Origin of the sequence: Streptomyces sp. NPDC007907 (genome assembly GCF_042959365.1) — a bacterium.
Lineage (GTDB): Bacteria > Actinomycetota > Actinomycetes > Streptomycetales > Streptomycetaceae > Streptomyces > Streptomyces indiaensis.
Genome location: NZ_JBIBKR010000005.1, coordinates 55512 through 112534 on the forward strand (window position 1 = coordinate 55512; position 57023 = coordinate 112534).

51 protein-coding genes, 1 tRNA gene and 1 pseudogene (2 of these 53 cut by a window edge) are annotated in these 57023 nt (G+C 71.9%); 20 read left to right on the top strand and 33 right to left on the bottom strand.

Annotated elements, in window-relative coordinates; all coding sequences use genetic code 11:
• The 6 genes from ACFZDI_RS20885 to ACFZDI_RS20910 form a co-directional block, all read left to right on the top strand.
• On the top strand, window positions 1-48 hold the end of the coding sequence (locus tag ACFZDI_RS20885) for a phosphatidylglycerol lysyltransferase domain-containing protein (protein WP_391252349.1). The gene continues 1794 nt to the left of window position 1, outside the view; 48 of the gene's 1842 nt are visible here — the last part of the coding sequence; its start codon lies beyond the left edge, outside the window; the stop codon is at window positions 46-48.
• 72 nt (window positions 49-120) lie between these two features.
• Window positions 121-1011, top strand: a complete 891-nt coding sequence (gene folP, locus ACFZDI_RS20890; RefSeq protein ID WP_234749923.1) for a dihydropteroate synthase — start codon at window positions 121-123, stop codon at window positions 1009-1011.
• Window positions 1008-1514 carry a nuclear transport factor 2 family protein gene (locus ACFZDI_RS20895; RefSeq protein ID WP_234749925.1) on the top strand — a complete coding sequence of 169 codons (507 nt, stop codon included), beginning with the start codon at window positions 1008-1010 and terminating at the stop codon, window positions 1512-1514. Before folP ends, ACFZDI_RS20895 begins: the two co-directional genes overlap by 4 nt.
• A 236-nt stretch (window positions 1515-1750) precedes the next feature.
• Window positions 1751-2110, top strand: coding sequence for a dihydroneopterin aldolase (folB, locus tag ACFZDI_RS20900; RefSeq protein WP_234749927.1), 360 nt, complete (start codon window positions 1751-1753; stop codon window positions 2108-2110).
• Window positions 2107-2718, top strand: coding sequence for a 2-amino-4-hydroxy-6-hydroxymethyldihydropteridine diphosphokinase (folK, locus tag ACFZDI_RS20905; protein ID WP_234749929.1), 612 nt, complete (start codon window positions 2107-2109; stop codon window positions 2716-2718). Before folB ends, folK begins: the two co-directional genes overlap by 4 nt.
• Window positions 2719-2778: 60 nt before the next feature.
• Window positions 2779-3267: a DUF3180 domain-containing protein gene (locus ACFZDI_RS20910; protein WP_234749930.1), complete on the top strand. Its 489-nt coding sequence runs from the start codon at window positions 2779-2781 to the stop codon at window positions 3265-3267.
• Between the two features lie 324 nt (window positions 3268-3591).
• On the opposite strand, the gene folE is transcribed toward ACFZDI_RS20910, so the two are convergent.
• From folE to dacB, 6 genes are all read right to left on the bottom strand, one after another.
• Complete coding sequence (folE, locus tag ACFZDI_RS20915) at window positions 3592-4197, bottom strand: GTP cyclohydrolase I FolE (RefSeq protein ID WP_234749931.1); 606 nt, start codon at window positions 4195-4197, stop codon at window positions 3592-3594.
• A 128-nt stretch (window positions 4198-4325) separates the two neighbouring features.
• Window positions 4326-6365: an ATP-dependent zinc metalloprotease FtsH gene (ftsH, locus tag ACFZDI_RS20920; RefSeq protein WP_053669746.1), complete on the bottom strand. Its 2040-nt coding sequence runs from the start codon at window positions 6363-6365 to the stop codon at window positions 4326-4328.
• A gap of 187 nt (window positions 6366-6552) precedes the next feature.
• Entirely contained in the window at window positions 6553-7113 is a 561-nt protein-coding gene (hpt, locus tag ACFZDI_RS20925) for a hypoxanthine phosphoribosyltransferase (RefSeq protein ID WP_234750087.1), read from the bottom strand.
• 61 nt (window positions 7114-7174) lie between these two features.
• Window positions 7175-8206: a tRNA lysidine(34) synthetase TilS gene (gene tilS / locus ACFZDI_RS20930; protein ID WP_234749932.1), complete on the bottom strand. Its 1032-nt coding sequence runs from the start codon at window positions 8204-8206 to the stop codon at window positions 7175-7177.
• A gap of 195 nt (window positions 8207-8401) precedes the next feature.
• Window positions 8402-9541, bottom strand: a complete 1140-nt coding sequence (locus ACFZDI_RS20935; RefSeq protein WP_234749933.1) for a zinc-dependent metalloprotease — start codon at window positions 9539-9541, stop codon at window positions 8402-8404.
• A 223-nt stretch (window positions 9542-9764) separates the two neighbouring features.
• Window positions 9765-11351 (bottom strand): D-alanyl-D-alanine carboxypeptidase/D-alanyl-D-alanine-endopeptidase, encoded by a 1587-nt coding sequence (dacB, locus tag ACFZDI_RS20940; protein ID WP_391252353.1) that lies wholly within the window; start codon window positions 11349-11351, stop codon window positions 9765-9767.
• Between the two features lie 79 nt (window positions 11352-11430).
• On the opposite strand from dacB, the gene ACFZDI_RS20945 reads away from it, so the two are divergent.
• Both ACFZDI_RS20945 and ACFZDI_RS20950 read left to right on the top strand, forming a co-directional pair.
• A complete protein-coding gene (locus ACFZDI_RS20945) occupies window positions 11431-11922 on the top strand; it encodes an inorganic diphosphatase (protein ID WP_007452023.1) in 492 nt (163 codons plus the stop codon).
• Between the two features lie 121 nt (window positions 11923-12043).
• Window positions 12044-13741, top strand: coding sequence for a threonine/serine exporter family protein (locus ACFZDI_RS20950; protein WP_391253209.1), 1698 nt, complete (start codon window positions 12044-12046; stop codon window positions 13739-13741).
• Window positions 13742-13829: 88 nt separating this feature from the next.
• On the opposite strand, the gene ACFZDI_RS20955 is transcribed toward ACFZDI_RS20950, so the two are convergent.
• On the bottom strand, window positions 13830-14759 hold the full coding sequence (locus ACFZDI_RS20955) for a VTT domain-containing protein (protein ID WP_391252355.1): 930 nt from the start codon (window positions 14757-14759) through the stop codon (window positions 13830-13832).
• 135 nt (window positions 14760-14894) lie between these two features.
• On the opposite strand from ACFZDI_RS20955, the gene ACFZDI_RS20960 reads away from it, so the two are divergent.
• Window positions 14895-15260, top strand: coding sequence for a YbjQ family protein (locus tag ACFZDI_RS20960; RefSeq protein WP_234749941.1), 366 nt, complete (start codon window positions 14895-14897; stop codon window positions 15258-15260).
• 18 nt (window positions 15261-15278) lie between these two features.
• Here the strand turns inward: ACFZDI_RS20960 and ACFZDI_RS20965 are convergent, their stop codons facing one another.
• Complete coding sequence (locus ACFZDI_RS20965) at window positions 15279-16040, bottom strand: TipAS antibiotic-recognition domain-containing protein (RefSeq protein WP_391252357.1); 762 nt, start codon at window positions 16038-16040, stop codon at window positions 15279-15281.
• A 112-nt stretch (window positions 16041-16152) separates the two neighbouring features.
• Here ACFZDI_RS20965 and ACFZDI_RS20970 point away from each other — a divergent pair, with 112 nt between their 5' ends.
• Together ACFZDI_RS20970 and ACFZDI_RS20975 are read left to right on the top strand one after the other, a co-directional pair.
• The gene (locus ACFZDI_RS20970; protein ID WP_391252359.1) at window positions 16153-17439 is read left to right on the top strand and encodes an ion channel protein; all 1287 of its coding nucleotides are present in this window, start codon (window positions 16153-16155) and stop codon (window positions 17437-17439) included.
• Window positions 17440-17478: 39 nt separating this feature from the next.
• Window positions 17479-18885, top strand: coding sequence for a glutamate decarboxylase (locus tag ACFZDI_RS20975; protein ID WP_391252361.1), 1407 nt, complete (start codon window positions 17479-17481; stop codon window positions 18883-18885).
• A gap of 13 nt (window positions 18886-18898) precedes the next feature.
• Here the strand turns inward: ACFZDI_RS20975 and ACFZDI_RS20980 are convergent, their stop codons facing one another.
• The 6 genes from ACFZDI_RS20980 to ACFZDI_RS21005 form a co-directional block, all read right to left on the bottom strand.
• The gene (locus ACFZDI_RS20980; RefSeq protein WP_234749948.1) at window positions 18899-19660 is read right to left on the bottom strand and encodes an ABC transporter permease; all 762 of its coding nucleotides are present in this window, start codon (window positions 19658-19660) and stop codon (window positions 18899-18901) included.
• Window positions 19657-20607, bottom strand: a complete 951-nt coding sequence (locus ACFZDI_RS20985; protein ID WP_391252363.1) for an ATP-binding cassette domain-containing protein — start codon at window positions 20605-20607, stop codon at window positions 19657-19659. Before ACFZDI_RS20985 ends, ACFZDI_RS20980 begins: the two co-directional genes overlap by 4 nt.
• A gap of 72 nt (window positions 20608-20679) precedes the next feature.
• Entirely contained in the window at window positions 20680-21321 is a 642-nt protein-coding gene (locus tag ACFZDI_RS20990) for a PadR family transcriptional regulator (protein WP_234749951.1), read from the bottom strand.
• Window positions 21322-21331: 10 nt separating this feature from the next.
• Window positions 21332-21883 carry a DinB family protein gene (locus ACFZDI_RS20995; protein ID WP_234749952.1) on the bottom strand — a complete coding sequence of 184 codons (552 nt, stop codon included), beginning with the start codon at window positions 21881-21883 and terminating at the stop codon, window positions 21332-21334.
• 109 nt (window positions 21884-21992) lie between these two features.
• Window positions 21993-23456, bottom strand: coding sequence for an aldehyde dehydrogenase family protein (locus ACFZDI_RS21000; RefSeq protein ID WP_391252366.1), 1464 nt, complete (start codon window positions 23454-23456; stop codon window positions 21993-21995).
• A 97-nt stretch (window positions 23457-23553) separates the two neighbouring features.
• The gene (locus tag ACFZDI_RS21005; protein ID WP_051715698.1) at window positions 23554-24378 is read right to left on the bottom strand and encodes a helix-turn-helix transcriptional regulator; all 825 of its coding nucleotides are present in this window, start codon (window positions 24376-24378) and stop codon (window positions 23554-23556) included.
• A 343-nt stretch (window positions 24379-24721) separates the two neighbouring features.
• On the opposite strand from ACFZDI_RS21005, the gene ACFZDI_RS21010 reads away from it, so the two are divergent.
• Complete coding sequence (locus tag ACFZDI_RS21010; protein WP_391252367.1) at window positions 24722-25234, top strand: ATP-binding protein; 513 nt, start codon at window positions 24722-24724, stop codon at window positions 25232-25234.
• A gap of 92 nt (window positions 25235-25326) precedes the next feature.
• Here ACFZDI_RS21010 and ACFZDI_RS21015 read toward each other — a convergent pair whose 3' ends face one another.
• The 5 genes from ACFZDI_RS21015 to rpmG form a co-directional block, all read right to left on the bottom strand.
• Complete coding sequence (locus ACFZDI_RS21015) at window positions 25327-25578, bottom strand: DUF397 domain-containing protein (RefSeq protein WP_372486511.1); 252 nt, start codon at window positions 25576-25578, stop codon at window positions 25327-25329.
• A gap of 695 nt (window positions 25579-26273) precedes the next feature.
• Window positions 26274-26507 carry a 30S ribosomal protein S18 gene (gene rpsR, locus ACFZDI_RS21020; protein WP_234749958.1) on the bottom strand — a complete coding sequence of 78 codons (234 nt, stop codon included), beginning with the start codon at window positions 26505-26507 and terminating at the stop codon, window positions 26274-26276.
• Between the two features lie 5 nt (window positions 26508-26512).
• Window positions 26513-27727, bottom strand: a complete 1215-nt coding sequence (locus ACFZDI_RS21025) for a GTP-binding protein (RefSeq protein ID WP_391252370.1) — start codon at window positions 27725-27727, stop codon at window positions 26513-26515.
• A gap of 4 nt (window positions 27728-27731) precedes the next feature.
• Window positions 27732-27989 (bottom strand): type B 50S ribosomal protein L31, encoded by a 258-nt coding sequence (locus ACFZDI_RS21030; RefSeq protein WP_391252372.1) that lies wholly within the window; start codon window positions 27987-27989, stop codon window positions 27732-27734.
• Window positions 27990-27992: 3 nt separating this feature from the next.
• Entirely contained in the window at window positions 27993-28157 is a 165-nt protein-coding gene (rpmG, locus tag ACFZDI_RS21035; protein WP_053669727.1) for a 50S ribosomal protein L33, read from the bottom strand.
• Between the two features lie 64 nt (window positions 28158-28221).
• On the opposite strand from rpmG, the pseudogene rpmB reads away from it, so the two are divergent.
• The 4 genes and pseudogenes from rpmB to ACFZDI_RS21055 all read left to right on the top strand — a co-directional run bounded on the left by rpmB (window position 28222) and on the right by ACFZDI_RS21055 (window position 30260).
• Window positions 28222-28457: pseudogene (gene rpmB, locus ACFZDI_RS21040) on the top strand (50S ribosomal protein L28).
• Window positions 28457-28762 carry a 30S ribosomal protein S14 gene (gene rpsN / locus ACFZDI_RS21045; protein WP_391252375.1) on the top strand — a complete coding sequence of 102 codons (306 nt, stop codon included), beginning with the start codon at window positions 28457-28459 and terminating at the stop codon, window positions 28760-28762. The pseudogene rpmB and the gene rpsN overlap by 1 nt, the downstream one beginning before the upstream one ends.
• Before the next feature lie 123 nt (window positions 28763-28885).
• Window positions 28886-29395: a hypothetical protein gene (locus ACFZDI_RS21050; protein ID WP_391252378.1), complete on the top strand. Its 510-nt coding sequence runs from the start codon at window positions 28886-28888 to the stop codon at window positions 29393-29395.
• Window positions 29396-29732: 337 nt separating this feature from the next.
• Entirely contained in the window at window positions 29733-30260 is a 528-nt protein-coding gene (locus ACFZDI_RS21055) for a DUF4232 domain-containing protein (RefSeq protein WP_391252380.1), read from the top strand.
• A gap of 127 nt (window positions 30261-30387) precedes the next feature.
• On the opposite strand, the gene ACFZDI_RS21060 is transcribed toward ACFZDI_RS21055, so the two are convergent.
• Entirely contained in the window at window positions 30388-31500 is a 1113-nt protein-coding gene (locus tag ACFZDI_RS21060) for a DUF2786 domain-containing protein (RefSeq protein ID WP_391252382.1), read from the bottom strand.
• A 97-nt stretch (window positions 31501-31597) separates the two neighbouring features.
• On the opposite strand from ACFZDI_RS21060, the gene ACFZDI_RS21065 reads away from it, so the two are divergent.
• Window positions 31598-32338 (top strand): Clp protease N-terminal domain-containing protein, encoded by a 741-nt coding sequence (locus ACFZDI_RS21065; protein WP_391252384.1) that lies wholly within the window; start codon window positions 31598-31600, stop codon window positions 32336-32338.
• 256 nt (window positions 32339-32594) lie between these two features.
• Window positions 32595-34286, top strand: a complete 1692-nt coding sequence (locus tag ACFZDI_RS21070; protein ID WP_361113276.1) for a bifunctional 3'-5' exonuclease/DNA polymerase — start codon at window positions 32595-32597, stop codon at window positions 34284-34286.
• Between the two features lie 127 nt (window positions 34287-34413).
• On the opposite strand, the gene ACFZDI_RS21075 is transcribed toward ACFZDI_RS21070, so the two are convergent.
• From ACFZDI_RS21075 to ACFZDI_RS21085, 3 genes are all read right to left on the bottom strand, one after another.
• Window positions 34414-34797, bottom strand: coding sequence for a hypothetical protein (locus ACFZDI_RS21075; protein ID WP_391252387.1), 384 nt, complete (start codon window positions 34795-34797; stop codon window positions 34414-34416).
• Entirely contained in the window at window positions 34794-37778 is a 2985-nt protein-coding gene (locus ACFZDI_RS21080) for a BTAD domain-containing putative transcriptional regulator (RefSeq protein ID WP_391252388.1), read from the bottom strand. Before ACFZDI_RS21080 ends, ACFZDI_RS21075 begins: the two co-directional genes overlap by 4 nt.
• 473 nt (window positions 37779-38251) lie before the next feature.
• On the bottom strand, window positions 38252-39145 hold the full coding sequence (locus ACFZDI_RS21085; protein WP_391252390.1) for a glycosyltransferase: 894 nt from the start codon (window positions 39143-39145) through the stop codon (window positions 38252-38254).
• Window positions 39146-39377: 232 nt separating this feature from the next.
• Here ACFZDI_RS21085 and ACFZDI_RS21090 point away from each other — a divergent pair, with 232 nt between their 5' ends.
• Window positions 39378-40274 carry a helix-turn-helix domain-containing protein gene (locus ACFZDI_RS21090; protein WP_391252392.1) on the top strand — a complete coding sequence of 299 codons (897 nt, stop codon included), beginning with the start codon at window positions 39378-39380 and terminating at the stop codon, window positions 40272-40274.
• A gap of 42 nt (window positions 40275-40316) precedes the next feature.
• On the opposite strand, the gene ACFZDI_RS21095 is transcribed toward ACFZDI_RS21090, so the two are convergent.
• The gene (locus tag ACFZDI_RS21095; RefSeq protein ID WP_391252394.1) at window positions 40317-40748 is read right to left on the bottom strand and encodes a hypothetical protein; all 432 of its coding nucleotides are present in this window, start codon (window positions 40746-40748) and stop codon (window positions 40317-40319) included.
• A 496-nt stretch (window positions 40749-41244) separates the two neighbouring features.
• Between ACFZDI_RS21095 and ACFZDI_RS21100 the strand changes: the two genes are divergently transcribed.
• Window positions 41245-42846 (top strand): serine protease, encoded by a 1602-nt coding sequence (locus ACFZDI_RS21100; RefSeq protein ID WP_234749987.1) that lies wholly within the window; start codon window positions 41245-41247, stop codon window positions 42844-42846.
• A 77-nt stretch (window positions 42847-42923) separates the two neighbouring features.
• Here ACFZDI_RS21100 and ACFZDI_RS21105 read toward each other — a convergent pair whose 3' ends face one another.
• The 9 genes from ACFZDI_RS21105 to ACFZDI_RS21145 all read right to left on the bottom strand — a co-directional run.
• Entirely contained in the window at window positions 42924-44309 is a 1386-nt protein-coding gene (locus ACFZDI_RS21105; protein WP_391252396.1) for a M1 family aminopeptidase, read from the bottom strand.
• Between the two features lie 356 nt (window positions 44310-44665).
• Window positions 44666-44739, bottom strand: a tRNA-Thr gene (locus tag ACFZDI_RS21110).
• 106 nt (window positions 44740-44845) lie between these two features.
• Window positions 44846-46480: an alpha/beta fold hydrolase gene (locus ACFZDI_RS21115; RefSeq protein ID WP_391252398.1), complete on the bottom strand. Its 1635-nt coding sequence runs from the start codon at window positions 46478-46480 to the stop codon at window positions 44846-44848.
• 250 nt (window positions 46481-46730) lie between these two features.
• A complete protein-coding gene (locus ACFZDI_RS21120; RefSeq protein ID WP_391252400.1) occupies window positions 46731-47936 on the bottom strand; it encodes a DNA polymerase III subunit delta' in 1206 nt (401 codons plus the stop codon).
• A gap of 304 nt (window positions 47937-48240) precedes the next feature.
• On the bottom strand, window positions 48241-51528 hold the full coding sequence (tmk, locus tag ACFZDI_RS21125; protein WP_391252402.1) for a dTMP kinase: 3288 nt from the start codon (window positions 51526-51528) through the stop codon (window positions 48241-48243).
• Between the two features lie 201 nt (window positions 51529-51729).
• Complete coding sequence (topA, locus tag ACFZDI_RS21130) at window positions 51730-54576, bottom strand: type I DNA topoisomerase (RefSeq protein ID WP_234749998.1); 2847 nt, start codon at window positions 54574-54576, stop codon at window positions 51730-51732.
• Window positions 54577-54822: 246 nt separating this feature from the next.
• Complete coding sequence (locus ACFZDI_RS21135) at window positions 54823-55020, bottom strand: hypothetical protein (RefSeq protein WP_234750000.1); 198 nt, start codon at window positions 55018-55020, stop codon at window positions 54823-54825.
• A gap of 228 nt (window positions 55021-55248) precedes the next feature.
• Window positions 55249-56787, bottom strand: a complete 1539-nt coding sequence (locus tag ACFZDI_RS21140; RefSeq protein WP_391252405.1) for a methyltransferase — start codon at window positions 56785-56787, stop codon at window positions 55249-55251.
• Between the two features lie 73 nt (window positions 56788-56860).
• Window positions 56861-57023 carry the end of a small secreted protein gene (locus ACFZDI_RS21145; protein ID WP_234750004.1) on the bottom strand. 428 nt of this gene lie beyond the right edge of the window, so 163 of the gene's 591 nt are visible here — the last part of the coding sequence; the start codon falls outside the window, past its right edge; the stop codon is at window positions 56861-56863.

The window sequence follows — 57023 nt, forward strand, 5'->3', positions numbered from 1 at the left end:
CCCTGCGCCCACAGCGCCACGGCCGAACGCGACGTCCGGGCGGCGTGACGCCGCCCCCGCCCGGGCCCGCCGCCCGGGCCGCGGCGCCTGACGGCCCCCGCCGGGGCCTACGCTGAACATATGAGCAACCAGAGCGGACGCGGGCGCGTGGCCGGCCTACCGGAACGGGACCGCTGCGCGGTCATGGGAGTCGTGAACGTCACCCCCGACTCCTTCTCCGACGGCGGCCGCTTCTTCGACACCACGGCCGCCGTCAAACGCGGCCTCGGCCTGGTCACCGAGGGCGCGGACCTGATCGACGTCGGCGGCGAGTCCACCCGCCCCGGAGCCACCCGGGTCGACGAGGACGAGGAACTGAGGCGCGTCATCCCCGTTGTCCGCGGCCTGGCCTCCGAGGGCGTCACGGTCTCCGTCGACACCATGCGCGCCTCAGTCGCCGAACGGGCCCTCGCGGCCGGCGCCGCCCTCGTCAACGACGTCAGCGGCGGCCTCGCCGACCCCCGCATGATCCCGGCCGTCGCCGACGCCGGTGCCCCCTTCGTGGTCATGCACTGGCGCGGCTTCCTCCAGGGCGGCAACGTCAGGGGCGAGTACGCCGACGTCGTCACCGAGGTCGTCGACGAACTGCACGCGCGCGTGGAGGCCGTGCTGGCCGGCGGCATCGCCCCCGACCGCGTCATCGTCGACCCCGGCCTCGGCTTCTCCAAGGACGCCGAGCACGACCTCGCCCTCCTCGCGAGCCTCGACCGCGTCCTCGACCTCGGCCACCCGCTGCTCGTCGCCGCCTCCCGCAAACGCTTCCTGGGCCGGGTCCTCGCCGGCCCCGACGGCCCGCCACCGCCCGCGCGCGAACGGGACGCGGCCACCGCCGCCGTCTCCGCGCTCGCGGCGCACGCCGGCGCGTGGGCGGTGCGCGTCCACGAGGTGCGCGCCACGGCCGACGCCGTCCGCGTCGTCCGCGCCATCACGGGCGCCCGCCCGGCCGGAACCAGCGCAGAAGGAGCCCGGTGAGCGCCCCGCACACCGACGTCGAACAGGTCGAGGCCGCCAACACCGCTTTCTACGAGGCACTCGAGCAGGGCGACTTCGAGGAACTGGCGTCGCTCTGGCTGACCCCCTCCGACCTGGGCGTCGACGAGACCTATCACGACCCGGCCGACGCCGGCGTCGTCTCCTGCGTCCACCCCGGCTGGCCCGTGCTCACCGGCCGCGGTGAGGTCCTCAGGTCGTACGCGCTGATCATGGCGAACACCGATTACATCCAGTTCTTCCTGACCGACGTGCACGTCTCGGTCACCGGCGACACCGCTCTGGTGAACTGCACGGAGAACATCCTCAGCGGCGGCCCCGCCCCCGAGGGCGCCGGCGAGGAGCTCGGCCCGCTCGTCGGGCAGCTCGTGGTCGCCACCAACGTGTTCCGGCGCACGCCCCAGGGGTGGAAACTCTGGTCGCACCACGCTTCCCCCGTGCTGGCCGAAACCGACGAGGACGAGCAGGACGACACCCCCGCCTGAGTGGGTACGCGCCAGGAAGTGGTTGGAATCACCTACGCCCGGGTAGGGGCGGCTACCAGCCTGTGCACCGACGGGTTCCCCAGGGGAAACGCTGGATGAATCCTGCCGGGCCCGGCCACGGCCGCGGCCCCGTGGCCCGGGTCCGTCCGCGCCCGCAGGTAGATTCGACCGAGGCCGGTGTGCCGCCCGCACACGGCACCGACCGGCCCTGACCGACGATTGCAGGAGTGATTCGCGTGGATCGTGTCGCGCTGCGCGGCCTCAAGGCCCGCGGGCACCACGGTGTGTTCCCCGAGGAACGCGCAGAGGGCCAGACCTTCATCGTGGACCTCGTCCTCGGCCTGGACACCCGACCGGCCGCGGCCGACGACGACCTGGCGAAGACGGTGCACTACGGCGTCGTGGCGGAGGAGGTCGTGGCCGTCGTCCAGGGCGAGCCCGTCGACCTCATCGAGACGCTCGCCGAGCGCATCGCCCAGGCCTGTCTGCGGCACGAGGGAGTACAGGAGGTCGAGGTCTGCGTCCACAAGCCGAACGCCCCGATCACCGTCCCCTTCGACGACGTGACCGTCACCATCACCCGGAGCCGAGTATGACCGCGCCCTTCATCCAGGGTCCGACCGACCCGACCGTCCAGCCGGTGCCCGCCTCCGTGGTCGAGAAGGTCGACGCCGCCGACACGACCCTGTCCAACCCCAAACGGGCCGTGGTCGCCCTCGGCTCCAACCTCGGCAACCGGCTGGAGACCCTCCAGGGAGCCATCGACGCCCTCGAGGACACGCCCGGCGTCCGCGTCAAGGGCGTCTCCCCCGTCTACGAGACCGAGCCCTGGGGCGTGGACCCCGGCAGCCAGCCCGCCTACTTCAACGCCGTCGTGGTCCTCAAGACCACCCTGCCGCCGTCCTCGCTCCTGGAGCGCGCGCACGCGGTCGAGGAGGCCTTCCACCGCGTCCGGGACGAGCACTGGGGCCCCCGCACCCTCGACGTCGACATCGTCTCCTACGCCGATGTCGTCTCCGACGACCCGCAGCTCACACTCCCCCACCCCCGCGCCCACGAGCGCGCCTTCGTCCTGGCCCCCTGGCACGACCTGGACCCCGAGGCCCAGCTGCCCGGCCGCGGCCCCGTCGCCGGTCTCCTCGACGTCGTCACCCGTGACGGGGTGGCGGCCCGCGCCGACCTGGAACTCCGGCTGCCCGAGTAGCCGTTAAGGTCAAGACGGCCGCGAACCGGGCCTAAGAGCCGGGGGAACCGAAGGGACACCGTGAGAGAGCTGCGTATCCGGGTGCTGGCCGGCGTGTTCGTCGTGGCCGGCGTCCTGTCCTGGGCGGGCGCCCGCCTGTGGAACTCGGTCGGCACCCTCCCGAGCGTCCCGCTGGCCGCCCCCATCGTCCTGGCCGTGATCGCCGTGGTCCTGCTGGCGACGGCGCTCTCGATCCGTGCCCGGCTCAAGGCCCAGCGCGAGCGCCGCCCCGAGGCGAAGGGCGTCGACCCCCTCATGGCGGCCCGCGCGGTCGTCTTCGGTCACGCCAGCGCCCTGGTCGCCGCCCTCGTCGCCGGCATGTACGGCGGCACCGGCGTCTTCCTCCTGGAGTCCCTCGACATCCCCGCCCGCCGCGACCAGGCCATCTACGCCGGCCTCTCCGTCGTCGCGGGCATCGGCGTCATAGCGGCCGCCATCTTCCTGGAGCGCGTCTGCAAACTCCCCGAAGACGACGAGAGCGACGGCACCGGGGTGGCCCCGACGGTCTGACGCCGCCAGAGGCCACCAGGGCCGGCGGGCGAGATGCCCTGGCCGAGGAAGCCGGGGTGGGGAGCGAGGCGGTGGCCGTAGAGCGTGAACGGCTTGTTGCCGGCGCTCAGGCTTGCAGGTACCCGGCGAGAACCAGCTGTCGGCGATCCCCGGGTGCGGCTCCGAGAGGAACGGCAGGTTCGCACTGACCGGCAGACGGCCGGCCCAGGTTTTGGGCCGGTGTCCGTCGCCGTCCGCGTATCCGTCCAGGAAACCCTCCAGGGTCTCTGTCCCGGAGAACGACGGGAGAACGACGCGAGGAGTCGTCAACCGCTCTCGGCGCAGCTATCGCGCCATGATCAGGCTCATGGCCTCATTGCGGGTCGCCGAGTCACGAAGCTGGCCCCGGACCGCCGAGGTGATCGTCTTCGCACCCGGCTTGCGGACCCCGCGCATCGACATGCACATGTGCTCGCACTCGACGACGACGATCACGCCCCGCGGCTCAAGGATCTGCATCAAGGAGTCGGCGATCTGGGTGGTGAGTCGCTCCTGCACCTGCGGGCGCCGGGCATAGACGTCCACGAGCCGGGCCAGCTTCGACAAGCCTGTGATCTTGCCTTCGACGGACGGGATGTAACCGACGTGCGCAACCCCGACGAACGGAACGAGGTGATGTTCGCAGGAGCTCAGCACCTCGATGTCCTTGACGAGCACCATCTCGTCGTGGCCCAGGTCGAACGTCGTGGTCAGTACGTCCTCGGGCTGCTGCCACAGCCCCGCGAATATCTCCTTGTACGCCCGCGCCACGCGCGCCGGTGTCTCCCGGAGGCCTTCGCGGTCCGGGTCCTCGCCGACCGCGATCAGAAGTTCGCGTACGGCGTTCTCGGCGCGCTTCTCGTCGAACTCGCCGATCTGGCCATCGCCGTCCAGCGCCACGGGGTCGGTCATCTGCTGCCTCGTTCCTGTGTCCATCACGGGGCGGCCTGCGGAAATGGCGAAAAGCCGCGCTCCCCAGGCTAAAACCTGGGGAGCGCGGCATCCATTCCGGGGCCGTGGGCCGGCCGGCAGAGCCCGGGTCAGCTCTCCGGGCGGTCCTCCGGGGTCCGCTCGGGCGCCGGGGCGGGCTCCGCCGCGGTGCTCTTCGCGGTGGAGATGGCCGGCGTCGCGCCGTTCGCACCGTTCGTCAGGGCCAGCTCCTTGGGGGAGAGGACCGGCGGACGGGTCGACGGTGTGCGGCGGGAGGAGCCGGTCCAGGCGGGCCGGGGCGGACGCTTGACGATCGGGGCGAAGATCTCGGCGATCTCCTCCTTGCCCAGCGTCTCTTTCTCCAGCAGCTGCAGCACGAGGTTGTCGAGGACGTCGCGGTTCTCGACGAGGATCTCCCACGCCTCGTTGTGCGCCGTCTCGATGAGCTTCTTGACCTCTTCGTCCACGAGCGCGGCGACCTCTTCCGAGTAGTCGCGCTGGTGAGACATCTCACGGCCGAGGAACGGCTCGGTGTTGTCGCCACCGAACTTGATCGCGCCGAGACGCTCGGTCATGCCGTACTGCGTGACCATCGCGCGGGCCAGGCCCGTGGCCTTCTCGATGTCGTTGGCGGCACCCGTGGTCGGGTCGTGGAAGACGAGCTCCTCGGCCGCGCGGCCGCCCAGCATGTAGGCCAGCTGGTCCAGCATCTCGTTGCGCGTGGTCGAGTACTTGTCCTCGTCCGGCAGCACCATCGTGTAGCCGAGGGCGCGGCCTCTCGACAGGATCGTGATCTTGTGGACGGGATCGGAGTTCGGCGAGGCCGCCGCGACCAGGGCGTGTCCGCCCTCGTGGTACGCGGTGATCTTCTTCTCCTTGTCCGACATGATCCGGGTCCGCTTCTGCGGGCCCGCGACCACACGGTCGATCGCCTCGTCCAGCATGTGATTGTCGATCAGCTTCTGGTCACTGCGGGCCGTCAGCAGGGCGGCCTCGTTCAGCACGTTGGCCAGATCGGCACCCGTCATGCCGGGCGTGCGGCGGGCGACGGCCGACAGGTCGACGTCGGGCGCGACCGGCTTGCCCTTCTGGTGGACCTTGAGGATCTCCAGACGGCCCTGCATGTCCGGACGGTCGACGGCGATCTGCCGGTCGAAGCGGCCGGGGCGCAGCAGCGCCGGGTCGAGGATGTCGGGCCGGTTCGTCGCGGCGATGAGGATCACGCCGCCCTTGACGTCGAAGCCGTCCATCTCGACGAGGAGCTGGTTCAGGGTCTGCTCGCGCTCGTCGTGACCGCCGCCGAGGCCGGCGCCGCGGTGACGGCCGACCGCGTCGATCTCGTCGACGAAGACGATCGCCGGGGCGTTCGCCTTGGCCTGCTCGAACAGGTCACGGACACGGGAGGCACCGACACCGACGAACATCTCGACGAAGTCGGAACCGGAGATCGAGTAGAACGGGACGCCGGCCTCGCCCGCGACGGCACGCGCGAGCAGGGTCTTGCCGGTGCCGGGAGGCCCGTAGAGCAGGACGCCCTTGGGAATCTTGGCGCCGACGGCCTGGAACTTGGCCGGCTCCTGGAGGAACTCCTTGATCTCGTGGAGCTCCTCGACGGCCTCGTCGGACCCGGCGACGTCGGAGAAGGTGGTCTTGGGGGTGTCCTTGGTGATGAGCTTGGCCTTGGACTTCCCGAAGTTCATGACCCGGGAGCCGCCGCCCTGCATCTGGTTCATCAGGAACAGGAACACGACCACGATCAGCACGAAGGGCAGCAGGGAGAGCAGGATGCCGACGAACGGGTTCTGCTTGGACGGCGAGACCGTGTAGCCGTCCGGGATCTGCTTGTCCTGGTACTTGTTCTGCAGCGTGTTGGCGATGTCCACGCCCTGGTCGCCGATGTAGCTCGCCTGGATCTTCGAGCTGCCCTCGACCTTCACGCCGTCCTTGAGGGTGGCCTTGATGGTCTGCTCGTCACCGGTGGTGAGCTTGGCCGACTCCACCTTGTTCTGGTTGATCGCCTGGACGACCTGGCCGGTGTCCACCGTCTTGTAGCCGCCGGACGAGCCGACGACCTGCATCAAAACGACCACGGCGAGGACGGCCAGCACGATCCACATGACCGGCCCACGGAAGTATCGCTTCACGTCCATCCATACGGAGCGGTGCCGCCCCGTCCCTCCTGCCATAGTGAGTTTGATAAAGACTGTTCTTCGGACGGTACCCCAGCATTGTCACCTGAAGCCGCGTGGGACGGCTGGCGATCCGCCTACGCCTGCTCCAACGGCGGGACGCCCGCTGGGGTTCCCGATCACCGGTACGGCACGTCCGGCCGGGTTGTCAGCCGCCGTACACGTGAGGCGCGAGCGTACCGACGAACGGGAGGTTCCGGTACTTCTCGGCGTAGTCGAGTCCGTATCCCACGACGAATTCGTTGGGGATGTCGAAGCCGACCCATTCCACGTCGATGGCGACCTTCGCGGCCTCGGGCTTGCGCAGCAGCGTGCACACCTTGAGGGAGGCGGGCTCGCGCGAGCCGAGGTTGGAGAGCAGCCAGGACAGGGTCAGGCCGGAGTCGATGATGTCCTCGACGATCAGGACGTGCCTGCCCTTGATGTCGGTGTCGAGGTCCTTGAGGATCCGCACCACACCGGAGGACTGGGTGCCCGCCCCGTACGAGGATACGGCCATCCAGTCCATGGTGACGGGGGTGGACAGCGCCCGCGCGAGGTCGGCCATGACCATGACCGCGCCCTTGAGGACTCCGACGATCAGCAGGTCCTTGCCCGTGTACTCCGCGTCGATCTTCGCGGCCAGCTCAGCCAGCTTGGCGTCGATCTCTTCCTTGGTGATGAGCACCTTCTCGAGGTCGGCACCCATGTCTTTCGCGTCCACCCGCATCACTTTCGGTCGTCCCACCGGCCGAGCGGCCCCTCCGCCGGCTGCGGGGAGGGCTCGTGCTTCAGCCTTGCCGAATCACCAGTCTGCCACCCTGCCGCCGGGCCACGACCTTGCCGGGGAGGTTGATGGCTCCCTGACCGCGCCAGCCGGTGATCAGCCGGTCGACTTCCTCGATGTGGCGGGCGAACAGCGAGCCGGCGGGCGCACCGGCCGCGATGGCGGCCCGGCGCAGGACACGGCGGCGTACGGCGGGCGGCAGGGCGTAGAGCTTGGCGCACTCCAGCTGTCCGGTGGCGTCGCGGACGGTGGCCTCGGCCTGGCCGGCCCAGGAGTCGAGGGCGTCGGCGTCGTCGCGGGAGAGCCGGGCCGTCCGGGCGAGGGCCTCGACGACGCCTTTGCCGAGCGCCTTCTCCAGGGCAGGCAGGCCCTCGTGGCGCAGCCGGGAGCGGGTGTAGGCGGGGTCGGCGTTGTGGGGGTCGTCCCAGACGGGCAGGGACTGGACCATGCAGGCCTTGCGGGCGGTCTGCCGGTCGAGTCCGAGGAAGGGGCGCCGGTAGCGGCCGCCGGCCCCCGAGACCGCGGCCATTCCGGACAGGGAGCGGATGCCGGAGCCCCGGGCGAGGCCGAGGAGGACGGTTTCGGCCTGGTCGTCGCGGGTGTGGCCGAGCAGGACGGCGGCGGCGCCGTGGCGTTCGGCGGCGGTGTCGAGCGCGGCGTAGCGGGCGTCGCGGGCGGCGGCTTCGGGTCCGCCGGTGCGGCCGACGGTGACGGCGACGGAGTCGACGGGGTCGAGGCCGAGTTCGCGCAGGCGCTGGACGACTTCCGCGGCGCGGGTGTCGGAGCCGGTCTGGAGGCCGTGGTCGACGGTGACGCCGCCGGCTCTGACGCCGAGCTTGGGGGCCTCGAAGGCGAGGGCGGAGGCGAGGGCCATCGAGTCGGCACCACCGGAGCACGCCACGAGCACGAGCGGCGGGGGCTCGTGCGGGAGGGCGTGCGGGACCGCGGCGGGGGCGCGGTGGTGTTCGGTGAGGAGGTCGTGGAGGACGCGGCGTACTGCCAGGCGTATCGCCGCGACCGCAGGATGGGGACCCATGTCCGGTTCCCTTCATGAAGTTTTCGGGGGTGAGCCCGCGTGTCGGTCACGCAGAGTGTATAGATGGTGACAGAACCGGGCCGTTCCCCGAGCATTGCACGCCTACCCCTGCCTCACGGTCCCTCGGACGGGTGATTGGAGGGGCGTTCGCCTGCCGTCGGCCGGTTTCCCTTCACGACCTTCCCGGGATGTTCACTACTCGGCCCTGCGGTGCACCCGCGCGACCCAGTCCGCCGGTTTGGCGATCTCCGACTTGGTGGGGAGGGTGTTGGGCGAGGTCCACACGCGGTTGAAACCGTCCATGCCGACCTCGTCGACGACGGCCCGCACGAAGCGTTCGCCGTCCCGGTACTGGCGGAGCTTGGCGTCCAGGCCGAGCAGCTTGCGCAGGGCGAGGTCGAGGCGGGAGGCGCCCTTGGCGCGGCGCTGCTGGAACTTCTCGCGGATCTCCCCGACGGTCGGCACGACGGACGGGCCGACGCCGTCCATCACGTAGTCGGCATGGCCCTCCAGCAGGGACATCACGGCGGTGAGGCGGCTGAGGATCTCGCGCTGGGCGGGGGTCTGGACGATCTCGACGAGGGAGCGGCCGCCGTCGTCCTCCTCGGCCTCGGGGCGGCCCCCGGCGAGGGTCTGGGCGGCTTCCCGGACGCGTTCCAGGACGGTCATGGGGTCGACGTCGGTCTCCTGGAGGAACGACTGGATTTCACCCTCAAGGTGGTCCCGCAGCCAGGGCACGGCGGTGAACTGGGTGCGGTGCGTCTCCTCGTGCAGGCAGACCCAGAGCCTGAAGTCGTGGGGGTCGACGTCGAGTTCGCGCTCGACGTGGACGATGTTCGGGGCGACGAGCAGGAGCCTGCCGCCGCCCGGGGCGTCGGAGGAGCCGCCGGAGGGCAGGTCGCCGGTCGCGGGGGCGAAGGTCTCGTACTGGCCGAGGACGCGGGAGGCCAGGAAGGACAGCAGCATGCCGAGTTCGACGCCGGTGACCTTGCCGCCGACGGCGCCCATGACGGCACCGCCCGGGCTGGTGCCGCGCCGTTCCTGCATCTTGTCGAGCAGGGGCCGCAGGATCTCCCGGAACCCGGCGACGTTCGCCCGGATCCAGCCCGGGCGGTCGACGACGAGGACGGGGGTGTCATGCCCCTCCTCGGTGCCCAGCCGGGTGAATCCGCGGACGTGTTCCTCCGAGGCCTTGGCGTGCCGGCGCAGCTCCGCCACGACGGCCCGGGCCTCGTCGCGACTGACCTCGGGGCCCGGCCTCACGAGCCGGGTCGCGGTCGCCACCGCGAGGTTCCAGTCGACCATGCCGGTTGAAGCACCACCGATGCTCGTCATGCGTCAACCGTACGTGAGGGCCGCCCGCTGGGGCAGGGCGGCGACGGCCGGGCACCGGTGAGCCCCGGCCGCGGCCGGCCCCCCGTCCGTCACCAGCAGCGGCACGCCCCCAGACCGCTGGCAACCCCGGCCATACGCCGCGGGCGGTCCCGCCCGTCACCTGCAGCCACACGCCCCCGGGCCGGTGGCAACCCCTGCCAGACGCCGCGGGCGGTCCCTTCCCTCACCTGCAGCCGCAGGCCGCCAGGGCGGTGGCGACCCGGTCCAGGGCCTGCTGGGACTCCGCCGGCTTGCCGGGGTCCGTGCCGGAGGCCATGAACGCGAAGGCCAGCAGGCGGCCGTCCTCGTCGACCAGGGTGCCCGCGAGGGCGTGGACGCCCGACAGGGTGCCGGTCTTGGCGCGGACGACGCCGGACGCCCCGTCCGTGTAGCGGGTGGTCAGGGTGCCGGTGAAGCCGGCGACGGGCAGGCCGGTGAGGGCGGGCCGGAACTCGGGGTGTCCGGGGTCGGCCGCCTTGGCGAGCAGCGCGGTGAGGAGGTCGGGGGTCAGCCGGTCCGCGCGGTTCAGGCCGCTGCCGTCCTTGAAGGCGGCGCCCTTGAGCGGGAGGCCGAGCTTGCGGAGCTGGGAGCCGATGGCCTTGCCGGCCCCGGCGAAGTCGGCCCGTTCGCCCGCGGCGATCGCCGTCTGGCGGGCGAGGGCCTCGGCGATGTCGTTGTCGCTGTTGGTCAGCATGCGCTCGACGAGGGCGGACAGCGGCGGCGAGGAGACGGCCGCGAGAGTCTCGGAGCGGGTCGTGGCCTTGGACGGGCCGGGTGCCTTGGTCTTGATGCCGTGCGAGGTCAGGAGGTCCCCGAACCGGCGGGCCGCGTCGGCCGCCGGGTCCTTCACGCGCTCGGCCGGGCCGCTCGCCGAGTCGTTCGTGCGGCCCTCGTCGGCCATCAGGGGGCTGACGAGGGCGAGGTTGGGGTTGTCCCCGATCGGGTGTTTTTCGTCGCCGGCGTAGAGGGTCGTGTCGTAGGAGAGGGTCACCTCGCGCACGCCCCGGTCGGCGAGCGCGGCGGCCGTCCGGGCGGCCAGGGTGCGCAGGCTCGCCGATCCCCCGGTCTTCTCCCGGGCCGTGAGCGTGGGGTCGCCGCCTCCGACCAGGACGACTTCCTTGGTGTCGGGTTCCAGCGCTGCGCGGGTGGTGAGACGGTGGTCGGGGCCCATCGCGGACAGCGCGGCGACGGCCGTGGCGATCTTCGTCGTGGAGGCCGGGGTTTGCGCCGTGCCCGCGCCGGAGCCGAACAGGCGCCGTCCGGTGGTCACGTCCAGGACCGCCCCGGCGGGCCGCGGGCCGAGGGCCGGGTCCTTGAGCAGGGGGCGGAGGGCGTCCGTGAGCACCTTGCCGTCGGGGGCGGACTTGACGGTGCTGACACCGCCGAGGCCGGTCAGCACGGGTCCGGCGCTGGGGGCGGGCCGGTGCCGGCCGGGCGCGCCGGGGGCGCTGCCGTGATCTGTGCCACCCGCGCGGCCCAGGGCCACTGCCCGGTCCCGCTCGGCCGTACGCTGACCCGTGGAGTCCCAGGGACCGGCGGCGGTCACCACACCGGCCGCCAGTGCGAGTCCGGCGGTGGCGGCGCCCGCGGTGTACTGCCAGGTCTTCGGCGGCATCACATGCGTGAGCTGCGGTTTCCCGGCTCGGGCGAGCCGCGCGAGCCGTGGTTTCGCAGTCGCTGCGGCCCGGGCCAGGCGCGGTCGTACGGCTTCCGCGAGCCGCACCACGTGCGGTTTCGCGGCCCGCCAAGGCCTCAGCTCTGGCACGACCACCAGCCCCTTTCGCGATCACACACCTGCGTGAGGGACACTTAACCACCAGAACTATGTGTTGATCATGGAGGAGCCACCGGTGGAGTTCGACGTCACGATCGAGATTCCGAAGGGTTCGCGCAACAAGTACGAGGTGGACCACGAGACCGGTCGTATCCGCCTGGACCGGCGACTCTTCACCTCGACCGCCTACCCGACCGACTACGGCTTCGTCGAGAACACCCTCGGCGAGGACGGCGACCCGCTGGACGCGCTGGTCATCCTCGACGAGCCGACGTTCCCGGGCTGCCTGATCCGCTGCCGCGCGATCGGCATGTTCCGCATGACGGACGAGGCCGGCGGCGACGACAAGCTGCTGTGCGTGCCGTCGACGGACCCGCGCGTGGAGCACCTGCGGGACATCCACCACGTGTCGGAGTTCGACCGCCTGGAGATCCAGCACTTCTTCGAGGTCTACAAGGACCTCGAGCCCGGCAAGTCCGTCGAGGGTGCCGACTGGGTGGGCCGCACCGACGCCGAGGCCGAGATCGAGCGGTCCTACAAGCGTTTCAAGGACCAGGGCGGTCACTGACCTCCTGTTTCCCGATGCTGACGGGCCGCACGCCTGCGCGTGCGGCCCGTTCGTCCGTCTGTGCGCATACTGAGGCTGTGGGGGGTACGAGGCTGACGTGTCGTACAGGGAGCGCCAGGCAGTGACGGACGCGGAGGACCGCAAACCGAAGTCGGACGAGGCAAGGAGCGCGTTCCTGCCTCCGGCCGGGTCCGGCGTCGACGGGGACATGTCGACGACGTCGGAGTTCGCGATCCCCGAGGGACTGGCCCTCCACAAAGCGGCCGGTGCCGAGTCCGAGACGACGTCCGAGTTCGCCGTGCCGCAGGGGCTGGACGTCCACGCGGCGCCCTCGGCGGAGCAGGAGGGGTCGGCGTTCACCCCGCCGAACACCTACAGCTCCAGGCACGCCCCGACGGCCTTCACGCCGCCGAGCGGGATCCCCGTGGTCAGCCTGACCAAGGACGTGCCCTGGCAGGACCGGATGCGCACGATGCTGCGCATGCCGGTGGCGGATCGGCCCGCGCCGGAGACCAGCCACCGCGGCACCGACGAGAGCGGGCCCGCGGTTCCCCGCGTGCTCGACCTGACGCTGCGTATCGGCGAGTTGCTGCTGGCGGGCGGCGAGGGCGCCGAGGACGTGGAGGCGGCGATGTTCGCCGTCTGCCGGTCGTACGGCCTGGACCGCTGCGAGCCGAACGTCACCTTCACGCTGCTGGCGATCTCCTACCAGCCGTCCCTGGTCGACGACCCGATCACGGCGTCGCGAACCGTGCGGCGCCGGGGCACGGACTACACGCGGCTGGCGGCCGTGTACCAGCTGGTGGACGACCTCAGCGACGACGAGACGGCGGTCTCCCTGGAGGAGGCCTACCGGCGGCTGGCGGAGATCCGCCGTAACCGGCACCCCTACCCCGGCTGGGCGCTGACCGCGGCGAGCGGGTTGCTGGCCGGTGCGGCCTCGGTGCTGGTGGGCGGCGACCTGATCGTGTTCGTGGCAGCCGCGCTGGGCGCGATGCTGGGCGACCGGCTGGCCTGGCTGTGCGCGGGGCGGGGACTGCCGGAGTTCTACCAGTTCACGGTGGCCGCGATGCCGCCGGCCGCGATCGGCGTGGCGCTGACGCTCGGCCACGTGGACGTGAAGGCCTCGGCGGTCATCACCGGTGGGCTGTTCGCGCTGCTGCCCGGGCGGGCGCTGGTGGCGGGGGTGCAGGACGGTCTGACGGGCTTCTACATCACCGCGTCCGCGCGGCTGCTGGAGGTCATGTACTTCTTCGTCGGCATCGTCGCGGGTGTGCTGCTGGTGCTGTACTTCGGCGTGCAGCTGGGCGCGCGGCTCAACCCCGACCAGGCGCTCGGCGCCTCCGACGACCCGGTGATGATGATCGGTGCGTCGATGCTGCTGTCCCTGGCCTTCGCGGTGCTGCTCCAGCAGGATCGATCCACCGTGATGTGGGTGACGCTGAACGGCGGGGTCGCGTGGGTCGTCTACGGCGCGATGCACTACGTGGGGGACATCTCACCGGTGGCGTCCACGGCGGCGGCCGCGGGCCTGGTGGGGCTGTTCGGGCAGTTGCTGTCCCGGTACCGGTTCGCCTCCGCCCTGCCCTACACGACCGCGGCGATCGGGCCCCTGCTGCCCGGTTCCGCGACGTACTTCGGACTGCTGGCGATCGCGCAGAGCGAGGTGGACGAGGGGCTGGTGTCGCTGTCGAAGGCGGTGGCGCTCGCCATGGCCATCGCCATCGGGGTGAACCTCGGGTCCGAGATCTCCCGGATGTTCCTGCGGATCGGGTCGGCGGAGAAGCGGCGGGCCGCCAAGCGCACCAGGGGTTTCTAGCGCCGAGGAGGTCGGGGCCGGGGGTGCGTCGGCGGCCGCGGGCCGGTGGGGGTTTCGCGCAGTTCCCCGCGCTCCCAGGACAGTCGGTTCAGTAGCCGTTGTGGTGAGGCCCCTGCTGCGTGCCGTACGGCTGCTGGGGCGTGCCGTAGGGCTGCTGCTGGGTGCCGTAGGGCTGCTGCGGCTGCTGCGGCTGCTGCGGCTGCCGGCCGTAGCCCGGGTTCTGCGGGTACTGGGCGTAGTACTGCTGGTCGTTGTAGCCGTTCTGGTTGCCGTACGGGGGCTGCTGCGGCTGCTGGTGGGACGGCTGTTCGTCGGGGGTGATGCGGCGCAGCCGGGTCGTCGCGTCGTCCATCGCGGGGGGCTGCTGCCCGTGCTGCTCGGGGGACTCGGCCGCGGCGCGCTTCTTCTGCGAGCGGTCGCGCAGGTACTCGATGAGGATCGGCACGACGGAGAGCAGGACGATCAGGACGAGGATCGGCTCGACGTTCTTCTTGATGAAGCCGATCTGGCCGAGCCAGTACCCCGCGAGGGTGACGCCGGTGCCCCAGGCGACGCCGCCGATGACGTTGTACGTGAGGAACGTGCGGTACTTCATGCGGCCGGCGCCGGCCACGATGGGTGCGAAGGTGCGCACGATGGGGACGAAGCGGGCCAGGACGATCGCCTTGGGGCCGTACTTCTCCATGAACTCGTGGGCCTTGTCCAGGTTCTCCTGCTTGAAGAGCTTGGAGTTGGGACGGTTGAAGAGCTTCGGGCCCAGGAACTTGCCGATCATGTAGCCCACTTGGTCCCCGAGGACGGCGGCGAGCACGATCAGCATGCACACCAGCCACAGCGGCTGGGTGATGTAGGTGCCCTCGGCCACGAAGAGCCCGGCCGTGAACAGCAGGGAGTCGCCGGGCAGGAAGGCGAAGAGACCGGACTCCGCGAAGACGATGAGCAGGATGCCGGGCAGGCTGAACGTCGAGATCAGGTAGTCCGGGCTGAGCCACTCGGGGCCGAGCGCAAGCGTGGTCACGGGGATGTGGCTCCTGCTGCTGTGGGGTACGGGCGGAGGCTGGCTGCCTCAAAGTATCAACGCAGCCGTCATGACCCAGGTTCCATGGGCGTACTCAGGATGCACTGTGCGCGGTCCCGGTCAAAGCTGTGAACCATGGGCATCGACGAATACGGCGGCGGACAGGGCCCGGAGCCCGAGGTTCTCGTCGTCACCACGAACGACGTACCCGGCTACCACGTGCGGGAGGTGATCGGCGAGGTCTTCGGCCTGACCGTGCGTTCCCGGCACGTGGGGAGCCAGATCGGCGCCGGGCTGAAGTCGATGGTGGGCGGCGAGCTGCGCGGGCTCACCAAGACGCTGGTGCAGACCCGCAACCAGGCCATGGAGCGGCTCGTCGAGCAGGCGCGCTCGCGGGGCGCCAACGGCATCCTGGCGTTCCGCTTCGACGTGACGGAGGCGGCGGACGTCGGCACCGAGGTGTGCGCGTACGGCACGGCGGTGGTCCTGACCCGGGAGTAGCGCCCGGGCCAGGACCTCTCACGCGTTGTGGCGGGCGGCGTTCGCGACGATCGCGTCCCTCAGGTGCTCGGCGAGCCCCGGGCGCACGGAGTCGTAGAACGCCTTGAAGCGCTCGTCGGCGACGTACATCTCGCCGAGGCCCTGGTGGAGCTCGTACGAGCACTCGTAGAACCATCCGCAGATGTGCTGCCGGTGCTCCTCGGCCATGCCCATGGCCGCATCGCCGGCCGGTGATTCGCCGGCGGTCATCAGGGCGGCGTAGCGCTCACCCCAGTCGGCCACCTCGGCCTGCATGCGCTTCCAGTCCTCCTTGGTGTAGCTCGCGGCGCGGCGCTGTGACTCGGCGTACGCCTCGGTGCCGCCCCAGCGCCGCTCCGCCTCCTCGGCGTACTGCTCCGGGTCCTTGTCGCCGAACACCTCGAACTTCTCCTCGGGCGTCAGGTTGATCCCCATCGTGCGTGCCTCCATGGCGTGCTCCACGGCCGCCGCCATCTTCCGCAGCTTCTCGATCCGGGCGGTCAGCAGTTCGTGCTGGCGGCGCAGGTGCGCGCGCGGGTCCGCGTCCGGGTCGTCGAGCAGGGCGGCGACCTCCTCGAGCGGGAAGCCGAGCTCCCGGTAGAACAGGATCTGCTGCAACCGGTCGAGGTCGGCGTCGCTGTAGCGCCGGTGTCCTGCGTGGCTGCGCTCGCTCGGGACGAGCAGTCCGATGGCGTCGTAGTGGTGCAGCGTGCGCACGGTGACGCCGGCGAAGCCCGCGACCTGTCCCACGGAGTAGCTCACGTCCGCTCCCTCCTTCTTCCGCACTCCACGGTCGGTCCTCACGCCACGTGAGGTGCAAGCGTGTTGCCCTCCTATCCCGTTTTGTACCGTTTGATCCGTTTATCGTGTGCCCGTGGTCCAGGACTCCGAAGACCAGGCACCCTCCGTCCATCCGTCGACGCCCGCTCGCGCCCTGCTGCCGTCGATCGTGCCCGCCATCGCCGTGGGCGTGCTCTGCAGCCTGATCCTGGTGGGGGTGGAAGTCGCCGCCGAGCAGCTCCAGGACGTGCTGTGGGAGACCGTGCCGGACGCGCTCGGCATCGGCCGGTACTCCGTGGCGTGGATGTTCGTGGTGCTGATCGCGACCGGCATCGCGGTGGGGCTGGTGGTGTGGAAGGTGCCGGGGCACGCGGGCCCGGATCCCGCCACCGTCGGTCTGGACGCTCCCGTCCTGCCGCCCGTGGCGCTGCCGGGGCTGGTGCTGGTGACCGCGCTGATGCTGGCCGGCGGGCCCAGCCTCGGTCCCGAGAACCCCCTCATCACCGTGAACGTGGGTCTCGCGGTCTGGCTGGGCAGCCGGCTCATCCCCCGGGCACCCGGCCGGCTCTGGCCGGCGCTGGCCGAGGCGGCGACCATCGGCGCGCTGTTCGGCACCCCGGTGGCGGCCGCCCTGGCGATCTCCGAGCTGCTGGCCCGCCAGGAGACCCGCGGCATGCTGTGGGACAACCTCTTCGCGCCGCTGACAGCCGCGGCCGCGGGTTCCCTGACCGTCTCCCTCGTGGACCACCCGAGCTTCGATCTGGGCCTGCCGTCCTTCGGCCGGACGGGCTGGTCCGATCTGCTCGCGTCGATCGTGGTCGCCGCGGTCGGCGCGGTGCTCGGCCTGGGCGCCGTACGGGCCTTCCCGTACGTCCACGCGGCCTTCCGGCGGCTGCGGCACCCCATGCTGATGCTCCCGGCGGGCGGGGCCGTGCTCGGCGCCCTGGCCGCTGTGGGCGGCCACCTGACGTTGTTCAAGGGGCTCGACGAGATCGCCACGCTGGCGCACGACCCGGACGGCTGGTCGGCCGGGGAGTTCGCCGTCATGACGGTGGTGAAGCTGGCCGCGCTGGTCGTCGCCGCGTCCTGTGGTTTCCGTGGCGGGCGGATCTTCCCCGCCGTGTTCGTCGGCACCGCGCTCGGCCTGTGCGCGCACGCCCTGGTGTCCGGGGTGCATCCCTCGGTCGGGGTGTCCGCCGGGGTGCTCGGGGTGCTGCTGGCGATCACACGGCAGGGCTGGCTCAGCCTGTTCGTCGCCGCGGTGCTGGTCGCGGAGCCGGCGGTCATCTCCGTGCTCTGCATCGCCTCACTGCCCGCCTGGCTGCTGGTCACGGGCCGGCCGCAGATGCAGCTGCGCAAGGACGGCACATCGGTCCGCTGAAATCCCCGCCCCTCCCCCGACCCACCCCTGGAGGCCCTCATGCCGCTCAATGACGGTTCCCCCCGGCCCGGCGACCGCCGGCTGTCCGTCAACCCCTTCTACGGCCCCGCCAACCCGCTCGGCGACATGGCCGAGGCCCCGCCGACCCACCGCCTCCCGGACCAGCCGATGGCCCCGGCGACCGCCCACCAGCTGGTGCGCGACGAGCTGATGCTCGACGGCAACGCCCGGCTGAACCTCGCCACGTTCGTCACCACCTGGATGGAGCCCGAGGCCGGGCTGCTGATGGCGGAGTGCCGGGACAAGAACATGATCGACAAGGACGAGTACCCGCGCACCGCCGAGCTGGAGCGGCGCTGCGTGGCGATGCTCGCCGACCTGTGGAACGCCCCCGACCCGTCGACCGCCGTGGGGTGTTCGACGACGGGGTCGAGCGAGGCGTGCATGCTCGCCGGGATGGCGCTGAAGCGGCGCTGGGCGAAGCGCAACGCCGACCGCTACCCAGGGGCCCGGCCCAACCTGGTGATGGGCGTCAACGTGCAGGTCTGCTGGGAGAAGTTCTGCACCTTCTGGGAGGTGGAGGCGCGGCTGGTGCCCATGGAGGGCGAGCGCTTCCACCTGGACCCGCAGGCCGCGGCCGAGCTGTGCGACGAGAACACCATCGGCGTCGTCGGCATCCTCGGCTCCACGTTCGACGGGTCCTACGAGCCGATCGCCGAGCTGTGCGCGGCCCTCGACGCGCTGCAGGAACGGACCGGGCTGGACGTCCCGGTGCACGTGGACGGCGCCTCGGGGGCCATGGTCGCGCCGTTCCTCGACGAGGACCTGGTCTGGGACTTCCGGCTGCCGAGGGTGGCGTCGATCAACACCTCGGGGCACAAGTACGGCCTCGTCTACCCGGGTGTCGGCTGGGCGCTGTGGCGGGACGCGGAGGCCCTGCCGGAGGAGCTGGTGTTCCGGGTGAACTACCTGGGCGGCGACATGCCGACGTTCGCGCTCAACTTCTCCCGCCCGGGCGCGCAGGTCGTCGCGCAGTACTACACGTTCCTGCGGCTGGGCCGGCAGGGCTACCGGGCCGTGCAGCAGGCCGCGCGGGACGTGGCCACGGAGCTGGCCGGACGCATCGAGGCGCTCGGCGACTTCCGGCTGCTGACCCGGGGCGACGAGCTGCCGGTGTTCGCCTTCACGACCGCGCCGGACGTGACGGCGTACGACGTCTTCGACGTCTCCCGGCGGCTGCGCGAGCACGGCTGGCTGGTGCCCGCGTACACCTTCCCGGCGCACCGGGAGGACCTGTCCGTGCTGCGGGTGGTGTGCCGCAACGGCTTCTCCGCCGACCTCGCCGATCTGCTCGCGCAGGACCTGGAGCGGCTGCTGCCGGATCTGCGCCGGCAGCCGCGCCCGCTGACCGAGGACAGGGGCGCGGCGACCAGCTTCCACCACTAGGGAGTGGCCGAGGTCAGCGGCTGAGCCGGCCGAACCGCCGTACCGCCAGCGGGAAGAACACCGCCAGCAGGGCCAGGGGCCAGAGGATCGCGGCCCACGCGTGCCCGGACTCCGTGCCGGGCACGCCGAACAGGTCCCGGACGGCCGTGGCCGTGTGGGACATCGGGTTCCACCCGACGACCGTGCCCAGCCAGCCGGGCATGGAGCCGGGTACGGCCAGCGCGTTGGAGAGGAAGCCGACCGGCCAAACCAGGATCTGCACGGCCTGGACCATCTCCGGCTTGCCCGCCACCAGGGCCAGGTGGATGCCGATCCACAGCATCGCGAACCGGAACAGCAGCAGCAGTCCCACGGCCGCGAGGAGGGCCGCCGGACCGCCGCCGGGCCGCCAGCCGAGCGCGGCGCCCACACCGATCAGCACGACCAGGGCCATCGCCGACTGGAGCATGTCGGCGGCCGAACGGCCCACCAGCACAGCCCCGTTGGCCATGGGCATCGAGCGGAATCGGTCGATCACGCCCTTGTTGAGGTCCTGAGTGACGGCGAGCATCGTGCCCTCCAGGCCGAAGGCCATGGTGAGCGCGAGCATGCCGGGGACCAGGTAGTCGCGGTACGCGCCGGTCACCCCGCGGCCGCCGCCGATGAGGTAGCCGAACATCAGCAGCAGCATCACCGGGAAGACCAGGTTGACGGCCAGTTGGACCGGCTGCCGCCCCCAACGGGCGAGCTCCCGGCGGGTCATGGTCCAGGAGTCGGTCAGGGCGTGCGCGCTCACGCGGCCTCCTTCACTCGGTGGTCGTCCCCGGTGAGGTGCAGGAACACCTCGTCCAGCGTCGGGCGGCGCAGGGCGACGTCCTCCGCCTCGATCCCGGCCTCCCGCAGGGCCCGTACGACCCCGGAGAGCGCCTCCATGCGGTCGGTCACCGGCGCGCTCAGCAGCCGCCGGTCGGCGTCGACGCTGACCCCGGTGAGGGGCAGCAGGGCGACGGCGGCCCCCAGTTCGCCGGCGTTACGCAGGACCACGTCGATACGGTCGCCGCCGGTCTCCGCCTTCAGCTCGTCCGCCGTGCCCTCGGCGACGACCCGGCCGGCGTCGACGACGGAGATGCGGTCCGCGAGCTGGTCGGCCTCCTCCAGGTACTGCGTGGTCAGCAGGACCGTGGTGCCGCCTCCGACCAGGGAGCGGACGGAGGACCACACCTCCGCGCGGCCGCGCGGGTCCAGGCCGGTGGTGGGCTCGTCGAGGAACAGCACCTCCGGCTCGGTGATCAGGGACGCGGCGAGATCCAGGCGGCGCCGCATACCGCCGCTGTACTGCCGGACCGCCTTGCGGCCGGTGTCGGCCAGGCCGAAACGCTCCAGGAGTTCGTCCGCACGCGCGCGTGCCCCCCGCGCGCCCAGGTGGTGCAGCCGGCCGAACAGCTCCAGGTTCTGCCGGCCGCCGAGTTCCTCGTCGAGCGCGGCGTGCTGGCCGAGCAGGCCGATGCGCAGCCGCACGGCGTAGGCCTCGCGCACCACGTCGTGCCCTGCCACCTCGATCCGTCCCGCGTCGGGCCGCAGCAGGGTGGACAGGACCCGCACCAGGGTGGTCTTGCCCGCGCCGTTCGGACCGAGCACCCCGTGCACCGTGCCGCGCGCGACCGTGAGGTCGAGCCCGTCCAGTGCCTTCTTGCCGCCGTAGTTCTTCTCCGCGCCTTCGACGGTGATCGCCGGATCGGCCACTGAGTCTCCCTCGCTAGTCAAACTTGACTACAGGCTCAAACTAAACCCGGCTGAGCCATTCGTCAAACTTGATTAGTGGGCGTCCCCGGGGTGTTCCTCCCCCGTCGCGTAGGGGTTCTCCTGGTCCTCGGCCAGGACGCCGACGAACGGGTCGCCCTCGTCGGCGAAGGTGTAGGCACCGCCCTCGATGCGCCCGATGAGGCCGCGGGTCCACTCTGCCTCGGAGTCGGCCGTGTGGACCCACATGTTCATGATCTCGCCGATGTGCCCGAGCTGCCCCGGCCCCTCCTCGGGCACGTAGTGCTCCAGGACGGCGGCCCGCCACTGCTCGATCCGCAGGGTCCGCTCCTTCAGCAGCGCGACCGCCTCGGCCCGCGGCAGATCGACGACGAAGCCGACGGCGGCCGTCTTCATGTCCCCGCGCTGGTCGTAGGTGACCAGCGCCTCCCGCAGCAGCCGGAAGTACTCCTCGGTGCCCTGCCCGGTGAGCTCGTACTCCGTGCGCGGCGGGCCGCCGGCCGTCGACGGCGCGATCTCGTGCGCGTGCAGCAGCCCCTGCTTGGCCATCTGCTTCAGGGCGTGGTAGATCGAGCCGGGCTTGGCGGTGGACCACTCGTGCGCGCCCCAGTACTCCAGGTCGTTGCGCACCTGGTAGCCGTGGGCCCGCCCGTGCATACGGACCGCGCCGAGCACGAGGAGGCGGATCGTCGACATGCGGCCAAGGCTATGCCTCGGCCCCCGCCCGCTGTTCCTCGGCCACCAGCTCGAAGGCGGTCCTGCCGTCCAGGGACTCGCGGATGATGTCGGCGTGACCGGCGTGCCGGGCGGTCTCGCGGATGAGGTGGAGACAGAGCCAGCGGTGGGAGACCCGGGCGTCCGGCGGGAACCAGGGCTGGGCCGGCAGCGCGAAGGTGTCGTCGAGGCTCGGCACCGAGCGGATGTACGCCTCCGTCTCGGCCGCGACCTTGTCCCAGTACGCCAGCTGCGACGCGACGGTCTCGTCCTCGACCAGCTGGAAGCACTCGTGCCAGTTGCTCTGGTCCCGCACCACCGCCGGCGGCTCGCCCTTGGCCAGGGAGACCCACATCTGCTCGACCTCGGCCACGTGCTTGATCAGCCCGGCCAGGGACAGCTCACTGGCGCTGGGACGCGAGCTCGCCTGCTCGTCGGTCAGCCCCAGCACCGCCCGGCGGATCCCGCCGCGCTGCTCGGCGATGAAGGACAGGAGCGCTCCGCGCTCGTCGCCGTGAGCCTCCGCCGGAACGTGAGTGACCATGACCGCCGCCTTTCGTCGGGCCCGGGGGCGTCTCCCCCTGACACCGACCAAATTACGGACCCTTGCGGTCAGGTGCTGTCCGCAAGAGCCCCGGGCGCGACGGAAGACGCTAGAACGGGAAGCCGCTCCGTCCGTGCTGCACGGAGATCCACTTGGTCGTGGTGAACGAGTCCAGCATCGTGTCGCCGTTGAGCCGGCCGATGCCCGAGTGCTTCTCACCGCCGAACGGGACGATCGGCTCGTCGTGCACGGTGCCGTCGTTCACGTGGAACATGCCCGTGTCGATCTGCTTGGCGAAGGCGACACCCCGCTCCACGTTCCCCGTGTGGACGGCACCGCTCAGGCCGTAGGGCGTGTCGTTGACCAGCCGTACGGCCTCCTCCTCGCCGTCGAACGGGACGAGGAACGCGACCGGCCCGAAGACCTCCTGCCTGAGCAGCGCCGAGTCGGCGGGGACGTCCGTCAGCACCGACGGCTCGACGAGGTTGTCGGTCCGCCCGCCGCGCACCAGGGCCGTGGCGCCCTCGGCCAGGGCCTGCTCGACCACGCCGGAGACGGCGTCCGCCTGCGAGGAGTTGATGACCGGGCCGATGACGGTCTGCGGGTCGCGCGGGTCGCCCGTCTTGAGGGTCTTGACCTTGGCGACGAACTTCTCGGTGAACTCCTCCGCGACCGACCGGTCCACGAGGATCCGGTTGGCGGCCATGCAGACCTGGCCCTGGTGGACGTAGCGGCTGAAGACCGCCGCGTCGACGGCGTAGTCGAGGTCGGCGTCGTCGAGGACCACCAGCGCGCTGTTGCCGCCCAGTTCGAGAACGGAGCGCTTGAACAGCCGGGCGCAGACGGTCGCCACGTGCCGGCCGACGGCGTCGGAGCCGGTGAAGGAGATGACCTTGGGGATCGGGTGCTCGATGAAGGCGTCACCGATCTCCGCGATGTCCGTGATGACGACGTTCAGCAGGCCGCCGGGCAGCCCCGCGTCCTCGAAGAGCTTCGCGACCAGGGAACCGCCGACGATAGGGGTGTTCTGGTGCGGCTTGAGCACCACCGCGTTGCCCAGCGCCAGCGCCGGGGCGACGGACTTGATCGACAGCAGGAAGGGGAAGTTGAAGGGGCTGATCACGCCCACCACACCGACCGGCACGCGGTAGACGCGGTTCTCCTTGCCGTCCACCGGCGAGGGGATGATCCGGCCCTCGGGGGCCAGCGCCAGGTGGACCGCCTCGCGCAGGAACTCCTTGGCGAGGTGCAGCTCGAACGCGGCCTTCAGCCGCGTGCCGCCGAGCTCGGCGATGATGGCCTCGGAGATCTCCGCCTCGCGCTCCTCGATCAGGCGCAGCGCCTTCTCGAAGACCGCCCGGCGGGCGTAGGGGTTGGTCGCGGCCCACTGCTTCTGAGCGCGGGCGGCGGCCCGGTACGCCTGATCGACCTCGTCGGCCGTGGCTATGGTGATCGACGCGAGTTTCTCGTCGTCGTACGGGTTGAAGTCGATGATGTCCCAGGAACCGGTGCCCGGGCGCCACTCACCGTCGATGTACTGCTGTGCAAGGTCGGTGAAGCAGGACGACGACAATGTGATCCCTCGATCCCTAGGCAGACCCCTGATCGCGCCTTCACGATCTGATCACACGTCATCGTACTGATGTTTAAGGCGAGTTGAAGGGGCCACTTCAGGAGAGCTGGAGGAGGCCCCGCAGAAGGTCCCGGCTCTCCGAGGGGCCGGGGCTGTCGCTTTGCAGCTCCTTGAGCGCCTTCTCGTACTGGGCGACGTCCTCGGCCTTGTCCAGGTACAGCGCGCTGGTGAGCTGCTCCAGGTAGACGACGTCCGACAGGTCGGACTCCGGGAAGCTGAGGATCGTGAACGCGCCACTTTCGCCGGAGTGACCGCCGAGGCTGAACGGCACCACCTGGAGCCGTACGTTGGGCCGCTCCGAGATCTCGATGAGGTGCTGGAGCTGCCCCCGCATCACCTCGCGGTCGCCGTAGGGGCGGCGCAGGGCGGCCTCGTCGAGGATGATGTGGAAGTCGGGCGCCCGCTCGTCGACCAGGTACTTCTGCCGCTCCAGGCGCAGCGCCACGCGGCGCTCGACATCGGCCTCGCTCGCACCCTGCATGCCGCGCCGGACCACCGCGTGCGCGTACGCCTCGGTCTGCAGCAGGCCGTGCACGAACTGCACCTCGTACGCCCGGATCAGTGAGGCGGCGCCCTCCAGGCCGACGTAGGTCGGGAACCAGCTGGGCAGCACGTCCGAGTAACTGTGCCACCAGCCGGCGACGTTGGCCTCTTTGGCCAGGGACAGCAGGGAGGCGCGCTCCTGCTCGTCGGTGATGCCGTACAGGGTCAGCAGGTCCTCGACGTCTCTGGTCTTGAAGCTCACCCGGCCCAACTCCATCCGGCTGATCTTCGACTCGGAGGCGCGGATCGAATAACCCGCCGCCTCGCGCGTGATGCCCCGCGCCTCACGCAGTCGCCTGAGTTGTGATCCGAGCAGCATGCGCCGCACCACCGATCCCGGCTCTCCCGCGCTCACGTTCGCCAGCCTCCCCAACGTCTTCAGGGGCCGAAGTCTGCCACTAAAACACTCCGAGCAGTACTCGTCCGGTTACGGAAACGGAATCGAGACGATCCACGCTCGCGCGCGCAAGCAAGAAGAAGGCAAGTGAACGGCCAGAGAGCGACGCGAAGATGACGGAAAAATTGGCCAACAAGCGGTACGGGACATCTCATTCCGGTCACGTGCACGTGCATCTGCCCTTGCATCTGCTGTACGCATCCGAAACCATGGTGCCGCACCACCGCCGCATCGCACCGACCGCGAATTCCCGGGAGTGCCTCGCATGGGGACGAATGGATCGACCATGCTCGAGCCGTTACGGCAGGGCCTTCCGCCGCTGGATCCCGCGGCCGTGTCCGACGCCGCCTCCTGCGCCCTTCCCGCCCGCCACGAAGCGGTGGGCGAGGCGCGGCGGTTCACCCGCAGAACCCTCGACCAGTGGGACATGGGCGAGCGGTTCGACGACGTCTGCCTGGTGGTCTCGGAGCTCGTCACCAACGCGCTGCGGCACGGCCTGCCGGCGAGCGGCGGGTGCGGCGACCGCGAACCCCCGGTGCGTCTGCACCTGATGCGGTGGACCGAGCGGCTGGTGTGCGCGGTGCGCGATCCCAGTCACGACAGTCCGGTCGCCCGGGAGACCGACGACTTCTCGGCCGAGTCGGGCCGCGGACTGTTCCTCGTCGACTCCTTCAGCGACAGCTGGGGCTGGCACCCTCTCGCGGGCGCGCTCAGCGGCAAGGTGGTCTGGGCGCTGTTCCGGCTGCCGCACACCGGTACACGGCCGCACGGGGAATGAGAAGACCGCGGCGCATCATCGCGCCGCGGTTCTACGCGCGTCACCGCACATCAGGGACATATCACCCGGGCTCCGCCGGGTCCGCCGGACCGTCAGCCGCCGACCAGGTGGTCAAACTCGCCGTCCTTGACGCCCAGGAGCATGGCCTCGATCTCCGCACGGGTGTAGACCAGTGCGGGGCCGTCCGGGAAACGCGAGTTGCGCACGGCCACGTCACCGCCCGGCAATCGGGCGAACTCCACGCACGAACCCTGCGAGTTGCTGTGCCGGCTCTTCTGCCAGGCCACACCGCGCAGCCCGGCGGCCGCCATCCCGTTGTACACGTCGTACCCGTCGTGGTCCACAGGTCGCTCCCCGGTGGTGCACTGGCTGGTGTGGCCATTGGTGCAGTGGTCAACTGACCCGGATCATAACCCTGTTCATGTGCAGATGCGTGGGCAGATGCACGTGCACGAGGGGTGGTCCCGCGGTTACAGCCTTGACGACCGCTTGACCGAAGCTCCCGTCTGTTGTGACGGCCCGCCCCCGCCTCTCGTTCCCTGCGGCCTGCGGCGAAGTCGGGGGGTTCGGGGAGGTCCGGTGGAGGCGGAACATCCGCTCGGCGGCGGAGCGCGGCAGCCGTGCGAGTGCCGCACCGGAGAAGCCGGAGCTGAGACGCACGACCCTGCGAAAACCGTTCGACAGGCCGACCAGTATCCGGAAGACGGCCGTGGCCTGCGGGGACGGCGAGAAATGGGCCGTTCGCAGGAGGCCGGGGTCGTCCACGTGGCCGGTGTCCCGCTCGGACCATCGCCGGACCCGCGCTCGGCTCACGGCCCGGCCGGCCCGCGCCGCACCGTGCGCGTCCGCGCCGCGCGGCACCCCGGGACGTCCCGCGGGACCGCGGTCTCACAGCCGGCCCGACCGGCGTCCGGCCCGGTCCCGGCGCCCCGCCACGCGCCCCACGGCCGGACGGCCGGCCCGGGGTGATCCGGCCCGGCGGCGGCACCGGCAGAAGGTCCCCCACGCGTCAAGCGTGGGGAACCTCACCCTGACGGGCTCAGCGCGCGGAGTACGGCAGGAGCGCCATCTCGCGCGCGTTCTTGATGGCCTGGGCCAGCTGCCGCTGCTGCTGGGACGAGACCCGGGTGATACGGCGGCTGCGGATCTTGCCGCGGTCGGAGATGAACGTCCGCAGCAGGTCGGTGTCCTTGTAGTCGATGTACGTGATCCCGGCCTGGTCCAGGGGGTTGGGCCGGTTCTTGGCGGGCTTGCGCTCGGGCTTGCGGGGCATGGGGGTCAGACCTCCAGAAGGGTGTCGAAGGCGTGCGGGAGCCGCTGCCAGGCGTCGGGGCCCGCGGCGTACTCGGCGTCGGTCAGCAGGCAGGACTCCAACAGCCGCTCCAGGCCGTCCCGGTCGAGGGCGGGAGAGGTGAAGACCAGGTGCTGGCCGCGGTCGCCGTGCTCGGGGTGCCAGTCCAGCGCGGCGGCGGCACGGCGGACCGGCGGCACCATCTCCCAGGCCGCGTCCGGGAGGGAGGCCAGCCACGGGCCCGCCCCCTCCACGCACAGGGCGCCGCCCGCCGCGTCCCAGTGGAACAGCGTGTCGGGCTTGTCGGCGAGCCAGAACCGGCCCCGGCTGCGGGCGGCCGCGCAGGTCAGGTCCTCCAGTGCGGCGTACAGCCGCTCCGGGTGGAACGGGCGGCGCCGGTGCCACACCAGCGTGGAGACGCCGTGCGCGTCGGCCTCGGCGGGGAGCAGCGCGCAGGCCGGGTGCTGGGCGGCGGCGGCCGCCTCGACGTCGAAACCGGCCAGGGCCGCCTGGGCCAGCGGGGAGAGCGGGCCCCTGCGCGGGGTCGGCACGGTCAGGCCGTCGTCGGCCCGGCCCACGGGGGCGCCTTCCCCGACCGGGGCCCGGCGGGCCGTCGGGTGAAGCTGCGCGAGCAGCTCCCGGTCCTCGTCGTCGGCCTCCGGGGAGTCGGCGACGGCGAGGACGGGGGCGTACTCCAGCTGGCGCGCGAAGGTGTCGGCGATCGTGCGCTGGTCGGTGGCGGCGGCCGCGAGACCGGCGTCGGCGAGGTCGTCGCCGTTGCCGAGACAGGGCAGGACCAGGGCCGGGTCGACGGCGGTGATCACACCGGTGACGGTGAGCCCGCCCGCCGTGACGACCTCGGCCATGGCCTTGGGCTCGACGGAGTCCCACAGCTCGACGACGGCCAGCCGGGTGAGCCCGGCGTCCCGCAGCCGCTCCAGCTCCGGCACCAGGTCCTCGCGCAGGGCGCAGCACGCGCAGTCGTTGACGAGCGGCGCCTCCCCCGCGTCGAGGACACCGGAGGCGTCCCTGATGGTCCGTACGACGGTGCCCGCGGCGGCCGTCGAGAGGTCGTGGTGGAGGACGACACTGCCGGGCACGTCGGCGAGCAGCCGCGCGACGGCCGCCCTGCGGGCGTCGGCGTGCAGCCCGCCGACGATCACGACGGGGAGACCGGGAGGGACGGCCACGGGGTCAGTCACAGGGTCAGCCCTTCTTCCCGTACCGGCGCTCGAAGCGCTCCACGCGCCCGGCGGTGTCCAGCACGCGGGCGGTGCCGGTGTAGAAGGGGTGGCTCACGTCGGAGATCTCGACGTCGACGACCGGGTAGGCGGTGCCGTCCTCCCACTCGATCGTCTTCTCGCCCGCCGTGGCGGCCAGGGTCGAGCGGGTGAGGAAGGCGTAGTTCGCGGCACGGTCGCGGAAGACGACGGGGCCGTACTCCGGGTGGATTCCCTGGCGCATGGGTCAGCGCTCCTCTCGGAAGTCGACGTGGCGGCCGACGACCGGATCGAACTTGCGCAGGGTCATGCGGTCCGGGTCGTTGCGGCGGTTCTTGCGGGTGACGTAGGTGAAGCCGGTCCCGGCGGTGGACCGGAGCTTGATGACCGGACGGAGTTCATTGCGTGCCATGCCGCTATGATACTGAAAATGAAATCCATTTCCAGAGTCTAGGCAGAGAGGTACGTCACCACCCATGTCCGCGCACTGCATGCTGACCGGCACACAGCCGGGCTTCGGCAACCGCATCTCCCACTCCCACCGGCGCACGTCACGCCGGTTCGACCCCAACATCCAGTCCAAGCGCTACTGGCTGCCGAGCGAGGGCCGGTACGTCCGGCTCCGGCTCGGCGCCAGGGGGATCAAACCGTCGACACGATCGGGATCGAGGCGGCCGTCGCCCGGATCCGCGCCCGGGGAGTGAGGGTCTGATGGCGAAGAAGAGCAAGATCGCGAAGAGCGACCGGCGGCAGCAGGTCGTCGCGCGGTACGCCGCCCGGCGGGCCGAGCTGAAGGAGATCATCCGGCGGCCGTCCTCCACGGAGGCCGAGCGGATCGCCGCCCAAGCGGAGCTGCGCAGGCAGCCGCGTGACGCGAGCGCCACGCGCGTGCGCAACCGCGACCAGGTGGACGGCCGGCCGCGCGGCTACTTCCGGGCGTTCGGACTGTCCCGGGTGAGTCTGCGGGAGCAGGCGCACGCGGGGTATCTGCCCGGGGTGCGCAAGTCGTCCTGGTAGGAGGCGTTTCCGAAGGCCCTTGACGGGCCCTGGTAGCTTGCTGCGGTCGTTCCGGCCAGGAGGCCGGCCGGTGCCGTCCGGGCCGGTCGGCCGGCTACAGCTTGGGGGCTTGCAGTGACTTCGGTGATCTTCTCGCGCCGTTCCGGTGCCGTGCGTGTCGCGGCGGCGGCCGCGGGGCTGGCGGGCGTGCTCGTGCTGAGCGCGTGCAGCAGTGACGGGGACTCGGGCGACGACTCGGCCTCCAGCCCGGCCCCGTCCGCCTCGTCGTCCGCCGGCGCGGGCGACTCCGGGTCCGGTTCCGGGTCCGGGGAGTCGGCCGGCGGCGAGCTGGCGGGCAGCTGGCTCGCGACGACCGACGGCAAGGCCGTGGCCCTGGTGATCACCGGCAAGCAGGCCGCGCTGTTCGGCACCGGCGGGAGCGTGTGCAGTGGCACCGCGGGCGAGGAGTCCGGGATGCGGATGATCCGCCTGAAGTGCACGGACGGCTCCAAGGACCGGGCGACCGGCATGGTCGACTCCGTGAACGGCAGCAGCCTGAAGGTCACCTGGGAGGGCGGCCTCGGAGCGGAGACCTACCGGAAGGCCGAGGGCGGCAAGCTCCCGACGGGCCTGCCGACGGCCGGCCTCGGCTGACACCGGACACCGGCATCCGTACGGACGGGCCGCGGATCGCCTGAGGGCACCGCGGCCCGTTCGGCGTTCGGGGGTTGCCCCGTGCCCGTCAGGCGTGAGCGGGCACCGGGCCCGGTACCCGTTCGGCGGTCACAGAGCCACCGAAAGCCAGGAACCCGTCCGATGGCCGAACAGCCACCGGGATCCGGGGAACCTCTCGGCAGCACGGAGCCACCCGGGCCCCGGGGTCCGTCCGGCGTGCGGGGGAATCGGAGGGGGCGCGTGGGCGGGCGGTGCGCGCGTGCGTGATGATCCAGGGGTCCGTCGCCACTTTCGTTCGACACGTCCAGAGGACCTCATGCGCACCTACCCCCTCACCCTGGCCGCCGCCCTCGCCGCGACGGTCCTGCTGACCGGCTGCAGCGACGACACGTCCGGTGGCGACGACGTCAAGAACGCGGACCGGCCCAGCGACTCGGCCTGCGCGCTCGGCGACATGGGCGTCGAGGTCGGTGCCGCGGCCGCCCCCGCCGCGGGAGACACCGGCACCGTCACCGTCACGCTCACCAACAAGGGCGAGCAGTGCACGCTGAAGGGCTTCCCCGGCGTGGACCTGCTGGCCGACGACAAGACGACGTCCGTCTCCCCGGTCGAGGGCGCGAAGGCCCGGTCGCTGACCCTCGGGAAGGGCGCCACCACGTCCTTCACCATCACCTACGTCCGGGGCGAGGCCGGCTCCGCGGAGAGTCTCGACGTCCACGCGGCGTCGTTCACCCTGCCCGGCGACACCAGGACGGCGCACGAGCTGAAGTGGTCGTACGGCGAGGTCTCCTGGGCGGAGGGCGAGAAGACCTCGGTGAGCGGCTTCGAGACGTCGGGGGACTGAGCGGCAGGGATCGACGACCCCGACGGTGCCGGAGCGCTGACGGCGTCAGAACGCCGGCGGCACGGAGGGCACTGTCTGCGCCGAGAGCACCGTCGGGGCCGCCGGGGGGTCAGCAGCGGTGGACAGGTCAGTGCAGCGGCGGCCGGTGCCGGACCTGGGCCCGGTCCGCCGCCTGCGCGCCCTGCGTCCAGCCCGCCGCGTCCCGCACCCCGCGCAGCCGGGTCGTGGTCGTCTCCGGGAACATCCGGTCCAGCCGCCCGGCGACGGCGACCTCGCGGGAGGCGAGGACCGGGAGCAGGTCGTCGGTCACCTGCGTCTCGGCGGCTGCGGCCAGCCGGGTGCCGATGCGGTGGGCATAGGCCGCGAGGAAGGACTGCCGGAACGTCTTGGTGCGCTTGCGGCCGCCCGCCCGCTGCGCGGCCTCCGCCTTCGTCATCGCGGTCGTCGCCTGCACCAGGAGTGAGGTGTAGAGGAGTTCGACCACCTCCAAGTCGGTTTCGAAGCCGACGACGGTCGAGAAGCCGAGGGGTTCGTTCCACACCGCGCGGCAGTGGTTGGCGCCGGCGACGGCGTCCAGCAGCACCGCCTTGGCCTGCTCGTACGGCGGCTCGACCCCGATCCGGCAGGCCCCCGGCGTGTCCGGCGAGGGCGCCTGCGCCGCGAGCAGCGCCTCGTCGACGCTGTGCCGGGCCATCAGCTCCTGCGCCTTGGCGCTCAGCGCCTCCGCCTCCTCCGGGAACCCGGTCGCCTCGGCCTTGGCCAGCAGGGCGCGGATACGGGTGAGCATGCGCGACTCGGGCCTCGCCGGGCCGGGTCCCGCTCCGGGCGTCTCGTCGAGGGGCTCCAGGGACGGCAGCCGCAGCAGCAGGCGGTACAGCTCCAGGACGGCCGTGACATACGAGAAGCGGTCGGTACGGGGCGGGGCGTCGGCGGGGAGCTCGGCGAGCTGCGTGTCCCAGCGGCGGCCCCGGGGCACGTCGTCGGGTGCCTGGGCGCGGATCAGCGCGGCCGCGAGGAGCACGTGCACGTCGGCCAGCTCGCGCCGCACCATCCGTACGACGTCGGCCGGCTGCCAGCCGCGCCGCCAGGCCGCCGCGACGAACTCCTGTCCGCGCCGGTCGAGTTCGGCGTCCGCCGCCGGGTCGGATGCGAGCAGGGACGCGCCGGTGTCGAGGGCCCTCTCACCGGTCTCGTAGAGGGCCGCCGCGAACGCGCGGTCGACGGTGCTGGACGTACTCACGGGCCGATGGTGCCACGCCGGAGCGGCCGGTCCGGAACTCCCGGCGAACTGTCAACTCACGGTTGACACCCCGGAGGGCGCAACCTACGGTTGACACATGACGAACCCCGAGACCACGTCATCCATCCGTCTCGACGACCTCATCGCGGCCATCAAGAAGGTCCACCCGGAACCGCTCGACCAGCTCCAGGACGCGGTGATCGCCGCGGACCACCTGGGCGACGTGGCCGACCACCTGATCGGCCACTTCGTCGACCAGGCCCGGCGCTCCGGCGCGTCCTGGACCGACATCGGCAAGAGCATGGGCGTCACCCGGCAGGCCGCGCAGAAGCGGTTCGTGCCGAAGGAGTCGGCCGACCTCGACCCGAGCCAGGGCTTCAACCGGTACACGCCCCGGGCCCGCAGCGTGGTCATGGCGGCGCACAGCGCGTCCAAGTCGGCTAACAACGCCGAGGGCCTGCCCGAGCACCTCGTCCTCGGACTGCTGGCCGAGCCGGAGGGACTCGCGGCGAAGGCGATCGTCGAACAGGGCGTCTCCCTCGACGCCGTGCGCGAGGCGGCCACGGCGGCACTCCCGCCGGCCGTCGACGACGCCCCGGAGCTCGTGCCCTACGGCCAGGCCGCCAAGAAGGTCCTGGAGCTCACCTTCCGCGAGGCCCTGCGCCTCGGCCACAACTACATCGGCACCGAGCACATCCTGCTCGCCCTGCTGGAGCACGAGAACGGCCAGGGCGTCCTCAGCGGACTGGGCATCGACAAGGAGCACACCGAGCGGTACGTCGCCGGGGCGCTGGAGAAGTTCACGCGGACGCAGGGGAACACGCCGGGCGAATCGTGACGGGCGTCGGCGAGCGTGCGGGGCTGACCCTGACGGCGTCGGCGAACGTGCCGGACCGACACTGACCGGCATCGACGCCGAGGTCGGGGTCGAGGTCGGTGTCGGGGGCGATGTGGGTGTCGGCCGTCGGCGTCGGCGGCGGCGTCGGGGGCGGTGTCGGGGGCGACGTCGGTGTCGGCCGTCGGCGTCGGTGCTGGCCGTCGGCGTCGGCGGCGGCGTCGGGGGCGTTGTCAGACCCCCCTGGCAGACTCGCTGCATGGCCGACCGGTGGGCGCTCGCACCGGCCGAGGACGGTGGCGTGGACGTCGCCCCCCTCGGCCCGGACGGGCTGCCCTCCGGCCCGGTGCGGCGGGAGTCCGGTCCCGCCGAGGCCGTGCGGAGCCGTCCCGGCGTCACGCGGTGGGTGTGGCGGTCCACCGCCGAGGTCTACCCGCGTCTGCTCGCCACGGGGGTGCGAGTCGAGCGGTGCTACGACATCGAGGCCGCCGAGACGCTCCTCCTCGGCCATGAGGGGCGGTACGGGGAACCACGCTCGGCCGCGGCCGCCCTGGCCCGGCTGCGCGGCGGCCCCGTACCGCCCGATCCACCGCAGCGGTCGGCGGCACCGGGCGCCCAGTCCTCCCTGTTCGAGCCACAGGGCGTCCACCTGCCCCTGTCCGACCTCCTCGCGGTCTACGCCGAGCAGCAGCGGCGGCACGCGAGCGCCGAGCACCCCGACCGCATGCGGCTGCTGACGGCCGCAGAGTCGGCGGGCATGCTGGTGGCGGCCGAGATGAACCGGTCCGGGCTGCCCTGGAGCGCGGAAGTGCACCGCGCGCTGCTGCACGACCTGCTGGGCGAGCGGTACGCGGGCGGCGGCGAGCCGCGCCGACTGGCGGAGCTGGCCGAGGAGGTGTCCGCCGCGTTCGGCCACCGGGTCCGCCCCGACCTGCCGGCCGAGGTGGTCAAGGCGTTCGCGCGGGCCGGCATCAAGGTCGCCTCGACCCGCAAGTGGGAGATCGGAACGGTCGACCACCCTGCCGTGAAGCCACTGCTGGAGTACAAGAAGCTGTACCGCATCTGGGTCGCCCACGGCTGGTCCTGGCTCCAGGACTGGGTCCGCGAGGGCCGCTTCAGACCCGAGTTCCTCGCGGGCGGGACGGTGACCGGCCGCTGGGTGACCAACGGCGGGGGCGGGTTGCAGATCCCCAAGGTGATCCGGCGGGCCGTGGTCGCCGACCCCGGCTGGCGGCTCGTCGTCGCCGACGCCGACCAGATGGAACCGCGCGTCCTCGCCGCGATCTCCCGCGACCCCGGCCTTATGGAGGTGGCCGGGCGGGAGACCGACCTCTACCAGTCCGTCTCCGACCGCGCCTTCTCCGGCGACCGCGACCAGGCCAAGCTCGCCGTGCTGGGCGCGGTGTACGGGCAGACCTCCGGCGACGGCCTGAAGAACCTCGCCGCGCTCAGACGCCGTTTCCCGCGAGCCGTCGCGTACGTCGACGACGCGGCCCGGGCGGGTGAGGAGGGCCGGCTCGTGCGGACCTGGCTCGGCCGGACCTGCCCGCCGGCGGCCCGGGGGACGGACGACGCGACCGAGGAGGCCGGCATCCCGCCCGCGGACGCGGACCAGCCCGACGACAGCGCCGCGTGGGTACCGGGCCACGCCTCCACCCACGCCCGCGCCCGCGGCCGCTTCGCCCGCAACTTCGTCGTCCAGGGCAGCGCCGCAGACTGGGCGTTGCTGCTGCTCGCCGCGCTGCGCCGGGCCTGCGCGGAGCTGGCGGCCGAGCTGGTCTTCTTCCAGCACGACGAGGTGATCGTGCACTGTCCCGAGGAGGAGGCCGAGGCGGTCGTGGCGGCCATCCGCGAGGCGGCGGCCCTGGCCGGGCGGCTGACCTTCGGGGAGACACCGGTGCGGTTCCCGTTCACGACGGCGGTGGTCGAGTGCTACGCGGACGCCAAGTGATCCCCGGAGCCTGCGCGGACGCCGAGTGATCAGCCCGGAGACTCTCAGACGCCTGTTGATCAGCCCGGAGACTGTGCGGACGCCGAGTGATCAGCCGCCAAGTGATCGGCTCGAAGACGCCAGGAGCTCACGCAATTCCGTGAGCACCGCCCACTCGTCCGTCCCCTCCAGTGCCGCGAGCGCAGTCCCACTCCTCGCGTGCCTCGCCGACCTCCCCCCGCTCCCGCAGCAGCAGCCCGTGCTGGTGGCGGGCGAGACCGGCGATGTAGCGGTCGTCGCGGGCGTCGGCCCGGCCGAGCAGCTCGGCGCACTCGCGGGCGGCCCGCCGGCCGCGGCCCAGCTGGCGCAGGGCTCTGACCAGGCCGAGCCGGGTCCGGGACTCGCCGTACCAGTCACCGTGCCCGCCGAGGATGCGCAGGCTCTCCTCGAAGTGCGGGACGGCGGCGGCCGGCTGCCCCAGCCGCAGATGGGCGTAGCCGATGTTGCAGTGCGCGGCGTGCCGCACGATCACGGCGCCGATCTCGTCCCCGAGGGCGAGCGAACGCCGGTGCTGCTCGATGGCGGCCCGTGGGTCGGTGGGCTCGACGAGGTTGCCGAGGTGCTGTGGGTGATGGCCTCGCCGTAGGGGTCGTTCAGCCGCCGGGCGTACTCCAGGCTCCGCGTCAGCGCCTCGCCCGCCTCGGTGCGCCGCCCGAGCCCGTCCAGCAGCAGGCCCTGGTTGTTCAGGCAGCGGCGGATCCACGAGGTGTGGTCCAGCCGCCGCCAGAGGGTGAGGGCGCGGTCGTTGAGGGCGAGGGCCTCGCTGTGCCGGCCGGTCAGGAAGTGCAGCCCGCCGAGGTCGACCAGGGCGTAGGCCTCCGCGGCCGTGTCCCCGAGCCGCCGGGCGACCCGGAGGCCGGCCTGCCCGAGCACCTCCATCTCGGCGAGGCGGCCCCGGCGGTGCGCGTACGGGGAGATCAGCCGGACGAGCGCGCAGACCAGGCCCGCGCGCCGCTCCGAGGGGGTGTCCGCGAACCGCTCGACCAGGGCGACGACGTTCTCCAGCTCGCCGTCTCCCCAGGCGAAGGCCTCGTCGGGGCCGGCGAAGGGCGTGACCGTGGCGACGTGGGCCGCGTGGCCGGCGGGCTGACTCGCGGTGGGCCGGAGGCGGTCCTCCTGGTCGAGGCCGGGTTCCACGATCGCGCCGAGGATGCGCTCGGCGACGGCGGCGTACCAGTGCAGCGCCGTGTCGGCGAGGTCCACGGCACCGGCGGTGCGGACGGCGCCGTGCTCCGCGGCCCGCTCGCGGGCGAAGTCCCGTACCAGGCCGTGAGGCGCGTAGCGGCCGTACGTCGTCTCCTCCAGCAGGGCCACGTCGAGGAGGCGGTCCAGGGCGGCCTCGGTGCGGGGTTCGCCGATGCCGGTGAGACGGGCGAGAAGGGGGGCGCTGTAGGTGGGCAGGTCGAGGGCGCCGACGGCCCGCAGCGTGCGGGCCGCGTCCCGGTCGGCCGCGCGCTCGGAGCCTGCGAGCGCGTCGTACGCGACGGCCAGCGAACGGCCCACGCTCAGGTCGTCGTACTCCAGGTGCCGCAACCGCCCCTCTGCGGCGGCGAGCTGCCCGGCGAGCTTCTCGGGGGTCAGGGCCCGACGGGCGGCGAGCCGCGCGGCGACGACCCGCAGGGCCAGCGGGAGCCGGCCGGTGAGCTCGACGAGGAGCCGGGCGGCGTCCGTGCCGTCCAGGCCCTCGCGGCCCGAGGCGCTGCGCAGGAGTTCGGCGCTCTCCTCGTCCGACAGCGGGGCGAGCGGGAAGCGGGCCGCGCCGTCGAGGGTGGTCAGCGGCGAACGGCTGGTGACGATCACCGCGCATCCGGCGCCGCCCGGCAGCAGCGGCCGTACCTGCGCGGCGTTCGCGGCGTCGTCCAGCACGAGCAGCGTGCGGGCGGGTGCGAGCAGCGACCGCAGCAACGCGGCTGCGGCGTCCGGCTGTTCGGGGATGCGGCAGGGCTCGACACCGAGGTCACGCAGCAGGGCGGTGAGCGCCTGCCCAGGGGTGAGAGGTGCCATGCCCGGGGTGGCGCCGTGCAGGTCGAGGTGGAGCTGCCCGTCGGGGAAACGTTCCGCCAACTGGTGGCCGACGTAGAGGGCGAGCGCGCTCTTGCCGACACCGGCCATGCCGCTGATGACGGCGACGGGGTGGGGGGCGGGTGCGGTGAGCACACGGTGCAGGGAGTCCCGGACGGCGTTGCGGCCGATGAACCGGGGCGGGGGCGGAGGGAGTTGGGCGGGAGCGGGCATCGGCATCGGCACACTCGCTTGGCTGTGCGAGGGCCTGCTGCCCGAACGGGCCGGGATCACGTCGGCTGGACGGACGTGCACGCTGTCGGCCGGATCGGTGGGCACACCGCCGGCCGGATCGGTGGGCACACCGCCGGCCGGACCGGTAGGCACACCGCCGGCCGAACGGGCCGGGATCACGTCGGCCGGACGGACGTGCACGCTGTCGGCCGGATCGGTGGGCACACCGCCGGCCGGACCGGTAGGCACACCGCCGGCCGAACGGGTCGATGCCCCTCCGACCGGGCGGGTCGATGCCCCGCCGACGGGACGGGTCGGTGCCCCGCCGACCGGACCCACGGGAACCCCCCGGACCGCACAGGTCGAAGCGTCGTCGGCCGGACCGGTGGACGCATCGCCTGCCGGACCGGTCGGCAGCCCGTCGCGGTCACCCGGCCTCTCCCCCGCACCCGCGTCCCCCTGAGCCCCCCGCAGCACCTCCAGGTGTGCCTCCCGCACCCCCGCCCCCGGTTCGATGCCGAGTTGGCCGACGAGGCGGGCGCGCAGGTCGCGGTGGACGGCCAGGGCCTCGGCCGGGCGGCCGGTGCGGTGCAGGGCGAGCATCAGCTGGCGGTAGTACACCTCGCGCAGCGGATACGCCCCGGTCAGTGCCGCCAGCTCCGGCACCAGCTCCTGCAGCCGCGGTCCGCCCAGGGCCAGTTCGGCGTCGTAGCGCCACTCCATGAGGAGCAGCCGGGCCTCGCACAGCCGCTGCGCGAAGGCGTACCCGCCGACCTCGGGCGGCAGCCCGGCGAGCGGCGCGCCCCGCCACAGCGCGAGCGCGGCAGCGCACTCGTGCACGACCCGCTCCCAGGCCCGGTCGGCGTGCGCGGCACGCGCGGCGGCGACATGGCCGTCGAAGACGTGCACGTCGAGCTCGCCCTCGTCGAGCCGCAGCACGTACCCGGACGGCACGGTGCGCAGCCGTCGGGGATCGTCGAGCGACCGCCGCAGCCGGGCGATGTGATTGTGCAGCGAGGCCTGTGCGGAAACGGGCGGCGCCTCGCTCCACAGCACGTCCTTGAGCGCCTCCACGGAGACGACCCGCCCGGCGTCGAGGAGCAAAGCGGCCAGCAGCGCACGGGACTTCGGGCTCGCGACGGCCCTGGCCTCAGGGCGGGCGCCGCCCTGGACGTCGTGGAACAGCACCGGCGGGCCCAACAGCCCGAACCGCATCATCGCGCCACTACCCCCCGTGCACCGCTTTGACGAGTTTCCGCCCCCGGACGGCGCGTTCCCGCCACCCGGCTCTCACCTGCCGTGCCGGGATCGGCCGGTGTACTGGCCGTCCTTGATCTTGGCTCGGCGGCTTCCGGCCAATCGCCGGATGACGCAACGGCGAAGCGTTGGCCATATGTTAGCGATCCGTTGGCAAAGCCTGATGTGATCACTACATCGGATCTGGCCCGGCGGCGCGCGCGTCTGGACGCGCAACTCGGGGGAGTGTCGCCGCCGCGGCCGGGTCCGGGTCCCGGTCGGCGGAGGTGAACGGCCGGGACCCTCTCCATCTCCCCGGCAGACCGGAAGCTCGGCGGGCCGGAGGCCACGGCCCGCCAAGCACCGCGGCTCTCGACCACCGCGGCCTCGGACCGCGGCTCTCGAACACCGCGGCCCCCGAACCACGGCTCGCCGAAGCAATTCGCCTGCGCGTCTCAGATGACAGGCGGCCGCCCCAGCCGGGTGAGGCGCCACACCGTCCGCCACCGCATGGGCCGCCGCTCCCCTGCCGGCTCCCGTACGCCTTCCACGAAACCGCCGAGCCACGCGCGCAGCCCGGCACCCGACCGGTTCCGGGCGAGGGTGAGCAGCACCCAGACGCCCAGGTGGACGGGGACGAGCGGGAGCGGCAGCCGGCGGCGGGCCAGCCAGACCCGGTTGCGGGCGTTCACCCGGTAGTAGATGGCGTGCCGGGCGGGCGAGGTCCTGGGATGCCGCAGCAGCAACTCCGGCGCGTACAGGATCCGCCACCCGGCATCGACGGCGCGCCAGGCGAGGTCGGTCTCCTCGTGCGCGAAGAAGAACTCGGCGGGCCAGTCGCCGATCTCGTCGAGCATCGTCATCCGCAGGGCGTGCCCGCCCCCGAGGAAGCCGGTGACGTAACCGCCCCGGAGGGGATCGGAGTTGCCGATCCGGGGAACGTGCCGCTGCTGTGTCTCGCCGAGCTCGTCGGCGATCCGGAAGCCGACGATGCCGAGCCGCTCGTCGGCGGCGTACAGGTCCCGCACGCGGCGCAGCACGTCGGGGTCGACGAGCAGACCGTCGTCGTCCAGATCCACCACGACGTCGATGTCGCCGAACTCCCGCAGCTGGTCCAGGGCCGCGTTGCGTCCGCCGGGGCAGCCGAGGTTCTCGTCGAGTTCGACGGTGGTGACCTCGCCGGGCAGCGACTGCCGGTGGGCGAAGTCGGGCAGCGGGCATCCGTTGCCGACGACGACGATCCGCTCGGGCGGCACGTCCTGCTTGGCCACGGACTCCAGCAGGGCGTCCACCTCGTCGGGCCGGTTGCCCATCGTCACGACGGCGACGGCGATCCTGGGTGCCCCCACGTCCTCACCTCATCCGGTCGGCAACTGACTGATTGACGGGCGATGCTAGCCGTTCACGGTAGGGACACCGTGAGGACGCCTGCCGGGGCGGCGGTTCCCCCACGCCATACGACCACCCCGTTCGACTACGCCGTTCGACGCGGGCGGCACCCGACCGGAACGGGCACAGGATGTCGGGTGCGGCAGGGCACGCGCTGCCTAGCGTGAGGGCACGAAAGGAAGGAGACCGGACGTGCTGGACCGGCTCAACCAGGCGATGGACCGGATCGAACGGGACCTCGGCCACACCGTCGACGTGGCGGAGCTGGCGCGTACGGCGTGCACCTCGGAGTACCACCTGCGCCGCATGTTCTCCGCCCTGGCCGGCATGCCGCTGTCGGAGTACATCCGCCGACGGCGGCTGACGGTCGCGGGTGCGGAGGTGCTGTCGGGGGACGCGACGCTCCTGGAGATCGCGGTCCGCTACGGCTACGGCTCGGGCGAGGCGTTCGCGCGGGCGTTCCGGGCGATGCACGGCGTGGGCCCGGGAGAGGCCCGGCGCACCGGCGCCGCGCTCGTCTCCCAGCCCCGGTTGGCCTTCCGCCTCACCGTCGAAGGGAGCAGCAGCATGCACTACCGCGTCCTGGACCGCCCGGCCTTCACCGTCACGGGCTTCAAGACCCGGATCCCCCTGATCCACTCCGGCCCGAACCAGGGGATCATCGACTTCGTCCGCGGCCTCGACAAGGCCGCCGTGAACCGGTTGGAGAAACGGTCCGACCAGGAGCCGCAGGGCCTGGTCGCCGTGTGCGACGACATCGATCCCAGCCGCGCGGAGGGCACGGAACTCGACTACTACCACGCGGTGATCACCTCGGCCCCGACGGCAACTCCGCCGGGACCGGCACCGGCACCCGAGGGCACCACCGTCCTCCCGGTCCCGCCGGGCACCTGGGCGGTCTTCACCACTTCGGGCCCCGCCCCGCAAGCGATCCAGCGACTCTGGCGCGACGTGTACACCGAGTGGTTCCCGTCCAACCCCTACCGCACCCGCCCCGGCCCGGAGATCCTGCGCACCCGCCTGTCCCCGTCCGGCACGGAGGCGGACGCGGAACTGTGGCTCCCGGTCGAACGGGAACCCAGCCACTGAACAGGCAGTGTTCCGGGCCGGCTTGCGGCCGGCCCGGATCGGTCAGGTCTTCGGGTCCTGCGAGGGCCCGTCCACAGCCCCGCGCCGCCGCAGGCGCAGCAGTATCCCGCCCGCCGTCAGCGCCCCCACGGCACCCGACGCGATGCCGAGCGCCAAGCCGCCGCCGAAGCCCGGTCCGCTGCCCGATGCCCGGCCCTCCTCCGGAGTTGCGACCTGTACCTCTTCACGCAGGACGATCGAGGGGTAGTCGCACACGAAGTCGCGGTCCTTTTCCGTCACGCAGTCGGCGTCCTTGTGGCGCAGCGTGAACGTCACGGGATACGTGCCGGGCTTCACGTCTTCTCTGATCCGGCCCGCGCCCACCCAGGCGCCCTTGGTGTCACCGAGGGTGGTTTCGTCGGTCAGCGCCGGGCTGGAGACCTCCACCGACGTCGGGTGCGGATTGCCGGGGCGCTCCTTGACCGTGAGTTCCACCGTCTCACCGGGTCCTGCCGGACCGCTGACGGAAACGTACCCGCCTCCAGGGAATGGGAGCCGATCAGCGCGGGCCGTCGTGGACTGCCCGATCAGGATCAGAGGTACGGCAATCACAGCGAGTCCGACATGTCTGTATGCGCGTGTGAGTTGGGCCATATCTGCCTTTTCCTGCATGAAACAGACCTATGATCACGACTGACCTTGACGCGTCCACGCCAGGTTGGCATGACATGCGTCTCCTTTGATGACGGGGAAATCGACCATGACGTTGCGCAGAGCTCTGGGTGCCGTGGCGGGGGCTGCGGCACTCATTCTGCTGCCGGGGCTTCCGGCGTACGCAGACCAGAGCGATCCACCTCCCTCGGGGAACACGACCCCGACCGCCCCGGCGGAACAGCCTTCCGTTCCGCCGTCCCCCCTCCCGGCAGGCGGGGATGACGACGCGCGCGGGTTCACGCCGGCCGACGCCGACAGCTACTGGACCCCGGAACGCATGCGGGCCGCGAAGCCCGTCCAGGAGCAGCAGGCCAAGCAGTTTCCCGCTCCCACCAGGATGCTCCGCTCCCCCAGCAAGCCGTTCGAGGGGCTGCCCATCGTCGGCACGTTCTTCTGGAACGATGGCACCGACACCGGCCGCTTCTGCGGCGGCACGGTCGTCAAGAGCCCCGGCAAGAACATCGTGATGAGCGCCGGTCACTGCTTCGACGACCAGGACGCGCGCAAGAACCTCACGTTCGTCCCGCAGTACGACGACGGCAAGAAGCCGCACGGCGCCTTCACCGTCAAGCCCGGACGTATCTACGTCGACAAGCGGTACCTCGCCAAGGGCCCGGACGCCGCGGCCGACCTCGACTTCAACTTCCTGCAGCTGGAACCGCGCGGTGGCAAGAACGTCGAGGAGGTCGTCGGCGGTGCCGAGTTGATGATCGACGCCGGGTACGCCCACGACCCGGTCCGCCTCATCGGCTACCCGGCCAACCAGAAGCGTCCGCTGGACTGCACGGACAAGACCGTTCGCTACAACAGCACCGACCCGAAGATCCCGGGCAGCTTCCTGCGTATCGCATGCGACAAGTACTCCGGCGGTGCGTCCGGCGGCCCGTTCCTCGTCAAGCGGGGTGGCGGCTGGGGGATCATCGGCGTCATCGGCGGCTGGAAGACCGGCGGTGACAAGGACGACATCTCCTACAGCTCCTACCTCGACGCTGACGCCAAGGCGCTGTACGACGACGCGGTCAACAACCGTCAGCCGGCCGGCCGTGGTGTTCTGGGCAAGGCCGAGACCTGGCAGCACGCGGAGGTCATCGCCGGGGGCTACTTCACCGACGGCAATCCCGGAACATGGGACTACTCCGACCTGATCGTGCGCTGGTCCGACGGCGAAGTGACCTTGTACCGCGGTGCCGGTGAGGACGCCGACAACTTCGACAAGGAGATTCGCCTCATCGGGCCCAACGGCACCTGGAAGCACGCCGAGACCATCGCGGCGGGCGACTTCACCGGCGCCGACACGGACGACCTGATCGTCCGCTGGACCGACGGCGAACTGACGCTCTATCCCGACGTCGACGAGAAGGGGTTCCACGGCGAGGTCCAGCTGCAGAAGCCCAACGCCACGTGGAAGCACGCCGTCTCCATCACCGGTGGTCGCTATACGACCGGCAACAAGTGGACCGACGACCTCCTGGTCCGCTGGAGCGACGGTGAAGTCACCCTGTACACCGACGTCAATCGCGACGGCTTCCACGGCGAGAAGAAGCTTGCTGCGCCCAACGGCACCTGGAAGCACGCCTCGTCGATCACGTCGGGCGACTTCACCGGCAACGACCAGCACGACCTCATGGTGCGCTGGACGGATGGCGAACTGACCCTCTACAAGGATCTCGACCAGAACGGCTTCCACGGCGAGATCCAGGTGAAGAAGCCCAACCGGCTCTGGACCCACGCCACCCTCCTGGGCGCCGGTGACTACACGGAGAACCGCCATCCCGACGACTTCCTGGTGCGGTGGTCCGACGGTGAGGTCTCCATGTACCCGGACGCCGACGAGTCCGGCCTGAACCGCGAGATCACACTGGTGTACCCGCCCGCCTGAGGTCTTCCTCCGGACAGGAGGAGGACTCTTGTCTCCCCTGGGTGGGAGATAAGAGCCCTCCTCCTGCCGGGCCGCACTCATGGCGTCCAGGACGGCTTCTTCTTGTCGAAGAGCCAGGCGTCGAAGAGCTTCGTCAGGTTCTTCCCGGACTTGCCCTCACACAGGGCGATGAACTGTCCGGTGTCGGCGTTGCCGTGCCGGTGCTGCCGGGTCCAGGTACGAAGGATGTCGAAGAAGATCTCGTCACCGACGGCCTCGCGCACCTTGTGCACGACCATGGCGCCGCGCCCATAGACGGGCGGGTCGGAGAGGCGCGCCGCGCTGGGAGGGTCGGCCGGCGGGAAGGCCCAGATTCCCTCGCTCTCGGCATCCGAGCCGTCGTAGAAGTCCTCGAAGATCTCGTCGGTGCTCCTGCCGCCCTGCTCCTCCTCCCAGAGCCACTCCGCGTAGGTGGCCATACCCTCGTTGAGCCAGATGTCCTTCCACTTGCGCAAGGTGACGGAGTTGCCGAACCACTGATGCGCCAACTCGTGGACGAGCAGACTCTCGTCCGGCGCCTCATCGAAGTAAGGCTTGGTCTGGGTCTCCAGGGCATAGTCGAGCTCGGGCAGGTGGTCGACGACTGCGCCGGTGGAGGAGAAGGGGTAGGGGCCGAAGCGTTCGTTCGCCCAGCCGACGATCTCGGGCACCAGATCTTTGACGTCTGCGGCGTTCTCGGACTCGTCGGGGTCGATGGCGACGTACACGGGCAGGTCGTCGTCGGCCGAGCCCCGGTCGACCTCGAAGTAGCCGACGGAGACATGAGCGAGGTAGCTGGCCATGGGCTCTGTGGTGCGCCAGTGCCGGGTCACTGTCTCGCCCTTGTCCTCTTCCCTGGTCAGTTCGCCGTTGCTGACCACGTCGTAGGGGGTGCCGTCCTCGTCCTTGGGGACGGTGACCGTGATGTCGTACGTGGCCTTGTCCGAGGGGTGGTGGTTCCCCGGGAACCAGGTCATGGAACCGGCGGGCTGCCCGAGGGCGGTGGAGCCGTCATCGGTCTCTATCCAGCCCTCCAGGCTTCCGTCGTCGTTCTCGATCGTGCGGGGGGTGCCGTCGTAGGTGACGACCGTCTTGAAGATGTCGCCTTCATGGACCGGCTTCGCCGGTGTCACCAGCAACTCGTCCTTCTCACGCCGATACCGGGCCTTCGCTCCCTGCACGGTGGCCAGGCGTATCCGCAGCCCTGACAGGTCGAGGTCGAAGCGGCTCAGGTCCTGGGTGGCGCGCGCTGTGATGACAGCCGTGCCCTTCAGACGGTTGGTCTCGGGCACATAGTCCAGGGTCAGTCCGTAATGCGTCACGTCGTAGCCACCGTTGCCGAGTGCGGGAAACAGCCGGTCACCGACCCCGGCCGCGCCGGGTTTCGAGGCCGCGGCGGCACCGTCCCCCGACGCGGAGCCGGTGCAGGAGGTCGTCATCGTCATGGCCAGGAGGAGTGCTGCAGCCGGAACCCAGCCGGACACCCGGATGGGTACCGTCGGCCGACGTCGACGGTCGTTCGCTCTATGAGGGCTCATCTCGTATCTCCAGCCGATCGCGGGGCGCGAGACGTCAGAGGCCCTGGAGTGTCTCGTGGTTGCCTCATGGCTCGTAAAAACACATCTGCGCGCCATCCGGCGGCATGGCCACGGACATGATCAATGCTGGCTGAGAGCGCGAGCGGCACCGCCCACCCGCCTTCGATGCAGCATGAGGCCACGACGACAGGTCCCGCGCCACGAGGGAGCCCCGAGCAACGCAAAAGGCCAGGTCACGGGCGATGTGACCTGGCCTTCTCCGGAGCCGCCTTCGGGATTCGAACCCGAGACCTACGCATTACGAGTGCGTTGCTCTGGCCATCTGAGCTAAGGCGGCGAGCTGTCCGCACCATGGTGCGATCAGCAACGACGGTAAGTCTACACAGTTTCCGAGGGTGCTCCGTACCAGCCCCGGCAGGGGGCCCTCCGGGGCCGGGATCAAGCTATGAGCAGCGCTTTCCGTCCGTGGGCGGGGTGCCGCGCACCAGGTAGGCGTTGATCGTCCGGTCGATGCAGGAGCTGCCGCGGCCGTAGGCGGTGTGGCCGTCGCCCTCGTAGGTGAGCAGGCGCGCCGAGGACAGCTGGCCGGCCAGGGCCCGTGCCCAGCGGTAGGGGGTGGCCGGGTCCCGGGTCGTGCCGACCACCACGATGGGCGCGGCGCCCTTCGCCTCGATGCGGTGCGGCTCACCCGTGGCCTGCACCGGCCAGTACGCACAGTTCAGAGCGGCCCACGCGAGCCCCTCACCGAAGACCGGTGAGGCCTTCCGGAACGCGGGCAGGGCCCTGCGTACCTGGTCGGGAGTGTCGAAGGCGGCCGGCAGGTCCAGGCAGTTCACCGCGGCGTTGGCGAACATCAGGTTGCTGTAGGCGCCGTCGGCGTCCCGCTCGTAGTAGCCGTCCGAGAGGACGAGGAGTCCGGAGCCGTCGTTCTCCTTCATCGCGGACGTCAGCGCCTCGCGCAGCTGCTCCCAGGCGCCCTCGTCGTACATGGCCGCGATCACACCGGTCGTGGCGAGAGACTCGGTGAGCGTCCGGCCGTCGGCGTCACCGGTGGGGACGGGCCGTGCGTCCAGCTTCGCGAAGAACGCCTTGAGGTTCTCACCCACCCGCTCGGGTGAGGTGCCCTTGCCGCCCAGCGGGCAACCGGCCTGCCGTACGCAGTCCTTCGCGAACGACCGGAACGCCGTCTCGAAACCCGCCGTCTGTTCGAGGTTCAGCCGCCGGGCCGGCAGCGACGGGTCCATCGCGCCGTCCAGCACCAGCCGGCCCGCCCGGCCCGGGAACAGCCCGGCGTACGTCGCCCCGAGGAACGTGCCGTACGAGGCCCCGACGTAGTTCAGCTTCTGGTCGCCGAGCGCGGCGCGCACGATGTCCATGTCCCGGGCCGCCTCCACGGTGGACACATGGCGCAGCAGCCGGGGCGCGTCCGCGCCGCAGCCCTCGGCGAACCTCCGGTACGCCGCGACCAGCCCGTCCGTCTCCCGCCCGTCGTCGGGTGTGGCGTCCGTGCGCGTGTACCTGTCCATCCCCGGCCCGTCCAGACACTCCACGGGCTCGCTGCCGGCCACGCCGCGCGGATCGACCGCCACCATGTCGTAGCGGGCGCGGACCTCGGCCGGGTAGCCGATGCCCGCGTACGCCTGCATGTAGCCGATCGCCGAGCCGCCCGGCCCGCCCGGGTTCACCAGCAGCGAGCCCAGCCGCTTGCCAGGGCCGGTGGCCTTCTTGCGGGTGAGGGCGAGCCGGATGTCGCCGGCGGACGGTTCGGCGTAGTCGAGGGGTGCCTTGAGGGTGGCGCACTGGAAGCCGGAGACCCCGCACTTGCGCCACGCCGGCTTCTGCCCGTAGTACGTCCCGAGCGCCGCGGGCGTGGCCTGCGGCAGCGCGGCCAGTGCCGCCTCCTGCGCGGCGGAGGCGGCGGACGTCGTCGCGCTTCCGGAGGAGCAGGCGGAGACGAGCAGCGCGGCCGTGACGAGGAGACCGGCGGCGGTCTTGGCCCGGCTGCGTGTCCTGCGGTGGAGACCCCGGGGGCCGGATGCGGATGCGGAGGCGGAGCGAGGGGTGCGCCGTGTGTCCATTCAGCGAGCGTAACTCTGGGCAACGGTCCGGGTGCCGAGCGTGCGCGTCGTGCCTCGTACGAGTTACGGCGTCAACCGCACGTCCATCCCGGGTGCCCGTCACGGGTGCCGGTCCCGGCTCTCCGTCCCGAGTGCCCGTCCGGGGCGTCCTCCCGGCTCTCCGTCCTGAGTGCGTGTCCCGGGTGCCCGTCCCGGCTCTCCGTCCCGGGCGTCCGTCCCGCGCGTCCGTCCCGGTTGTGCTGTCGGTCTCTCAGCCCGCTCTGAGTGCCATCGTCATCGCCTCCACCGCCAGCAGCGGCGCCACGTTGCGGTCGAGGGCGTCGCGGCAGGCCGCGATCGCCTCGATACGGCGGAGTGTGGACTCCGGGGAGCCGGCGCGGGCGAGGCGCTCCAGGGCGTCCCCGGTGTCCGCGTTGGCGATGGCCACGCGAGAGCCGAGCTGGAGGGCGAGGACGTCCCGGTAGAAGGCCGTCAGGTCGGTCAGAGCGAGGTCGAGGCTGTCCCGCTGCGTGCGGGTTCTGCGGCGCTTCTGCTTGTCCTCGAGGTCCTTCATCACGCCCGCGGTGCCGCGCGGCATGCGGCCGCCCTGGACGGCGCCGAGAGCGGCCTTCAGCTCTTCGGTCTCCTTGGCGTCCGTCTCCTCCGCGAGCTGCTTGGCGTCCTCGGCAGCCGCGTCGACGAGCTCCTGCGCGGCCCGCAGCGCCCCGCCGATCTCCTCCACGCGCAGCGGCAGCCTGAGCACGGCGGCTCGGCGTTCACGCGCGGCCGGGTCGGTGGCGAGGCGGCGGGCGCGGTCGACGTGGCCCTGGGTCGCGCGGGCCGCCGCGGCGGCGACGTCCGGCTCGATGCCCTCGCGGCGTACGAGCATGTCGGCGACGGCGTCGACCCTCGGCGTGCTCAGGTTCAGGTGGCGGCAGCGGGAGCGGATGGTCGGCAGGACGTCCTCGATGGAGGGGGCGCACAGCAGCCAGACCGTACGCGGGGCGGGCTCCTCCACTGCCTTCAGCACGGCGTTGGCCGACTTCTCGTTCAGCCGCTCGGCGTCCTCGACGAGGATGATCTGCCAGCGGCCGTTGGCGGGCGAGGTGAACGACTTGCGGACGGTGTCGCGCATGTCGTCGGCGAGGATCTGCGTGCCGACGGCGGCGACGGTGGTGACGTCGGCGTGCGTACCGATGAGCGCCGTGTGACATCCGTCGCAGAAGCCGCAGCCCGGGGAGCCGCCGAGGGCCCGGTCGGGGCTGACGCACTGCAGCGCCGCAGCGAACGCGCGTGCCGCCTGGTTCCGTCGGGCCCCGGGTGGGCCGGTGAACAGCCACGCGTGCGTCATCTTCGACGCCTCGGGCGGCGGGGCGTCGGTGGCGGCCGCGGTGACCAGCGCGTCGGCGTCCCGAGCGGCGGCGGCCAGCTGCTCGCTCACCCGCTCCTGCCCGACGAGGTCGTCCCACACGGTCATGGCTCACGCCGCCCTTCCGTCACGTTCCGCGTTGCCGGATCCATTGTGGGGGCGACCACTGACAACGCCCGCCGGCTCCGTCCGGTGCCCCGCACCGGGCCCGCCCTTCCGGCCACCTCGCAGCCCCGCCCCGTCGCCCGCACCGGCCGGCCGCCACGCAGGTCGGCCCGGGGCTCCCACGCCCGCCTGCCGGGGGTCTCGGCAACCCCAGGCCACGTCGGAGACGACCGGGCCTCCCACGCCGGACCGCCGGAGGCGTCAGCGCCCCCGACCGCCCGTCCCCCGGCGTCCGCGGCCCGAGGCGTCAGCGCCCCCGGCCGCCCCTCCCCCGGCGTCCGCGGCCCTGGTCCGGCTCCTCGTCGTGCGGTCCGAGCAGTTCGTCCGCGAGCGAGGGCAGGTCGTCCAGCGGCGTCTCCTCGGCCCAGTCGGACCGACGGCGGCGCGGCGTCCCCTCGGCGTCGACCTGGGGCATCTCCCGCGTACGGTCCTCGGTGCCGTCGGGCCGGGCGGCCGGGGCGTCCTCCCGGAAGTAGCCGGGCGGCACCCTGTCCGCCGGTTCGTCTCCCCGCACGGGCGGCAGCACGGCCGTCTCCTCGGCATCCCCGGGCCGGACCGGAGGCAGCACCGCCGTCTCGTCGGCCGCGCCGGGGGCGTCCCGGTCGGGCACCTGCGGCAGCACCTCGGTCTCGTCCCCGGCGCGAGGCGAGAACGGTGGCAGGGCGTTGGTCTCCTCCCCGGCCGCCGGCGGAACGGGCGGCTTCGGCAGTTCGGCCGTCACCTCCGCCTCGGACTCACCGGAGGTACGGCCGCTGTCCGAGCGCTGCTCACCGTCCCGCACCGGGCGCAGCACGGTCGTGTCCTCACCGGCACCACCCGGCGTCACCACCGGCGTGGGCACGGTCGCCGCGTCCTGAGCGGCCGTGGGACCCGCCGTGCTCTTCGGAGCGGAGTTCTGCGGGGTGGCGCTCTTCGGTCCGGCCTCGGCCGCCGCGGCAGCCGCCTCCGCGAGCCGCCGGGCCTCCTCGGCCCGCAGCAGGGCCGCCTCGGCCTTGCGCTGCTTTTCCAAGCGGAGCGCCTCGGCCTCGGCACGCAGGCGCGCCTCCTCCTCAGCCTGCTTGCGGCGCCGCTCCTCCTCGGCCTTCCGGCGGGCCTCCTCCTCGGCGCGGGCCTTCTCCTCCGCGAGGAGCCGGGCCCGCTCCTCCTCGGCCTTCCGACGCGCTTCCTCGGCCCGGCGGCGGGCCTCCTCGGCCTGCCGTTCGGCCTCGCGGCGCTGCGCCTCCTCCAGCTCGCGGCGCTTGCGCTCCTCCTCCTCGGCGCGCAGCTTGGCGAGCTGCTCCTGGCGCTCGCGCTCCAGGCGCTCCTCCTCGGCCTTGCGGGCGGCCTCCTCCTCGGCCTTGCGGCGGGCCTCCTCCTCGGCCTTCTTGCGCGCCTCCTCCTGGGCCTTGATCTCGGCCTCGGACAGCGGCAGCACCTGGTCGAGGCGGTGCCGGATGACGGTCGTGACCGCCTCGGGCTCCTGGCCGGCGTCCACCACCAGATACCGACCGGCGTCGGCAGCGGCCAGGGTCAGGAAACCGGCCCGCACGCGCGCGTGGAACTCGGCGGGCTCCGACTCCAGCCGGTCCGGCGCCTCGGTGAACCGCTCGCGCGCGGTCTCCGGCGCGACGTCCAGCAGCACGGTCAGATGCGGCACCAGTCCGTTCGTCGCCCAGCGGTTGATCCGGGCGATCTCGGTGGGCGAGAGGTCGCGGCCGGCGCCCTGGTAGGCGACGGACGAGTCGATGTACCGGTCGGAGATGACGACCGCGCCGCGCTCCAGGGCGGGCCGTACGACGGTGTCGATGTGCTCGGCCCGGTCGGCCGCGTACAGCAGCGCCTCCGCGCGGTGCGACAGACCGGCGCTCGACACGTCCAGCAGGATCGACCGCAGCCGCTTGCCCACCGGCGTGGCCCCCGGCTCGCGCGTCAGCACGACCTCGTGGCCCTTGGCGCGGATCCACTCGGCGAGCGCCTCGGCCTGCGTGGACTTGCCGGCTCCGTCGCCGCCCTCCAGGGCGATGAAGAAGCCGGTGGCGGCGGCGCCCTGCTCCGGGTCGTCGCCGCCGAGCAGCGCGTCCTTCAGGTCCTGGCGCAGCGGGACGCCGGAGCGGTCGTCGACCTTGGCCAGCACCAGCGCGGCGACGGGCAGCAGCAGGGCGCCGGTCAGCATGAGCGTGAAGGCCGCGCCGCCGTGCGCGAAGACGAACTTGCCGCTCTCCAGCCGGTGCGGCCCGATCGCCGCAGCCACCACGGGGGCGATCAGCGCGCCGAGCGCCACGCAGACCCGGACGACCGCGTGCAGGTGTTCCGTCGTGCGGGAGCGCCGGCTCTCCTCGGTCTCCTGGTCGAGCAGGGTGTGCCCGATGTTGGCGGACAGGCCCGCGCCGACACCGGCCAGCGCGAGGATCAGCAGCACGGCGGTGACGTCCGGGACCAGCCCGGCGGCCAGCAGGGCGACACCGGTGAAGGCGATCGTCAGCGCGAGCAGCCGGCGGCGCGACAGGGCGGGCACGAGGGCGGGCGCCGTACGGATGCCGACGACCACGCCGCCGGTCAGCGCGGCCACGAACAGGCCGTAGAGGACGGGGCCGCCGCCCAGGTCCTTGGCGTGCAGCACGGCCACGGCGACGGCGGCCGACACCGCCGCCGCGACGGCCGCGCAGGACAGAACCAGCAGCGGCATCGCGCCGGTGCGGCCCTTGTCGGGGCCGGTGGTGGTCTTCGGGCGGCGCAGCCCCTCGAGCGGCGACCGCGCGCGCGGGGTGCGGGTGCCGGGCAGCTCCAGGAAGGTCAGCACGGACAGGGACGCGGCGAACAGCCCGGCGGCCACGTAGGAGGCGAGGGCCGCCTGGTGCTGGCCGAACCAGTCGATGCCGGCGCCGAGCAGGTTGTTGAACAGGGACGCGACGACCAGGGCGACGGCGGCGAGGGGGATCGCGGCGAAGCCGGTGCGCAGCGACAGCCGGCGCAGGGCGTCCATGTGGTCGGGCAACGGCCGGACCGTCGCGCCCTCCGGAGGCGGGGCGGGGAGCAGCGCGGGAGCCGCGCTCTCGCGGCACACCGTCCAGAACCGCTCGGCGACCCCGATCACGAAGGCCGTGACGAGGAGGACCGCGAGCGCGTTCTCCGGCGTCCAGTCGATCCACAGGGGCGCGACGATGAGCAGTGCTGCGCGCAGCCCGTCGGCGCCGACCATGGTCCAGCGGCGGTCGAGCGGGCCGTCCTGCGAGGTGAGCGCGGAGAGCGGGCCCAGCAGCACGGCGCCGAACAGCAGCGTCGCGAGGATGCGCACCCCGAAAACGGTCGCCACTGCGAACGCCACGCCCCGGTAACCACCCCCGAACGAGGCCTCCGCGACGGCCGCCTGGACCGCCAGCAGGACCAGCACGAGAAGGGCGAGGGTGTCCCCCACACCACCCACGAGCTGTGCGCTCCACAACCGCTTCAGCTGCGGTCGTCGCAGCAGGGCGCGGACGGCACGCTCGCGGGAGTCCGCGACCAGGGCGTCGTCGGGGGCGGGCTGAGGGGCCGTTGGGCGGTCGGCTCGCGTCATGCGTTCAGCCTATCGGGAGCCACCGACACCCCGGAGGGCGCGGGCTGGCATGCGCACGCCCCGACACCGAAGTGTTGCCGGGGCGTTCGCTTTCCGAACCCTGGGCGAAGAACCGGACGCGGCGGTCCGGTTTCCGGACAGAGCCCGAACGACCTCGATCCTCCGCGGACTTGGAGGCATCATTGCCGCTCGGTGTGCCGCTCAGTCCTCCGCGGACTCGGTGGCGGTCGCCGTCTTGGCGGCCGTCTTCTTCGCGGTGGTGGTCTTCGTCGCCGTCGTCTTCTTCGCGGTCGTCGTCTTCTTTGCGGTCGTGGTCTTCTTCGCCGCGGTCTTCTTGGCCGTGGTCTTCTTCGCCGGCGCCTTCTTGGCCGCCTTCTTGGCGGTCTTCTTCGCCGGCCCCTTGGCACGCTTCTCGGCGAGCAGCTCGTAGCCGCGCTCCGGGGTGATCGTCTCGACGCTGTCGCCGGAGCGCAGGGTCGCGTTGGTCTCCCCGTCGGTGACGTACGGGCCGAAGCGGCCGTCCTTGACCACGACCGGCTTCTCGCTCACCGGGTCGGTGCCCAGTTCCTTCAGCGGCGGCTTGGCGGCCGCCCGGCCACGCTGCTTGGGCTGGGCGTAGATCGCCAGCGCCTCCTCCAGCGTGATCGTGAAGAGCTGCTCCTCGTCCTGGAGCGAGCGCGAGTCCGTGCCCTTCTTCAGGTACGGGCCGTAGCGGCCGTTCTGCGCGGTGATCTCCTGGCCCTCGGCGTCGGTGCCGACGACACGCGGCAGCGACATCAGCTTCAGGGCGTCGTCGAGGGTCACGGTGTCCAGGGACATCGTCTTGAACAGGGACGCCGTGCGCGGCTTGACCGCGTTCTTGCCCGTCTTCGGGGTGCCCTCCGGGAGGATCTCCGTCACGTACGGGCCGTAGCGGCCGTCCTTGGCGACGATCGTGTGGCCGGTGGCCGGGTCCGTGCCCAGCTCGTAGTCGCCGCTCGGCTTGGCGAGCAGCTCCTCCGCGAGGTCGACGGTCAGCTCGTCGGGCGCCAGGTCGGCGGGGATGTCGGCGCGCTGGTGCTGCTCGGTGTCCTTCTCGCCGCGCTCGATGTAGGGGCCGTAGCGCCCGACGCGCAGCACGATGTCGTTGCCCACGGGGAACGACGACACCTCGCGGGCGTCGATCGCGCCCAGGTCGGTGACCAGTTCCTTGAGGCCGCCGAGGTGGTCCCCGTCGCCGTTGCCCGCGTCGGCGGCGGCGCCGCTGACCGTGCCCTCGCCGAAGTAGAACCGCTTCAGCCACGGCACGGACTGCGCCTCGCCGCGGGCGATGCGGTCGAGGTCGTCCTCCATCTTGGCGGTGAAGTCGTAGTCGACGAGCCGCCCGAAGTGCTTCTCCAGGAGGTTGACCACGGCGAAGGACAGGAAGGACGGCACCAGGGCCGTGCCCTTCTTGAACACGTAGCCGCGGTCGAGGATCGTGCCGATGATCGACGCGTACGTCGACGGGCGGCCGATCTCGCGCTCTTCCAGCTCCTTGACCAGGGAGGCCTCGGTGTAGCGGGCCGGGGGCTTGGTGGCGTGCCCGTCGACCGTGATCTCCTCGGCGCTCAGGGCGTCGCCCTCGGAGACCTGGGGCAGCCGGCGCTCACGGTCGTCCAGCTCGGCGTTGGGGTCGTCGGCGCCCTCGACGTAGGCCTTGAGGAAGCCGTGGAAGGTGATCGTCTTGCCGGACGCGCTGAACTCGACGTCCCGGCCGTCGGAGGCGGTGCCGCCGATCTTCACCGTGACGCTGTTGCCGGTGGCGTCCTTCATCTGGGAGGCGACGGTCCGCTTCCAGATCAGCTCGTACAGCTTGAACTGGTCACCGGTCAGTCCGGTCTCGGCGGGAGTGCGGAAACGATCACCCGAGGGGCGGATCGCCTCGTGGGCCTCCTGCGCGTTCTTGACCTTCCCGGCGTACGTCCTCGGCTGCGGCGGCAGGTAGTCGGCGCCGTACAGCTGCGTGACCTGGGCACGGGCGGCGGAGACCGCCGTGTCGCTCAGGGTCGTGGAGTCCGTACGCATGTAGGTGATGTAGCCGTTCTCGTACAGCTTCTGCGCGATCTGCATCGTGGCCTTCGCGCCGAAGCCGAGCTTGCGGCTGGCCTCCTGCTGCAGCGTCGTCGTACGGAACGGGGCGTACGGCGAGCGGCGGTACGGCTTGGACTCGACGGAGCGGACGGCGAAGCGCGTCTGCTCCAGGGCGGCGGCCAGGGCGCGGGCGTTCGCCTCGTCGAGGTGGAGGGTGTTCGCGCTCTTCAGCTGTCCCAGGGAGTCGAAGTCGCGGCCCTGCGCGACCCGCCTGCCGTCGACGGTCTGCAGGCGCGCGACCAGCGACGACGGGTCCGACGAGTCTCCCGCGCGGCCGGTCGCGAAGGTGCCCGTCAGGTCCCAGTACTCAGCCGAACGAAAGGCGATGCGCTCGCGTTCGCGCTCCACCACGAGCCGGGTGGCGACGGACTGGACACGGCCCGCGGACAGCCGCGGCATGACCTTCTTCCACAGGACCGGCGAGACCTCGTAGCCGTAGAGGCGGTCGAGGATGCGGCGAGTCTCCTGGGCGTCGACGAGCTTTTGGTTGAGCTGGCGCGGGTTGGCCACGGCGGCCTGGATCGCGGCCTTGGTGATCTCGTGGAAGACCATCCGCTTGACCGGGACCTTGGGCTTCAGCACTTCCTGGAGGTGCCAGGCGATGGCCTCGCCCTCGCGGTCCTCATCGGTGGCGAGGAAGAGTTCGTCGGACTCCTTCAGCAGGTCCTTGAGCTTCTTGACCTGCGCCTTCTTGTCGGCGTTGACCACATAGATCGGCTGGAAGTCGTGTTCGACGTCCACACCGAGGCGGCGGACCTCGCCGGTGTACTTCTCGGGCACCTCGGCGGCGCCGTTGGGAAGGTCGCGGATGTGCCCGACGCTCGCCTCGACGATGTAGCCGGGGCCGAGATAGCCCTTGATCGTCTTCGCCTTGGCAGGCGACTCGACGATGACGAGTCGGCGGCCGCCCTTCGCGGTCTCGCTGGTCGGGGACAACTTCGCTCTTCTCTCCGGTCGACGCTGGGGCCTCCCCGGAGTCGGTTACCGGGGCTGGGTACGTGGTGACGCTGCGGAGTGTGACGGTACATCCCGCCCCCGTGTCAAACGGGAAAAGCCCGCAACGGCCACTCGAACGGTAACCCGACTACCACCAATCCTGCCGCCCGGAGTACCGGGAGCGGGAGGCGCTCTGTGCGGAGCGCTATCCCCCGGTTACCGGCAGGCGCACCGCCGGAGCGGGCCTCAGAGGCGGGTGAAGCACCATGCCGCGCTCGCCAGGGCGAGCACCGCGACGACGCTCGCGACGGTCGCCGACGCGACCGGCCTCGCTCCCTGGGCGACGGGCAGGTGCCGTCGCGCGCGTGTCACGGTCCAGGCCAGCAGGGCGCCTCCGAACAGGGAGAACACCGCTCCCGTGAAGATCGCCGGTGCACTCTCCATGACCCGCCGTGCCCCTTTCCCCCGGTCCGCGCATCCCTGGCGAGGGGAGGCTGACACGCGCGGGCGGCGGGCAGGCGAACCGGAGGTGAACGCCGGGGCGACACGGCGGTGGATCAAGGCCTTCCGTTCCTTGTGACCCCTTTCGGCCGAGGTGTTCAAATCGACTCGAATTTGTTGGCGAGTCGCCCCGACGTCCCCGGTCGCCCCTCGGCGGGCGGTTCCTCGGACTCAGGAGACCGGTTCCAGGAAGCCCTGCTCGACCAGCAGCCGGATCTGGGCCGGTGTGCGGTCGCGCAGCAGCACCGGGTCCTCGCCGATCAGCTGGGCGATGGCGTCGAGGATGCGGCCCGCGCTCATCGTGCCGTCGCAGACGCCGGCGAAGCCCGCGCCGACCGTGTCCACCCGGGTCGCCCGCCGCATGCCGCGGTTCTGCCGCAGCACGACATGTTCGGGGTCCTCCGCGCCGGGCAGCCCGACCTGCTCCTGCACGATCTCGGCGGCGAGCCGGAAATGCCCTTCGAGCAGGGCGGCGTCGTCGCGGTCGCGCAGGTGGTCGAGCCGGTCGAAGTGGGCCCGGATCGTGTCGCCGAGCGGCTGCTCGACCGGGTGCGGCCACTCCTCCACCGTGAGCGAGGGCACGGCCGCGCCCGTCTTGCGCAGGGTGATCCAGCCGAAGCCGACGGCCTTCACCTTGCGCGCCTCGAACTCGTCGAGCCACGCGTCGTACCGCGCCTGGTACTCCGCCGGGTCGCCCTGGTGGTCGCCGGCGTCCCGCAGCCACAGCTCGGCGTACTGATGGACGTCCTGCACCTCGCGCTGCACGATCCACGCGTCACAGCCGCGGGGCACCCAGGACCGGAGCCTGTCCTGCCAGTCCTCCCCCTCGACGTGCTGCCAGTTGGCGAGGAACTGCGCGAACCCGCCCTCGTTGAGCCGTTCCCCTGCCTCCTGAACGAGCGTGCGGCACAGATCGTCCCCGCCCATCCCGCCGTCGCGGTACGTGAGCCGGGCTCGGGGCGAGATCACGAACGGCGGGTTGGAGACGATCAGGTCGTACGTCTCGTCGCCCCGGACCGGTGCGAAGAGGGAGCCCTCGCGCAGCTCGGCGGCGGCGGTGCCGGACAGCGCCAGCGTGAGGGCGGTGATGTGCAGGGCGCGCGGGTTCAGGTCGGTGGCCACCACGCGTGTGGCGTGCTGTGCGGCGTGCAGGGCCTGGATGCCGGAACCGGTGCCGAGGTCGAGCGCGGCGGCGACGGGCGTACGGACGGTGATGCCGGCGAGGGTCGTGGAGGCGCCGCCGACTCCGAGGACGACCCCTTCCTCATTCCGGCCGATGCCGCCGGCGCCGCCCACCGCGCAGCCGAGGTCCGACACGATGAACCAGTCCTCGCCGCCGGGCCCGCCGTAGGGCCGGACGTCGACCGTGGCGGTGAGTTCCTGCCCGCCGGTCCGGGCCAGCCAGCCGCTGTCCAGGCAGGCGTCGACCGGCAGGACCTCCGCCACGCGCGCGTGCGGCACGGGCTGCTGGAGCAGGAACAGCCGGACCAGCATCTCCAGCGGCGTGTCCCCACGGGTCGCCCGGAGTGCGGGCACGGTCTCGCTCCGGGCCAGCGCCGCGTACGCGGGGGCACCGAGCAGTTCGAGCAGTCCGTCGGCGGTGAAGGAGGCTGCGAGCAGGGCGTCCCGGAGCCGGGCGGCGACATCGGGGCGGTCGGAGGCGGGCAGCGGGGGCAGGGGTGACTGACTGGCATTACTCACGCCCCCCATTGTGGCCGCCGGGGCGCGGGTCGCACGTGCCCGTTCGGGGTCGATCCGCCCCTGCCGCCCGGTTCCCGCCGCCTCAGCTCTGGCTGGCTCCGGCCGACGCCGTGGCCGCCTTGCAGCTGGACTGCTGGGCCATCGCCTGGCCGACCTCGCCCTCCTCCAAATTCCTGAGGGCGTCGTTGCCGCTCTGGCTCAGCTTGTCCAGCTCGGTGGCGATGTCCTTCAGACCGTCGGCGAAC

Coding starts and splice junctions, on each gene's coding strand:
- folP (WP_234749923.1), top strand. CDS start 121: ATGAGCAACCAGAGCGGACGCGGGCGCGTGGCCGGCCTACCGGAACGG.
- folK (WP_234749929.1), top strand. CDS start 2,107: ATGACCGCGCCCTTCATCCAGGGTCCGACCGACCCGACCGTCCAGCCG.
- folE (WP_234749931.1), bottom strand. CDS start 4,197: ATGACCGACCCCGTGGCGCTGGACGGCGATGGCCAGATCGGCGAGTTC.
- ftsH (WP_053669746.1), bottom strand. CDS start 6,365: ATGGACGTGAAGCGATACTTCCGTGGGCCGGTCATGTGGATCGTGCTG.
- hpt (WP_234750087.1), bottom strand. CDS start 7,113: ATGCGGGTGGACGCGAAAGACATGGGTGCCGACCTCGAGAAGGTGCTC.
- tilS (WP_234749932.1), bottom strand. CDS start 8,206: ATGGGTCCCCATCCTGCGGTCGCGGCGATACGCCTGGCAGTACGCCGC.
- ACFZDI_RS20935 (WP_234749933.1), bottom strand. CDS start 9,541: ATGACGAGCATCGGTGGTGCTTCAACCGGCATGGTCGACTGGAACCTC.
- ACFZDI_RS20960 (WP_234749941.1), top strand. CDS start 14,895: ATGGGCATCGACGAATACGGCGGCGGACAGGGCCCGGAGCCCGAGGTT.
- ACFZDI_RS20975 (WP_391252361.1), top strand. CDS start 17,479: ATGCCGCTCAATGACGGTTCCCCCCGGCCCGGCGACCGCCGGCTGTCC.
- ACFZDI_RS20990 (WP_234749951.1), bottom strand. CDS start 21,321: ATGTCGACGATCCGCCTCCTCGTGCTCGGCGCGGTCCGTATGCACGGG.
- ACFZDI_RS20995 (WP_234749952.1), bottom strand. CDS start 21,883: ATGGTCACTCACGTTCCGGCGGAGGCTCACGGCGACGAGCGCGGAGCG.
- ACFZDI_RS21005 (WP_051715698.1), bottom strand. CDS start 24,378: ATGCTGCTCGGATCACAACTCAGGCGACTGCGTGAGGCGCGGGGCATC.
- ACFZDI_RS21010 (WP_391252367.1), top strand. CDS start 24,722: ATGGGGACGAATGGATCGACCATGCTCGAGCCGTTACGGCAGGGCCTT.
- rpsR (WP_234749958.1), bottom strand. CDS start 26,507: ATGCCCCGCAAGCCCGAGCGCAAGCCCGCCAAGAACCGGCCCAACCCC.
- ACFZDI_RS21030 (WP_391252372.1), bottom strand. CDS start 27,989: ATGCGCCAGGGAATCCACCCGGAGTACGGCCCCGTCGTCTTCCGCGAC.
- rpmG (WP_053669727.1), bottom strand. CDS start 28,157: ATGGCACGCAATGAACTCCGTCCGGTCATCAAGCTCCGGTCCACCGCC.
- rpsN (WP_391252375.1), top strand. CDS start 28,457: ATGGCGAAGAAGAGCAAGATCGCGAAGAGCGACCGGCGGCAGCAGGTC.
- ACFZDI_RS21055 (WP_391252380.1), top strand. CDS start 29,733: ATGCGCACCTACCCCCTCACCCTGGCCGCCGCCCTCGCCGCGACGGTC.
- ACFZDI_RS21065 (WP_391252384.1), top strand. CDS start 31,598: ATGACGAACCCCGAGACCACGTCATCCATCCGTCTCGACGACCTCATC.
- ACFZDI_RS21070 (WP_361113276.1), top strand. CDS start 32,595: ATGGCCGACCGGTGGGCGCTCGCACCGGCCGAGGACGGTGGCGTGGAC.
- ACFZDI_RS21080 (WP_391252388.1), bottom strand. CDS start 37,778: ATGATGCGGTTCGGGCTGTTGGGCCCGCCGGTGCTGTTCCACGACGTC.
- ACFZDI_RS21100 (WP_234749987.1), top strand. CDS start 41,245: ATGCGGGCCGCGAAGCCCGTCCAGGAGCAGCAGGCCAAGCAGTTTCCC.
- ACFZDI_RS21105 (WP_391252396.1), bottom strand. CDS start 44,309: ATGACGATGACGACCTCCTGCACCGGCTCCGCGTCGGGGGACGGTGCC.
- ACFZDI_RS21115 (WP_391252398.1), bottom strand. CDS start 46,480: ATGGACACACGGCGCACCCCTCGCTCCGCCTCCGCATCCGCATCCGGC.
- ACFZDI_RS21120 (WP_391252400.1), bottom strand. CDS start 47,936: ATGACCGTGTGGGACGACCTCGTCGGGCAGGAGCGGGTGAGCGAGCAG.
- tmk (WP_391252402.1), bottom strand. CDS start 51,528: ATGACGCGAGCCGACCGCCCAACGGCCCCTCAGCCCGCCCCCGACGAC.
- ACFZDI_RS21135 (WP_234750000.1), bottom strand. CDS start 55,020: ATGGAGAGTGCACCGGCGATCTTCACGGGAGCGGTGTTCTCCCTGTTC.
- ACFZDI_RS21140 (WP_391252405.1), bottom strand. CDS start 56,787: ATGGGGGGCGTGAGTAATGCCAGTCAGTCACCCCTGCCCCCGCTGCCC.